This is a genomic window from Pseudovibrio sp. W64 (assembly GCF_001623145.1).
In the GTDB taxonomy this organism is placed as follows: Bacteria; Pseudomonadota; Alphaproteobacteria; order Rhizobiales; family Stappiaceae; genus Pseudovibrio.
Genome location: NZ_LMCI01000003.1, coordinates 25,715 through 83,385 on the forward strand (window position 1 = coordinate 25,715; position 57,671 = coordinate 83,385).

43 protein-coding genes, 1 tRNA gene and 1 riboswitch (1 of these 45 cut by a window edge) are annotated in these 57,671 nt (G+C 51.6%); of the genes, 22 read left to right on the top strand and 22 right to left on the bottom strand.

Annotated features, from left to right (window positions below):
- Positions 1-176: 176 nt before the first annotated feature.
- Entirely contained in the window at positions 177-914 is a 738-nt protein-coding gene (locus tag PsW64_RS02290) for a hypothetical protein (protein ID WP_063302569.1), read from the top strand.
- Positions 915-972: 58 nt separating this feature from the next.
- Here the strand turns inward: PsW64_RS02290 and ettA are convergent, their stop codons facing one another.
- The 3 genes from ettA to PsW64_RS02305 all read right to left on the bottom strand — a co-directional run bounded on the left by ettA (position 973) and on the right by PsW64_RS02305 (position 4,929).
- Positions 973-2,622, bottom strand: a complete 1,650-nt coding sequence (gene ettA / locus PsW64_RS02295; protein ID WP_063289978.1) for an energy-dependent translational throttle protein EttA — start codon at positions 2,620-2,622, stop codon at positions 973-975.
- A gap of 222 nt (positions 2,623-2,844) precedes the next feature.
- Positions 2,845-3,510 (bottom strand): energy-coupling factor ABC transporter permease, encoded by a 666-nt coding sequence (locus PsW64_RS02300; protein WP_063302570.1) that lies wholly within the window; start codon positions 3,508-3,510, stop codon positions 2,845-2,847.
- A 36-nt stretch (positions 3,511-3,546) separates the two neighbouring features.
- Positions 3,547-3,757: riboswitch (cobalamin riboswitch) on the bottom strand.
- Positions 3,758-4,113: 356 nt separating this feature from the next.
- The gene (locus PsW64_RS02305; RefSeq protein WP_208980531.1) at positions 4,114-4,929 is read right to left on the bottom strand and encodes a hypothetical protein; all 816 of its coding nucleotides are present in this window, start codon (positions 4,927-4,929) and stop codon (positions 4,114-4,116) included.
- Positions 4,930-5,355: 426 nt separating this feature from the next.
- On the opposite strand from PsW64_RS02305, the gene PsW64_RS02310 reads away from it, so the two are divergent.
- Complete coding sequence (locus PsW64_RS02310; RefSeq protein WP_063302571.1) at positions 5,356-8,565, top strand: EAL domain-containing protein; 3,210 nt, start codon at positions 5,356-5,358, stop codon at positions 8,563-8,565.
- Between the two features lie 44 nt (positions 8,566-8,609).
- Here the strand turns inward: PsW64_RS02310 and PsW64_RS02315 are convergent, their stop codons facing one another.
- Both PsW64_RS02315 and sbcD read right to left on the bottom strand, forming a co-directional pair.
- Positions 8,610-12,359: an AAA family ATPase gene (locus PsW64_RS02315; protein WP_063302572.1), complete on the bottom strand. Its 3,750-nt coding sequence runs from the start codon at positions 12,357-12,359 to the stop codon at positions 8,610-8,612.
- Positions 12,359-13,606: an exonuclease subunit SbcD gene (gene sbcD / locus PsW64_RS02320; protein ID WP_063302573.1), complete on the bottom strand. Its 1,248-nt coding sequence runs from the start codon at positions 13,604-13,606 to the stop codon at positions 12,359-12,361. Before sbcD ends, PsW64_RS02315 begins: the two co-directional genes overlap by 1 nt.
- Positions 13,607-13,984: 378 nt before the next feature.
- On the opposite strand from sbcD, the gene PsW64_RS02325 reads away from it, so the two are divergent.
- The 4 genes from PsW64_RS02325 (at position 13,985) to arsH (ending at position 16,389) form a co-directional block, all read left to right on the top strand.
- Entirely contained in the window at positions 13,985-14,716 is a 732-nt protein-coding gene (locus PsW64_RS02325) for a pirin family protein (protein WP_063302574.1), read from the top strand.
- A gap of 157 nt (positions 14,717-14,873) precedes the next feature.
- The gene (locus PsW64_RS02330; protein ID WP_063302575.1) at positions 14,874-15,236 is read left to right on the top strand and encodes an ArsR/SmtB family transcription factor; all 363 of its coding nucleotides are present in this window, start codon (positions 14,874-14,876) and stop codon (positions 15,234-15,236) included.
- Positions 15,237-15,258: 22 nt separating this feature from the next.
- Positions 15,259-15,669, top strand: coding sequence for an arsenate reductase (glutaredoxin) (arsC, locus tag PsW64_RS02335; protein ID WP_063302576.1), 411 nt, complete (start codon positions 15,259-15,261; stop codon positions 15,667-15,669).
- A gap of 12 nt (positions 15,670-15,681) precedes the next feature.
- The gene (gene arsH, locus PsW64_RS02340; RefSeq protein ID WP_063302577.1) at positions 15,682-16,389 is read left to right on the top strand and encodes an arsenical resistance protein ArsH; all 708 of its coding nucleotides are present in this window, start codon (positions 15,682-15,684) and stop codon (positions 16,387-16,389) included.
- A 156-nt stretch (positions 16,390-16,545) separates the two neighbouring features.
- On the opposite strand, the gene PsW64_RS02345 is transcribed toward arsH, so the two are convergent.
- Positions 16,546-17,088, bottom strand: a complete 543-nt coding sequence (locus tag PsW64_RS02345; protein WP_063302614.1) for a GNAT family N-acetyltransferase — start codon at positions 17,086-17,088, stop codon at positions 16,546-16,548.
- A 181-nt stretch (positions 17,089-17,269) separates the two neighbouring features.
- Between PsW64_RS02345 and PsW64_RS02350 the strand changes: the two genes are divergently transcribed.
- A complete protein-coding gene (locus tag PsW64_RS02350) occupies positions 17,270-18,139 on the top strand; it encodes a BadF/BadG/BcrA/BcrD ATPase family protein (protein WP_063289987.1) in 870 nt (289 codons plus the stop codon).
- Between the two features lie 29 nt (positions 18,140-18,168).
- Here the strand turns inward: PsW64_RS02350 and PsW64_RS02355 are convergent, their stop codons facing one another.
- From PsW64_RS02355 to PsW64_RS02380, 6 genes are all read right to left on the bottom strand, one after another.
- Positions 18,169-18,771 (bottom strand): curlin, encoded by a 603-nt coding sequence (locus PsW64_RS02355; RefSeq protein WP_063302578.1) that lies wholly within the window; start codon positions 18,769-18,771, stop codon positions 18,169-18,171.
- Between the two features lie 41 nt (positions 18,772-18,812).
- Positions 18,813-19,337, bottom strand: a complete 525-nt coding sequence (locus PsW64_RS02360) for a curlin repeat-containing protein (protein WP_063302579.1) — start codon at positions 19,335-19,337, stop codon at positions 18,813-18,815.
- A 117-nt stretch (positions 19,338-19,454) separates the two neighbouring features.
- Positions 19,455-21,014, bottom strand: a complete 1,560-nt coding sequence (locus PsW64_RS02365) for a curlin (RefSeq protein ID WP_057465681.1) — start codon at positions 21,012-21,014, stop codon at positions 19,455-19,457.
- Between the two features lie 250 nt (positions 21,015-21,264).
- On the bottom strand, positions 21,265-22,215 hold the full coding sequence (locus PsW64_RS02370; protein ID WP_063302580.1) for a CsgG/HfaB family protein: 951 nt from the start codon (positions 22,213-22,215) through the stop codon (positions 21,265-21,267).
- Between the two features lie 15 nt (positions 22,216-22,230).
- On the bottom strand, positions 22,231-22,698 hold the full coding sequence (locus PsW64_RS02375; protein ID WP_208860170.1) for a curli assembly protein CsgF: 468 nt from the start codon (positions 22,696-22,698) through the stop codon (positions 22,231-22,233).
- Between the two features lie 344 nt (positions 22,699-23,042).
- Positions 23,043-23,119, bottom strand: a tRNA-Ile gene (locus tag PsW64_RS02380).
- A gap of 206 nt (positions 23,120-23,325) precedes the next feature.
- On the opposite strand from PsW64_RS02380, the gene PsW64_RS02385 reads away from it, so the two are divergent.
- From PsW64_RS02385 to PsW64_RS02395, 3 genes are all read left to right on the top strand, one after another.
- On the top strand, positions 23,326-24,408 hold the full coding sequence (locus PsW64_RS02385) for an AI-2E family transporter (RefSeq protein ID WP_063302615.1): 1,083 nt from the start codon (positions 23,326-23,328) through the stop codon (positions 24,406-24,408).
- 125 nt (positions 24,409-24,533) lie between these two features.
- A complete protein-coding gene (locus PsW64_RS02390) occupies positions 24,534-25,289 on the top strand; it encodes an SIMPL domain-containing protein (RefSeq protein ID WP_063289991.1) in 756 nt (251 codons plus the stop codon).
- 498 nt (positions 25,290-25,787) lie between these two features.
- On the top strand, positions 25,788-27,227 hold the full coding sequence (locus PsW64_RS02395) for an MFS transporter (protein WP_208980533.1): 1,440 nt from the start codon (positions 25,788-25,790) through the stop codon (positions 27,225-27,227).
- A gap of 148 nt (positions 27,228-27,375) precedes the next feature.
- Here PsW64_RS02395 and PsW64_RS02400 read toward each other — a convergent pair whose 3' ends face one another.
- The gene (locus tag PsW64_RS02400) at positions 27,376-27,633 is read right to left on the bottom strand and encodes a hypothetical protein (RefSeq protein WP_063290151.1); all 258 of its coding nucleotides are present in this window, start codon (positions 27,631-27,633) and stop codon (positions 27,376-27,378) included.
- 604 nt (positions 27,634-28,237) lie between these two features.
- On the opposite strand from PsW64_RS02400, the gene PsW64_RS27725 reads away from it, so the two are divergent.
- Positions 28,238-30,115 carry a M10 family metallopeptidase gene (locus tag PsW64_RS27725; protein WP_082830990.1) on the top strand — a complete coding sequence of 626 codons (1,878 nt, stop codon included), beginning with the start codon at positions 28,238-28,240 and terminating at the stop codon, positions 30,113-30,115.
- 77 nt (positions 30,116-30,192) lie between these two features.
- On the opposite strand, the gene PsW64_RS02410 is transcribed toward PsW64_RS27725, so the two are convergent.
- Positions 30,193-30,540 carry a winged helix-turn-helix transcriptional regulator gene (locus tag PsW64_RS02410; protein ID WP_057461116.1) on the bottom strand — a complete coding sequence of 116 codons (348 nt, stop codon included), beginning with the start codon at positions 30,538-30,540 and terminating at the stop codon, positions 30,193-30,195.
- A 91-nt stretch (positions 30,541-30,631) separates the two neighbouring features.
- Between PsW64_RS02410 and PsW64_RS02415 the strand changes: the two genes are divergently transcribed.
- Complete coding sequence (locus PsW64_RS02415) at positions 30,632-31,372, top strand: hypothetical protein (RefSeq protein WP_063302582.1); 741 nt, start codon at positions 30,632-30,634, stop codon at positions 31,370-31,372.
- A 116-nt stretch (positions 31,373-31,488) separates the two neighbouring features.
- Here PsW64_RS02415 and rpoD read toward each other — a convergent pair whose 3' ends face one another.
- From rpoD to PsW64_RS02430, 3 genes are all read right to left on the bottom strand, one after another.
- Positions 31,489-33,609, bottom strand: a complete 2,121-nt coding sequence (gene rpoD, locus PsW64_RS02420) for an RNA polymerase sigma factor RpoD (RefSeq protein ID WP_063302583.1) — start codon at positions 33,607-33,609, stop codon at positions 31,489-31,491.
- A 538-nt stretch (positions 33,610-34,147) separates the two neighbouring features.
- Entirely contained in the window at positions 34,148-36,139 is a 1,992-nt protein-coding gene (dnaG, locus tag PsW64_RS02425; protein ID WP_063302584.1) for a DNA primase, read from the bottom strand.
- 182 nt (positions 36,140-36,321) lie between these two features.
- A complete protein-coding gene (locus tag PsW64_RS02430; protein WP_306418668.1) occupies positions 36,322-36,966 on the bottom strand; it encodes a GatB/YqeY domain-containing protein in 645 nt (214 codons plus the stop codon).
- Between the two features lie 67 nt (positions 36,967-37,033).
- On the opposite strand from PsW64_RS02430, the gene carA reads away from it, so the two are divergent.
- A complete protein-coding gene (gene carA, locus PsW64_RS02435) occupies positions 37,034-38,224 on the top strand; it encodes a glutamine-hydrolyzing carbamoyl-phosphate synthase small subunit (protein WP_063302585.1) in 1,191 nt (396 codons plus the stop codon).
- Between the two features lie 177 nt (positions 38,225-38,401).
- Here the strand turns inward: carA and PsW64_RS02440 are convergent, their stop codons facing one another.
- Entirely contained in the window at positions 38,402-38,851 is a 450-nt protein-coding gene (locus PsW64_RS02440; RefSeq protein WP_208860172.1) for a MerR family transcriptional regulator, read from the bottom strand.
- Positions 38,852-40,135: 1,284 nt separating this feature from the next.
- Here PsW64_RS02440 and PsW64_RS02445 point away from each other — a divergent pair.
- The 5 genes from PsW64_RS02445 to PsW64_RS02465 all read left to right on the top strand — a co-directional run bounded on the left by PsW64_RS02445 (position 40,136) and on the right by PsW64_RS02465 (position 47,690).
- Positions 40,136-40,369, top strand: coding sequence for a helix-turn-helix domain-containing protein (locus PsW64_RS02445; protein WP_057461122.1), 234 nt, complete (start codon positions 40,136-40,138; stop codon positions 40,367-40,369).
- Positions 40,370-40,548: 179 nt separating this feature from the next.
- Positions 40,549-43,911 (top strand): carbamoyl-phosphate synthase large subunit, encoded by a 3,363-nt coding sequence (gene carB, locus PsW64_RS02450; RefSeq protein WP_063302586.1) that lies wholly within the window; start codon positions 40,549-40,551, stop codon positions 43,909-43,911.
- A gap of 95 nt (positions 43,912-44,006) precedes the next feature.
- Complete coding sequence (gene greA / locus PsW64_RS02455; protein ID WP_057461124.1) at positions 44,007-44,480, top strand: transcription elongation factor GreA; 474 nt, start codon at positions 44,007-44,009, stop codon at positions 44,478-44,480.
- Between the two features lie 389 nt (positions 44,481-44,869).
- Positions 44,870-46,210, top strand: a complete 1,341-nt coding sequence (locus PsW64_RS02460) for a globin-coupled sensor protein (protein ID WP_063302587.1) — start codon at positions 44,870-44,872, stop codon at positions 46,208-46,210.
- Positions 46,211-46,355: 145 nt separating this feature from the next.
- Positions 46,356-47,690, top strand: a complete 1,335-nt coding sequence (locus tag PsW64_RS02465; RefSeq protein ID WP_063302588.1) for a hypothetical protein — start codon at positions 46,356-46,358, stop codon at positions 47,688-47,690.
- Positions 47,691-47,754: 64 nt separating this feature from the next.
- Here PsW64_RS02465 and PsW64_RS02470 read toward each other — a convergent pair whose 3' ends face one another.
- Entirely contained in the window at positions 47,755-48,237 is a 483-nt protein-coding gene (locus PsW64_RS02470; protein WP_057461126.1) for an Lrp/AsnC family transcriptional regulator, read from the bottom strand.
- Between the two features lie 161 nt (positions 48,238-48,398).
- Here PsW64_RS02470 and PsW64_RS02475 point away from each other — a divergent pair, with 161 nt between their 5' ends.
- From PsW64_RS02475 to PsW64_RS02485, 3 genes are all read left to right on the top strand, one after another.
- On the top strand, positions 48,399-49,358 hold the full coding sequence (locus PsW64_RS02475) for a mitochondrial fission ELM1 family protein (RefSeq protein ID WP_063302589.1): 960 nt from the start codon (positions 48,399-48,401) through the stop codon (positions 49,356-49,358).
- 63 nt (positions 49,359-49,421) lie between these two features.
- Complete coding sequence (gene trxB, locus PsW64_RS02480; RefSeq protein ID WP_063290001.1) at positions 49,422-50,384, top strand: thioredoxin-disulfide reductase; 963 nt, start codon at positions 49,422-49,424, stop codon at positions 50,382-50,384.
- 27 nt (positions 50,385-50,411) lie between these two features.
- Positions 50,412-51,323 (top strand): LysR family transcriptional regulator, encoded by a 912-nt coding sequence (locus tag PsW64_RS02485; protein ID WP_057461129.1) that lies wholly within the window; start codon positions 50,412-50,414, stop codon positions 51,321-51,323.
- 1,324 nt (positions 51,324-52,647) lie between these two features.
- Here PsW64_RS02485 and msrP read toward each other — a convergent pair.
- On the bottom strand, positions 52,648-53,622 hold the full coding sequence (gene msrP / locus PsW64_RS02490; RefSeq protein WP_063302590.1) for a protein-methionine-sulfoxide reductase catalytic subunit MsrP: 975 nt from the start codon (positions 53,620-53,622) through the stop codon (positions 52,648-52,650).
- 286 nt (positions 53,623-53,908) lie between these two features.
- Here msrP and PsW64_RS02495 point away from each other — a divergent pair, with 286 nt between their 5' ends.
- Positions 53,909-54,796: an NAD(P)-dependent oxidoreductase gene (locus PsW64_RS02495; RefSeq protein WP_063302616.1), complete on the top strand. Its 888-nt coding sequence runs from the start codon at positions 53,909-53,911 to the stop codon at positions 54,794-54,796.
- 144 nt (positions 54,797-54,940) lie between these two features.
- On the opposite strand, the gene PsW64_RS02500 is transcribed toward PsW64_RS02495, so the two are convergent.
- Both PsW64_RS02500 and PsW64_RS02505 read right to left on the bottom strand, forming a co-directional pair.
- Complete coding sequence (locus PsW64_RS02500) at positions 54,941-57,001, bottom strand: elongation factor G (protein ID WP_063293954.1); 2,061 nt, start codon at positions 56,999-57,001, stop codon at positions 54,941-54,943.
- Between the two features lie 246 nt (positions 57,002-57,247).
- Positions 57,248-57,671, bottom strand: partial view of a DUF992 domain-containing protein gene (locus tag PsW64_RS02505; RefSeq protein WP_057461132.1) — the 3' portion only. It continues 86 nt past the right edge of the window; only the last 424 of its 510 coding nucleotides appear in the window; its start codon lies off the right edge, out of view — the gene reads right to left on this strand; its stop codon occupies positions 57,248-57,250.

Below are 57,671 nucleotides of genomic sequence, written 5' to 3' on the forward strand. Positions count from 1 at the left end.
ACCAAATAGTGGTTTCCCAAACGCCGATCCAAAACAATTTCGTGATCAGTGCCGAGCAGCACGTAATGCACGCTGCACATTCCCTATTTTCTCCCTCAAAGGTTGCAGCAATACAGGGACCAGACAGCCCTGTCTGATGACGCGGCCTTCAAGTTTTCAAGCGAGGAGAGGATCTCATGCCAAAGTTCGGACTGTCTCTTAAACTGCAAGTCCCACCATTGCAGCTCAACCAACCTCAGCAACAGGCTGCTACCAACCACCAAGCCAACAAACCAGGAGGTTTGGCTGGTAAGCAGGACGCGATTGCGCAACAAGTGAAAGACCTGCCGGCACCAGTATTCCGCCCTGCAGCAAACCCACCAAACTTCGAAGCAGCAAAGAACAGTGGCTGGGGGTCAGAGAACAGTGGTTGGCGAACGCTCAATATTGAGAGCCAGGACAGCTTCATCCACACCAAGCGCATTGATCCGAACGCAAAAGGTGAGTTTGCGGGTGACAAAATTCATTTAAGCATCGAGCCTAGTCAGGTACCACAAGCCTTTGATGCCATTAACACACTTCTCTTTTCGGAAGACTCTCCGGTCGATAAATGGAAAGTAACCGACATGACACGCGTGACAGAAGGCTCACGCGTACAAGTCGGTGCTCAATTTACTCTTTACCTGCGCCCAAGTGCTGAAGATTCCCAGTACACGGCGCAAGATTTGAAGAATGATAAATCCTTTGTCGAAACCATCGAGCAGAAACTCTCTCATGCAGGTATCCAACCTGGTGAACGACCAGCGTCAGACGTTGCTCCACACCATTGGGACTTTGCCAGCTATCGCAACGAAATTCGAAGCGACCGCGATGGAGGTGCTGCGCAGACAGAAGCTTTGCGGCGTGAACCTGTCTTCGAGCTGCTAACCATCTAGTAAAACAACAAAAAAGGCCCGCAAAGTGCGGGCCTTAATTCTTTCAAGCAAACTAGACTTAGCGAGTAAGTGGCTTGTACTTGATGCGGCTTGGGTCTGCAGCGTGTGCACCCAGGCGGCGAACCTTGTCTTTTTCGTAGTCTTCAAAGTTACCTTCAAACCACTCAACGTGGCTATCACCTTCAAAGGCCAGCATGTGCGTTGCAAGACGGTCAAGGAACATACGATCGTGCGAGATAACCACGGCACAACCAGCATAGTTCTCAAGTGCATCTTCCAGAGCTGCAAGTGTTTCGGTGTCAAGATCGTTGGTCGGCTCATCGAGCAGAAGAACGTTTGCGCCTGACTTCAAAACCTTAGCAAGATGCACGCGGTTACGCTGACCACCGGAAAGGTCACCAACTTTCGCCTGCTGTCCAGCACCCTTGAAGTTGAAGGAGGAGCAGTAAGCGCGTGAGTTGATCTCTTTCTTATCAAGATAGATCACTTCAGCACCTTCGGAAATTTCTTCCCAAACGGTCTTGCTGTCATCCAGCTTATCACGGGACTGATCCACATAACCAAGGTGCACACGGTCACTCACAACCACTTCACCGCTGTCTGGTTTTTCCTGACCGGACAACATCTTGAAGAGTGTCGACTTACCAGCACCGTTTGGACCGATGATACCAACAATACCACCACGTGGCAGTTTGAAGGTCAGATCATCAATCAACAAACGATCGCCAAAGCCTTTGGAAACACCTTGAACGTCGATAACATTGTTACCCAGACGCTCACCAACAGGGATCAGGATCTGCTCAATAGAAGGCATACGCTCTTCTTGGGCAGTCAACAGAGCATCATAAGCATTGATACGCGCTTTTGACTTGGTCTGACGGCCCTTCGGCGTCATGCCCATCCATTCCTGTTCACGCTTGATAGCGCGGGAACGAGCCATGTTCTCACGGCCTTCCTGCTCCATACGCTTGGTTTTCTGACCAAGGTAAGTGGAGTAGTTGCCTTCATAAGGAATGCCCTGACCGCGGTCGAGTTCCAGAATCCAGCCAGTCACGTTATCAAGGAAGTAGCGATCGTGGGTAATGATCAGAACGGAACCCTTGAACTCACGCAGATGGCGTTCCAGCCAGTGCACGGTCTCAGCGTCAAGGTGGTTGGTTGGTTCGTCAAGCAGCATCAGGTCAGGCTCGGACAAGAGCAGCTGACACAACGCGATACGGCGACGCTCACCACCAGAAAGGTTATTTACAGGAGAGTCGGATGGAGGGCAGCGAAGCGCTTCCATTGCCATCTCAACCTGGCTTTCCAGATTCCACAGATCCTGCGCGTCAATGATGTCCTGCAGCTGAGCGCCTTCATCGGCTGTCTCATCTGAGTAGTTCATCATCAGTTCGTTATAACGATCCAGAAGAGCCTGCTTGTGCGCAACACCTTCCATCACGTTTTCAAGGACGGTCTTGTCCTCATTCAGCTTTGGTTCCTGCGGCAGGTAGCCAACTTTGGCACCTTCTGCAGCCCATGCTTCACCGGTGTACTCTTTATCAAGACCAGCCATGATCTTCAAAAGAGTAGACTTACCTGCACCATTTGGACCAAGGATACCGATTTTCGCATCCGGGTAGAAAGACAGGTGAATATTGTCGAGTACTTTTTTTGCACCGTAGGCCTTGGAGACCCCGTGCATGTGATAGATGAACTGGCGCGCCATGGACTGCCTGCATCTCCTGATCTGTGTAAACAATGAAATCTCTGGAGAGCACTCATAGTGGAAGCAGCGCCAAGGGGCAATCCATAACACTTCAGCGATGATCAAATCCGTCGCTTTTTCTCCTCAAACGGAGAATTTCACGACAACACCTGGTCACTTCCACGCAAGAAAAGGGCAGCAGGTTTACTCTGCCGCCCCAATAACAAACAAGCTCGTAAAAATTTACGCCAGCTTCAGCTGCGGAACCACTGTCAGGTTCCGAACAATCGCATTGTCTTCAACGGCCTTGAGCCCCTTCACAGCAATGAAGGTGACCAATGGCTCACACGCAACAATTGCCAGATAAGACAGAGCAAACTGCGCCCATGCCGTAAACGCCGTAGCAACGTCCCCAATCATCAACCAGAAGCCAACCATGCCGGTCACACCAGCATAATACATCGCATCCAATTTCAGAATCTGCGCAAAGCTCACACGCTTGGTCAGTTCCTTGGAAAACAGCTCACGGCCACTCAGGTAATGGACGGCAATCAGCGGCAACATCAAAGACAGGCTGTTGACGCCAAGGTGGTACATGTCCTGCGGATCAAAAGCGAGCGCCTGAAACAGCAAGCCAATGGCAAACCCAAGCAGAACAGGGGTAAACCCGAGCGTCAGATACATCGCCATTGCACCAACGAAATGAAGTTCTGATGCTCCAACAGACATATGGAAGCTCTGCATGAAAATGGAGAAGAAAACCGCAGCCAATAGCGTTTTCAGTGGTGTGAATGGCTCTTTCAGGAATTCGGAGATCTGCTCTTTGCAGCCCCAGACAATAACGCCAACGGCACCTGCATTGGCAGCAATAACCTTTGCGGCGGAAACGTAACCCGGTTCAATATGCATTTAATATGCTCCTCTTCGCACCCTCCGTGCGGTCATGAGTTTATGTCGTATCGGGCAGGTTTCCTGGCTTATGGCTTTTGCGTCCTCCGCCTTCCCAGAGATCATCTCCAGTGGCTTTTATGAAGAACGCACCACGTAACAGTTGCGGGGGCAGCTGCGGTTCGGGCCCATCTTTGGTCATCCCTACCGCATTCCCTTTTCATCCAAGAAGCTTGGCTTCTACAGAACCCAACAGCGGGAATATCCTAAATTTAAAGAGAAGACACAACTAGAAATAAGAGGCAGTTGGGATAAGCAACAATCAGAGGGATGCAACGGCCTTCGTAACCCGCTAGAGCTGCAGGCAAAAAAAGAGGCGTGTACCCGTTGGTACACGCCTTTAAGAAAGTTGACACTCCCCCATCCGAGTGCCAGCCGAAGCTGTATTTAGAAATATCAGAGTGCCCCATCTCTTCATTGATCTTCATCAAAATAAATAAAATTACCTCAGAAACATCGGATATTATTCAACATTACAAAAGCACTCAGATTTTCAATCGATTAAAACTAGAATAGATCAAATATATCTCGGGCAACTTGCAACGAAAGTCTCAGTATTTTCTATTAGTTCTTGCTATAAGTTCTCTCCGAAGGTGCCTGCCACGAATATTTCCTTAGCCAATGCTCCTCAGGAGAAACCACAAAGCTCCAGGAGTTCTGCTGCTCTCCAGAATCATCAGGAGTTGAATCCGGTGTCTGAGTGGAAGCATTTTGGCTGGCAGAAATTTGGATTTTAAGCACCCCCTCACCTTTTCCAGCAAGCTTCAGCAAGCCAAGATCACTGTGAGATCGTCCAAGAAAAATCTGGGGTGCTGTTCCTATCCTCTCCCAGATAATTCGGGCAAGATCTGTTGAAGACACCGGCGCTGCGTGGGGAGCAACCTCGATAACCCGAAATCTCGGAAGTCCGTAATTCAACTCCGCCATTGTGCGGTCTACTTCATGGTCTCCAAAGCTTAAAACCCAAATCTGAAAGTGATGCTCTTTTAAAAAGCCCACCAGCTCTTTCAGAGGCTGAAAAGCGAACTCTCTATACGTTGCGCCAACAGCCTTCGGCCCGTGTAATGACAGATGAGCACGTACACTCTCAGAATAAACAGCAAAGCTTCCAAAACTGTCGCCAGCTTCAGGTGGCGTCACTTCATTGTCTGCGCCAGCCAGCGCGTCACTCCATAAAGCCCCATCGCCAACCAAAACAGCAACACGGTCATCGAGTTTCACATATTCAGGGCTCCCAGCCCGAGCCATACGCTCAATGCTTTCTACGATACCATGGCGTGCTGTGGTTGAGCTCCAACTCGGCAAGATGTTATCTCGCTCACCGCCAGTTGGCTGCAAAACCGAAACCGCTGAGTATAAAAACAAGCTGGACCACTGCATCGTTCAAGACCACCTGAAAGTTGTTTCAGCAAGATGGTGAACTACAATGCACATCAATTGCCCATAAAAAATGAACTAAATGCTGTCGTGAAAAGAGAAGAGAATCATAATTGACAGCCCGCCCCTCTTTCCTCTCAACTTGAAGATAAATACGAGTATTCACGTATATAAAGAATTTCACTCAACGAAACATTTACTTACAATTTTCATAAATTTGCTTTGTAAGTGTCAGATAAACGTCATATGCACCCCACTTTTCGATACTTTTTAGAATTAAACCCAGTTCATCCCTAGAATTCTTAATAAATGCGCAATAATTTCAAACAATTATGCCGAGGAATTTCCTGGGGTACCCAAATGCATTTTCGAGCCCTCTTACTTCCTGTATTGCTCCTTTTCGTTTTAATTGGTTTATCGATACACTTCATGTCAGCGTCATCGTATGCGTCGATTTTCGATCCTGCGACAGGTGGCCTTCACAATCAGCTCAATCAAGCTGAACTGCTCACTCAGCAGCAGAACCTATGGACCATATTGTCTGTTGGATTGTTCGCGCTTGGTGTTCTTGGAATACTAATTGTCTATTCCAGCCTGTTTATTCAGGAGCGTATGCGGGCGACGCGTTTTTTCAACCGTGCCCTTCTCCTCATCGTCATCAGTTCAGCAGCATGCCTGCTCATCGACACAACGCTGAACTTGCCTGATGTAACGGCACAATTGATCCTCTGGCAGTCTCAAGTGGAATTCAGACCACAGGGGGACATCCACGCCGCTGCAATCCACGCAGCAATGGCAGCGATGATCGCAGTTCTGGCTTATCTGCCTCTATCCCATCAGCTGACACTGCGTGCGACGATCATTCTCGCACTCTCAATCGGCGGGGTCATCTACCCTGCCTACCTGAAAGGTGTCCAAGGGTTACTGCTTCATCCGATTAGCCAAAACACCGTGCTGTCAGTTGGTTTCGAGCAGATTGGCGGCGGTACCGTAGTCACATTGCTCGCAACATTCGTCGCCTTTTCCGGCATGTTAGTGACCGGACTAAGAAACTCACCAGCGTTACCTGAGTACATTCTGCGCAACACACAAAACTACAATGTGCTGCAGATCAAAGCAGGCGCGGCGCTGATGGCCGTTGGCGGCATTGGCTTTTCTGTTGGTAACACAAGCATTTACTCAGGAGAGTTGGGCAGCGCGATCTTCAACGTTCTTGTCGCAACCGGTGTCTCGGTACTATTGGGAGTCGCCCTCGGCTTCTTCGCACCGCGCAAGGTCATGTACCCAACCATTTTGCTGAGCATGATCGGCGGCTTGTCCTCCGTTCTCGGAAACGCCCAGCATCTGACGGTTGCAGGCGTCGCTCTTATTGCTCTGACGGCCTCAGCTGCTTCTATAGCAGTCGCGCGCATAATCTATGCAAGGTCAAAGACCCACAAGGTCATCATTTACTACACCAGCCTTGGCATTGGCTCTCTGATTGGCCTTTTCGGCTTCATAACCGCACTACCAGCAGACCATGCGCTGGCCGGGTTCAGTCTGGATAACCTTATACTTCAGGCAGTTGGAGCTTTACTGACCATCCTTTGGGCCTTCCTGTCAGGTCTATTCCTGTTTACGGCCTTCAAATTTGCAAAGCAGTTCCGCCAAGCCGACGAAATTGATCTGAATGAAACGCCGATTGTCAGCACCATCAGCCAGATGGAGAACTTGATCGGCAAGTTGGTTTGGCATGACGCCAAGCTGGATGAGCGTTTGCCGGTGCGGGACAGCGACCCGCAAGAACGTCTCGCTTCGCTCTTCAACACGTTCCTCGACAAGCTTCAGAGCGACGAAAAACGGCGGAAAATCAGCGAAACATCAAACAGTAAGCAGCAGGAAGAACTCAGCAAACTCGCCACATTTGCAGAAGGTGCGTTCGAAGGCCTGGCTATCTCGACAGACGGTATTATCGTGGAGTGTAACCACGTGCTCTACGAGCTACTGGACTATCAGGCAGGTGAGATGCGCGGGACCAGCTTGCTGTCTCACGTCGCGCCAGATTTTCGCGAAAAAGCGCGCGAGAGCATTCTGGCCAATGAACCGACTCCGAACGAAGTCATGCTTTTGAGCAAGTCTGGCGAGCGTATTCCAATTGAAGTTCGTGGTCGCTTGATGGAAGTGGCAGACGAGAACCTTCGTGTCTCAGCTGTACGTGATATGCGTAAGCAGAAAGAAGACGAAGCGCGCATTCTCCACCTCGCTCAGCATGACATGTTGACCGGCCTGCCGAACCGCACTTACTTCCGCGAACGCTTCCAAAAAGCAATCGAAAACCAGGCAAACGCAGAGCAAACAATCTCTGCAGTCATGCTGCTGGATCTGGATCGCTTCAAAGATATCAACGACTTATATGGCCACCCAATCGGTGACAAGCTCATTCAGACAGTGGCCCGCCGCCTCAATGCATGCGTCACCCATCACGACACAGTTGCCCGTCTCGGCGGGGATGAGTTTGCAATCATTCAGGTCAATCTGAAGACAACGGCTGAAGTCGGTCTGCTGACCAACAAAATACTCGAGGTCCTGTCAAAGCCGATTCATGTTGGCAACAACATCACGGTCAGAACGAGCGCCAGCATTGGTATCGCGTTGATTCCGGACCATGGGACGGACCCGGATGAGCTGATGTCCAAGGCGGATATCGCGCTTTATGAGGCTAAAGAAGCTGGCCGAAACACCTTCGCGTTCTTCGAAGACAAGATGGAAGAGGCCATCCTGCTGAGAAGAACAATGGAAGGCGACCTGCGTAACGCATTGGAAAATGAGGAACTTCAGCTCCACTTCCAACCGCAGGCACGCTCTGACACCCGTTCCATTGTCGGCTTCGAGGCTCTTCTGCGTTGGAACCATCCGGAGAAGGGCCAGATTGGACCGAACAACTTCATCCCGGTTGCGGAGGAGAGTGGTCTGATCATTCCGATTGGCCGTTGGGTTCTGAATGAAGCCTGTGCGCAAGCTTCTCAATGGCCGGAGCGGTATCGTGTGGGGGTGAACCTCAGTCCGGTGCAGTTCTGTGATGAGTACCTCATACAGGAAGTTGAAGGTGCATTGGCGCGAAGTGGGCTGTCTCCAGAGCGCTTGGAACTGGAAATCACTGAGAGTGTGTTGATCCACGACGACCGCCGTGCGCTCAATACCTTGAGGCAACTCAAAGAGTTAGGCATCACCATCGCTCTTGATGACTTCGGTACCGGCTACTCCTCCCTCAGCTATCTGCGTCGCTTCCCGTTTGATCGTCTGAAGATCGACCGCAGCTTTGTCAGCGGTGTAACTCAGACGCCGGAACTGGCAGCAATCATCCGTGCAGTCATCGATCTTGGGCAGGCCCTGGGAATGGAAGTTATCGCTGAAGGTGTTGAAACTGAACCAGAATTAGAGCTGCTGCGCAATGAATCCTGCGATGAAGTGCAAGGCTTTTTGATTGGCCGTCCGCAAGTGATGGATGGTGAGATGGCAAAACATGTCAGCAATGCCAATCTGGAAATTCAGGCATTAGACCAATACATCGCAGCACTGCAGGAAACTTCTCTAAAGCTAAAAGAGATGGAAAATCAGGCAGCTAAGCAAGATCATGAGATGATTGACGCAGGCGACTAAACCCGCACTCTAGCGCTGAAACAACAAGCACCCAGCAGGACTTATCACCATCCTGCTGGTGCATTCACCGCCACACGGCTGCGTCCGGCACCCTGCCTAACCACCTGAACCTGAACCGGAATTCTGTCCTTCAGCGCTTCCACGTGGCTAATGACGCCAACTTTTCTCCCCTGCCCCTGCAGCATTTCCAGCGCATCAATGGCAAGGTCGAGGCTTTCAGCATCCAGAGAACCGAAACCTTCGTCGATAAAGAGCGTATCAACGAACGATTGGCGGCCTTCCAAACCAGAGAGAGCAAGTGCGAGGCTGAGCGAAATAAGGAAGCGTTCTCCGCCACTTAGCGAGCGTGTGGAGCGTGGTGTGTCGCCCATATCGCGGTCGATGACGAACAGGCCGAGGCCAAAGTCAGCCCGTTTCAGCTGGTACCGTGGTTTAAGCTGATGCAGCTGTTTGTTGGCCAGCTCCACCAGCAAATCGAGAGTAACACCCTGCGCCACCTTCTGGAACTTGGAACCATCCGCAGAGCCAATCGCTTCCGAAATCGCCCCCCACGTCTTGGCAATCTCTTTCGCTTCCAACAGCAAACCCATGATTTGCTGGGCTTTTTCCCGTGCGTCCGCATCAACCCGCAGCTTTTCAGAAAGAACGCCCTTGCTCACCTGCAACTCAGCAAGCGTTTGCTTTGAGGCCTCCAACAACGAGGATAACTCCTCCTGCGGTTTGTCCGGTAATGGCAGAGCCTCAACAGCAGCAAGCTCCTTCTCCCAGGTGGAAACAGCCGTTTGCGTTGCTAAGTAAGCGTCATCCAGCATCTTCAGCTCTGAGGCCAGTGCGCCCAACTCCTGAGAGCTCCGCTCCTGCAATCCGTCATAGGCTTCTTTCGTCAGCCCCAAGCTTGCCAGTTCTGCATTTAACCTGTCAGCACAGTCGGTTAGCGCAGAGGCCGCTTTTGCCTCCGCAGCTTTTGCCGCTGCCAATCCAGCCTCAATGCGCCCGAATTCTTCTCTTGCGTTGTTTTGTGCGTTGCTAGTGTTATTTTTGCGTTCTTTTGCGTTGCTGTGTTTTTCAGAAAACGCCGCCCGATGCGCCCCGGTCGCCATCCCGCCCAACAACAGTTTCCGCTCTGCAGAGCGCTCCTGATGCAACACGCGCAGCTGCTCCAACTGCCTCAGCAACTCGCCGGAGGACTTGGCCAGTCCATCCCGCCGTTCACTCAAACCACTCGTTTTCTGTTCAAGAGATTGCAGCGCGGCAGAAGTTGTTCCCTCCTGCTGCTCCAGTTGCTCCCAGGTGGAGATGCGCTCCTGCAAATTCGCCTTCAGCGCTGGTAACTCGGCACCAAGAGACCCGAACACCATGCCACCAGCCAGCAGCGTTTCACCAAGCCGCTGTTCCAGTCGCGACTGTGCCTCAAAGTTCTCGGTGTGACGACCTTCCACGCCAGAAAGCTCCACCTTGATAGATGAAACTTCTTCAGCCTTGCGAGCCTGATCACCAACTGCTTTCTGGTGTGCATCCCGCAAACCACGCAGCATGACATCCAGCTGCTCCAGCTCTTGACGCAGCACGTCTTCCTGAACAAGAACGGCACGTAGAGCCTCAACCTGTGTCGCCACTTGTGCAAGCACAGCGTCCAGCAGGTCCGGCGCATCAAGCAAGCCATCAAGAGTAAACGCCACCTCAACCGGCGGCGCCAAAGCAGCCCACTGTTCTTCCGCCTCAGCCCGAAGCGCATCAGCCTCACTGGCATAACGTGCCATCAGGGTAGACGCATTCGTCTGCGATGCTTCACAGGCAGCAAGCTGACCGTTGATCTCGTCTAGGTTTCGCTGCGCAGCTGCGCGAGCTTCTTCCGCTTCCTTGCGCTGTAGAAACACGTCGCCGAACAGCGTGTCCAACGCAGCCCGGCCCTCCTGTGTATCTACGGGGTGATGGTCAGAACCACAGACCGGACATGGTGCATCATCTACCAGCTCGGCACGCAACAACTTCACCTGATCGCCCTGCGCCGCTTCAGCAAGAGTGGAAAGGCCACGCGCTTTCTCAAGGGCTTCCCCTCGAAAAGTCAGTTCACTGGACGCTTTGCCTTTCGCCTGCTGCAATCCGGTCATCTGGTCCACCAGCTTCTTCCAGGTCTCACTCTCAGCCTGCTTGTTGCGCTTGGCTTTCAAAAAGTGGCGAGACGTCTCCTGCAGTTTTTCAGCCCGCTGACGGAACGTAGAAAGCTGCTCCATGCTTTTACGGGCACTCTCAGCACCAAGAGCGGAAATCTCGCCCTTCTTGGCAGCAAACGCGCCTTCACACCCTTCCAGATCAGAAACAAACTGCTCCAGCTGGGCAGAAAGAGTGCTCTGGATATCGCTCAACTCACTCTCGCGCTTGCGCATCTGGGCAAGGTGCGCCGCATCTTTCGTCAGCGTAACCTGAACCCGTTCAAACTCATCCAGATCCGCAATCAGGCTATCCTGACGGTCTTTCAAAATCTTGGTCGCACTCAACCGCGCCATCTGCTCTTTCACAGTGGCTTGCAAGGCTTTCTGCTCATCCAGAGATTTGGTGTGCTCTGCCAGCGCTGCATCCGCCTGCTTGGCATCCGCCACAGCAGTGTCAGAGCGGTCCCGCAATTGTTTGCCTTCAACCTCAAGCTCACCCAGCTTGGTGTCCAGTTGCTCAGCTGCACTCCATTCCGGTGTCAACTTGGCAAGTTCAGCTTCCAGCTCATTGAAAACCGCATCAGCTTGTTTGGCCTGCTCTTCCTTGCCAGCAAGGTCTTTGCGGGCACCTTCCAGCATCACCCGGCTTTTTTCAGCAGCAGCACGGGTGCCAGCAACATCCTTCTCGGCCTCAACCACACGGTGGTTCACAGGCTCAAGAGATTTGATGCGCTCAAATTGTGCTTTTAGATCCCGCTTGGCCTTCGCATTTTCATGGCGGGCCTTCAACGCCACAAACTCATCCTGCGCAGACGCCAGCTTTGTCTTCGCTTCATCAAGTTTCTGCAGATGCCCCAGAGACTTGGCAATCGCATCCATATCCGACTGAACAGACTTGGATTGCTTCTCCAACTCTTCTGACTGCCCAACAAGAGCAGTGCGTTCTTCTTCTTCTAAAAGACCAGCCACATCAGACTTTTCTTCCAGTTTTGAGGTTGCATCCTTCGCATCAGTAAAGCGCTGGAAAATCTGTTTGGAAATATCTCTGTAGCGCTGCGTACCCGTCACCTTTTCAAGCAAGGCAGCGCGCTCGTTGTCATTGGCTTTCAGGAAGGCATCAAAGTCCCCCTGCGCCAACAGCACCGTACGCTTGAACTGGTCATAGGTCAGGCCCAGCCGCTCTTCAACAGCCGCATCCACCTGTTTGATGCCGCTCTCAACCGCAGCATTGTCTTCAATGCGAACCAGCGAGCGCTCCACATTCTGCAAACGTCCTGATGCTTTGTTGCGAGCTCGGCGCACAGTCCAGCGCGCACGATATCCCGTTCCATCCGCGCCAACAAAGTCCGCCTCGGCAAAGCCTGAGGCAGCCCCACGTGTAAGCACAGTACGCGGGTTTGTTTCTCGCAGCTCAGCACCAGCAACATCTGGCACGCTGTCGCTGCTGCCTGCTGCACTCAAACGTGGACATTGCCCAAACAAGGCAAGACACAAGGCGTCCAGCAATGTGGATTTGCCCGCGCCCGTTTCTCCGGTAATCGCGAACAAACCAGCCCCGTTCAACGGCTCCTGTTCAAGGTCAATCTCAAACGGAGCCGCCAGACTGGCAAGGTTTTCGCCACGCACCGCTAGAATACGCATTACTCAACCTCCGCTTCTGCGATTGCGCGATAAAAATAGTCCAGATGTTTGGCTTCGGGCTCAATGCCGTGCACCCGCTCAAAAGCGGATTTGAAAAGCTCATCCGGCTGAATTTCAGAAAGGCGAATGAGGCTTGTCGCCTCCGCACTTATTGGCTCTTGCTGTTTTGGCCGCAGCACAGAAACACCGGCACTGCGCACCGGATATTGCGCAAGGATCTGATCCACCTCAGCCTTCAGTCCACCGGCAGAAACCTGCGGTCGCAAATCCACATGCACAAACGGCTGCTGCTCCACTGGCAGGTCCGCATCCAGCTCCAGCGCCACAAGGGCTGGCACCAGCTCCTCCAGCAGCAAACCACCATCCCCTTTCAGGCGATGGAATGGCACAGGTCGGCTAAGAGGCAAGCGCTCAATGGAAAGCACACCGGCATCAGAGTAACTCAGCAAGTTCACGCTATGCTTGTAATGCTGTTCAGCAACAGAAAGTGGAAACGGTGAACCGGAATAGCGAATGGTTTCTTTGCCGACAATCTGTGGTTTGTGAAGGTGTCCAAGCGCTAGATAACTCAAATCATCTGGAAACTGTTCCCACGGCATAGCATGCTCGCCACCTATCAGAATAGGCCGCTCAGCCCCTTCAGATTCATAACCACCCACTACATTCAAATGGCCAGTCGCAATCAACGGCATCTCGCCAATTTGTTCTCGTGCCTGAGACACAGCCGCCTCATAAAGCTCTGCCACAGCCCGCACCACAGGAGACCCTTCCTCTGAAGAGGAGAAGCTCAGTCCCGGCAAATCCGTTGCCCGAGGAAACGGCAGCGCCAGCACATAGGCTTTCACGGCGCCATCACTGTCATAAAGCGGTACAAGATGATGGGAAAGGTCCAGCAAGCCGTCGTTTCGGCGCACCATGCCAACCGCCTGCACGCCAATCTTCTGAAACAGCACACCCGGCGCTTCGACACGTCCGGCAGGGTCATGATTGCCAGCAGTCAGCACCGTCACCAGATGCGGACGCTTCTCCCGGAACCGCGCCAAAGCTTCATACAACATCTGCGTGGCGTCTGCGGATGGGTTCTGGTTGTCAAACACGTCTCCTGCCACAACCAGCGCGTCCACCTCATGGCGTTCAATCAACTCTTCAAGCTCCATGAAGAATTGTTGATGCTCATAGGTGCGCGACCAGCCATTCAGACTCTGGCCAATATGCCAGTCTGCTGTGTGCAGGATTTTCAACGCCATACTACCTGTTCCACGCTCCAAGCCTTAAGGGCAGCCGTTTTGAAGGACAGCTGCATCATGACTCAGAAATCTTTCATTAACCAATCCGCAAATTAGGCGGAGGACCTACCAGAAGTCTTTAAAGCGCGGCGCTAACCCACAGATTTAGGGGCTTTGGCACAAGTAGCGCACAGGAATCTGTGCCAGCACCTCCCCCTGCGAAATTTTTGAGAAATTCAGAGCCGGATTTTGCATTTTCCGAAAACACGTCCCGAATCTATTCGTTCACTAATGACGAACAATCAGATCACCAAAGCTTACCTTGTTCATTCCAAGCACTGGAATATCTTTAAGAGCATGACGACACCACTGTAAATATTAAGAAATCAGGAGAGCCCCATGTCTGTTACAGCATCTGATTTGAAACTGAGAGTTCGCCCTTCCCACCAGCGCGGCCATGCCGATGCAGGTTGGTTGAAATCCGCCCACTCCTTCAGCTTCGCCAGCTATTTTGACCGCAATAACATGAACTTCCACAATCTGCGGGTCATCAACGATGACTGGGTCGGCCCCGATGGCGGCTTCCCCATGCACCCTCATGAAAACTTCGAAATCTTCTCCTACATGCTGGAAGGCGCACTGGAACACAAAGACACCATGGGCAACGGCAGCACCGTGCACAAAGGTGGCATCCAGTTCATGAGCACCGGCACCGGCGTGCAGCACTCCGAGTTCAACCCGTCCAGCACGGACGAAACGCACCTGCTTCAGATCTGGCTGATCCCGGACCGCAAGAACACCACACCGCGCTATGAGATGCTGGAGCTGAGCGACGAAGCCCGCAGCGGCAAACTACAACTGTTCCTCTCACAGGATGGCCGTGACGGGTCCATCCGCACAGAAGCCGCCGCTGATATCTACTCCGGCAAGCTGGATGGCGCCGACACCATCAGCTTTGAGCTGGCAGACGAGCGTGCAGTCTACGTGCACGTGGCCCGCGGCGAAGTGCAGGTCGGCGGCCAAACGCTGAGTGATGGCGATGCCATTGAAGTTGAAGGCCGTGGCACGCTGGAACTGAGCAACGGCAAAGGGGCTGAGGTCATTCTCTTCCACCTTGCACCGCTCGGCTAAACACAACGCACACCCCATCTGGACGGCCCAATGCCTGACAGGTTGGCATTGGCACATTGGAGGGAGGCACTCCTCAATAACAACAAAAGCCTCCCTCTCCTTTGTCCTTTAGAAGACTCACCTTGCAATACTACAAGGATATTTGTAATATCATTGCATGACAGAGAATTCTGAGTGCAACACCTCCGCAAATCTAAAGGAAGACGAAGCCGTCGCAGCGCTGAGCGCTCTGGCTCACAAAGACAGGCTCGCTGCCTTCCGTCTCATCCTGACAGCAATGCCCAAGGGCCTGCCCTCCGGACAGATCGCCAAAGATCTTTCCATCGCCCCCACACGCATGTCCTTTCACCTCGCAACGCTTGAACGCGCCGGGCTTCTCACCGCCCAGCGAGAAGGTCGTGTGGTGCGCTATGCCATTGCCCCGCACACCATGCGCGGCCTGCTTCGTTTCCTGACCCAGGATTGCTGCAGCGGCGATCCCACCCTGTGTCTGGATTTCAACCCGTTTCCTTGTCCTTGACCGACCCCATCGGAGAGACCAAATGAACCCGATCATCTACCACAACCCAAAATGCGGCACCTCCCGCAACACCCTCGCCATGCTCAAGCAGGCAGGCATGGAACCAGAGGTCATCGAATACCTTAAAACTCCGCCCTCCCGCGCAACGCTGGAAAAGCTGATCAAAGACAGCGGCCTCACCGTGCGCGAAATCCTGCGCAAAAAAGGCACGCCCTACGAGGAACTCGGCCTTGATGATGAAAAGTGGACCGACGCGCAGCTCATCGACTTCATCGAGCAACACCCGATCCTCATGAACCGCCCATTCGTCACCACCGCCAAAGGCACCCGCCTCTGCCGCCCCTCTGACGTCCTGCTGGAAATTCTGGATGAGAAACAGATAGGCGCATTCACCAAGGAAGACGGCGAAGTCGTCATTCCGGCAAAGGGTTAAGCCGTGTCTGAGATGTCTTCTGATCTGCCAAAGGTGGAGGCCGACAGCTTCCACCCCATCAACACTGGTGCTCTGCGCAAAGACGATGCGCCAGACCACGCCCCACGCATCCTGCTGCTCTACGGCTCCCTGCGCAAACGCTCCTTCTCCCGCCTCGCAGTGCTGGAAGCCCAGCGCATTCTGGAGCAGCTCGGCGCGCAAACCCGCATCTTCAACCCAAGCGGCCTGCCACTGGCTGATGATGCAGAGCCGGATCACCCCAAGGTGCAGGAACTGCGTGAGTTGATGATGTGGTCCGAAGGTCAGGTCTGGTGCTCACCAGAGCGCCACGGCTCCATGACCGGTATCATGAAAACCATGATTGACTGGGTGCCCCTCTCCGTCGGTGCAGTCCGCCCAACTCAGGGCAAAACACTCGCTCTGATGCAGGTCAGCGGCGGCTCCCAAAGCTTCAACGCCGTCAACCAGATGCGCGTGCTGGGCCGCTGGATGCGCATGGTCACCATTCCAAACCAATCCTCCATCCCCAAAGCGTTTCTGGAGTTCGACGAGACCGACCGCATGAAACCGTCCTCTCTCTACGACCGCGTGGTGGACGTTATGGAAGAACTCATGAAGTTCACCCACCTCACCCGCGGCCACTCCGACTACCTGACAGACCGCTACTCCGAACGCAAAGAAACCGCAGCAGAACTCTCTGCAAGGGTGAATACGAAGTAAGACTGACCAGGTTGATGCAACATCCTCCCAGGCATCTCGAATGAGTGACCGAACTGAAGGAGAGACCAATTTATAAAGCCGTTTGCGTAACCAACATGAAGCGCAAACGGCTTTTTTCGTTTAATTCTCATAGGGGTATAGATCCTCAAAGAGCAGCTAGAAGAGATAACCCAACATATCGATATGTCCTTCAGGCCACCTCATATCGCCAACTGGTTTCACCATAAAGCACTCAGACAAGTCTCTTTCAAGCAGCATCGCGCTGGCGACATCTTCTATAGCCAACCACTTGGTAAGAGCAGGTGACACATTAAGAAATCCATGTTTTCGATATAGAGAACCATCATCGGCAAAAAGCACAATGAAGTCGACGTCAGCCCGCATTGCCAAGTTTTCAGCTGCTTGCAGCAACGTACTCGCTATCCCCTGATTGCGGCGCTCTTCAGTAACACACAGATCGATTAATCCATATATTTTCAACCGCTGCTCACCAACCTTAATAACGCGGTGATCAACACCGACCTGTCCGATGATTTCATCTCGCTCCTCAACAATCAGCCTGAAATGAGGAAGCTGCTTAAAGAAGGTTCGGCCCTCAAAGACCTGAGGAAAACACTGACCTAACAGCGTGGCAATCCCAGCCTCACGCTGCCGATCAATCTCATCCTCTTTGAAAACATGAATGGACAACCCGTTCACCACAGCCCTTTCTCAAATCACTTACAGCAAGAGAACAGGACTTTTACTGTCTTGCAACTCCAACCACCATCAAACACTCCCCCTCAAACCACCGCCCGCTAAAACTGACAAGTCTCAACCATGCATTAAACACCTGCTGCCATACACAGCAGTGGGATTGGAACAAACAGAGGCAAGCTTCATGGATTACATTCTGGGTGTTGATGGCGGTGGCTCCAGTTGTCGTGCTGCAATCGCAACGGCAGATGGACGTTTGCTGGGACGCGGCAAAGCCGGATCAGCCAACATCTACAGCGACCCGACCCAGAGCCTCAGCTCCATTCTCCATGCCGCCAAAGAGGCCTGCAAGGATGCAGGACTAACCGAAGAAGCCTTACAACAGACATTCGCAGTGCTGGGGCTGGCAGGCGCCAACGCCCACAACGACCCCATTGGCCTTGCCGAAAACCTGCCGTTCGCCGCCGTTCAGGTCGTCTCCGACAGCTTAATCGCATTGGAAGGCGCTCATGATTCTGACGACGGTGTCATCGGCATCCTCGGCACAGGGTCCAACTTCATGGCCCGCAAAGGCGAAAAGCACTATTACCTTGGCGGCTGGGGCTTCCATTGCGGGGATCAGGGCAGCGGCGCTAAAATGGGCGAACGCGCACTGGAAGAAGCCTTGCTCGCCCACGACGGCCTGCGCAGCCTATGCCCGTTAACGGAACACATTTTGCGCCAGTTTAACGACGACCCGCGTAAGCTTTCCGAGTTTGCCCGCACCGCAAAGCCAAAAGACTTTGGCGAGTTCATGCCCATCATCCTCGTCTATGCCAAACAGCAAAGCCGCCTTGCCCTCGACATTGTCGAGGAAGGCACCACCTATGTGGCCTCCGCCCTCCGGCTTTTAAGCGATGATGGCAAACTCCCCATCGCTTTGCTCGGCGGTTTGAGCCACGCCTACGACTCATTTCTGCCTCCAGACCTGAAACAGTTCATCGTACCCGCCAAGAACGACGCCCTGCGCGGTGCCCTGGCAATGGCAGAGCGTGAGAACGCCCTGAACACCTGAAGCTCGCCTCTGCTAAAGCATGGCCCAGCCTACTGCTGATGCACCATCACAGTATTTCCTGGCGCATAGACGGTAAGCGTGTTGCCAGCAGCAACATCTGAAGTTTTAAGCCCGTTCCCACGCTGTGTGTAAAGCACATTGGTCCCGTTGCTCGTCACAGCAAGCCCGGCTTCGTTGTTATTGCCATGTTGCCATAACGTGCCCTTGGAACTGTTGCCGGATACTTCTACCGAGCCTTGATTACCGTCACCCGTCTGGAACAGATTGCCCGTTGAATTATCGCCTGAAATCACAACGGTTGCTTCATTCCCAACACCAGCGGCAGAAGGGGCGAGAAAGCTGTTGCGCACGGCAAGCGCAGCAACATTATCTGCTGTATCCAGCGTATTTTTTGAGGCACCCAACAGCTTGCCGACAAACCATGTTCCGCGCAAAGCTTGTTGACCCAAGCCTGCAGTGAGAGTGTCTCCCCCCTGCAAGACGGTCACATCACTGCCACTCACACTTTGAGAAACCTGAACTTCGTGATTATCCCCCACCTGCCGGATGAGAGCCGTATTCCCATCACCTGCAAAAGCCGCAGATGGCATCAAAACAGATGCCAGAATTAAACCCGCTAATTTCCTAAACATATCCATCACCCGAAAATTCGGAGCGAGGAGCCCACTGAAGGCTATTGCCCCTGCATGATACTCAGAGAGTTTCCATCTCCAAATTGATTGAAGAGCGCCCGGTTATTGTTCCCGAACTGCCCCACCAGCGCATTGTTGTCGTGCCCATAAGCTCTGCCTGAGAGCGCATTGCCATATCCATACTGGATAAATCCAAAGCCATTCCCTGTTCCCTCAGCCTCATAAAGCACCGTATTCCCAGTCCCGATAATGAGCCCCTGCCCGGCAACCGGAGAGTTCGGAACGCCGCTGACTGTTTCTGGCATCACAGGAACGATCAAAGTGGCGTAACTCTCTTCCAGCCCCTGAAGACTGATGGTGTTCCCACCAACTTCAGTCACTTGAGGAATGTTGCCCGTAAACACCTTAGCGCTCTTATTTTCCAGTAATTGAGCGGTTGAAGCATCCTGCTGATACCTAGAGACATCAACTTGCGGAATAACAGCTATTTCCTGGGCAGAAACACCAGAAAGCGCACCACAAACAACACTGCCAAAAACGAAAAAACCGACACGCCTAAACAACATTGCAATGCTCCGGAAGTGGAATACTCCACTCCCATCACATCACAGCATTTTCTTTTTTTTCTACATTCAGTCACTAAAACTGAAAAGACCCCGGCCCTTAGGCCGGGGAAAGAAGACTTACCAGTTCGAGCCCATCAAAGTATTGAACGGAACAGAACTGTCAGTCACGATAGCTGGAACTCCCACATTGGCAGCACCCTGGTTAATAGTTGCAGAGTTGCTGTCACCGGTCTGGCTGACACTAGCAATGTTGAAGTCACCCTTCTGGCCAACCATTGCTCTGTTGTGGCTTCCCATCACAGAGACGCCGGCTTGGTTGTAATCACCGATCTGCCCGACCTGAATGTGGTTATCATTGCTGGTAGAGGCGTCATTCCGATTACCAACATTACCGGTGATCGAGTTGCCGGTACCGTTCTGGGTGAGGAAGATCTTGTTCTGATCACCATTAACGTCTTCAAAATCGATGTTGTTGGCATCACCACCTTTTTGAATGAACTGCAGGCGGTTGTAGCTACCATCAACAACCCCAACCGTTACGCCGTTGTCGCTTGTCGTCTGCAACACATAGAACTTGTTGAGATTAGGACCATTCAAGCCATCGATGTAAACACCGTTGTTATCACCAGACTGCTTCACAGCAATATACTGCCGATCGCCCCATGAATAACCGGAGAAGGCATTGCCAGCACCAGACTGCTGAATGGAAACTTTGCCGTTGGTACCAGCACCCACGTAATCAACTGTGTTGGAGTCTCCAGCCTGACGCGCACGGATCATAAAGTTACTGCCGTTTAGACTGACATCAATATCCTGCATGTCACCAGTCTGGCGGTATCCAGCATCATTCATGTCACCTTCAATGACAGATTTGGTGTAGGACTGATTTGAACCAGCATCCTGAACCAGATCAACCATATTGCCGACACCTCTAGACTCAAGCCAGAAGTTGTTGCGCGAGCCATTCTGAAGAGCTGATGTGTCGTTGGCAGAACCAACCTGAATCAGCTTCGCACCATGGGATGGACCTTCAACAACAGGAGTACCTGTTCCTGTTGGATCTGGTGGAACATCATCAATATTAGCGCCGTTAAAGTCCCCACGCTGACGAATTGAAGCAGTGTTTACACCACCAGTTACAGAGGTATTTTCCTGCCTAACCTTAGCAACAACGTTGGTGTCACCACGCTGGTCAATTGTCAGGCTGTTCTGTAAGGCAACAGCACCGGCCTGACCGGTCTGATTTACACGCCAGACACGATGATCAGGAGTACGATCAGAAGGAGAGCCATTTGCACGCTGCAAGATACTTGCAGTGTTCTGGTCACCAGACTGACTAACATTTCTTACCATCTGATTGTTATCTTGGTTGATGGAAAGAGTATTGCTAGCGCCATCCTGCACCATCTGCCCGTCGTACTTACCGCTTGGGCTACGATTGCTACCAGCAATGTTGTTGCTGCCAGTTTGCAGCACAGTTGCGTTATTACCACCACCTGCAGTGTTGGTCTGCACTACAATCGCGTCGTTGCTGTCGCCAATCTGGGTGATTGTACCCGTGTTGCCTGCACCAGCAAGATTTACCTGGCTCAGGGAAGATGCATTACCATCTCCCGCATGTGCAGCAGCAACTGAAAATGCCAAAGCTGAACATGACAAAATAAGAATTTGCTTCATAATTACGAACCTTCACCTATAATAGTTCGGGTGAGCAAAGGAGATTGTAACCAATCACATTTGCTCCGTTGCGACATGAGGGTGTGTGAGTTTTTGCGAGGTCGCACACCCTCTATTACCGTTTTTACGGTAACCGAGATCTCTTGCCACCATTTCTCATAGTCACTTATTTTCAATGGCTTAGAGAAATTTTGGATCAAGAGGAAAAAGATGGATGTTGTTCTAGAACTGCTGAACATTTTGCAACATCCTAAGATTTCTTATTCGCCCACAGGTTTGACCATGCCAGTGGAACACTGCTCCGATACGGACCCATATTCGATGGGGGGCGAGCCTTTTTAACCTTTACACGCTGGGTCACCTGTGCCTTCTCAGATGTGTATTCCTGATACAAAGCATTGGCTTGAGCCGGGTTCTCAAAACTCCAGGCTCCAACACGCGCCCCTTCCATGACAATGGAATAAACCGCCTTCTCAATGGCCTGCTGCACAGCAAGGGTGACAGGCTCATTCTTGGTGATGCCAGCTTCGGCTTCTAAAATTTCATCTAAAGCGATGTAGCGGAACGCGCCACCTTTCAACCCGACAGAGACAACGGATTTCTGAACCATCACGTTGGCCATGACTTCACCGGTTCGTGTGCTGACAGCACGCAGCGAAACCGTCACGTCATCCTGCCGGTAATCCGCATTTCCGCCAATGCCCAGATAACGAGCCCCTAATCCGCCTGTTCGGGTGTTGCTATCATACCCGACAACGCCACCCTCAAAAAGAACTCCCGCATAAAGCAGTGGTGGCAGGACCTTCGGATCAACTTTGTCTTCACCCAGATAGATTTTGCGGATCTGCGTAACGATCTGGCGTTCTTTCAGCAAAGCATCAAGATTGCCCCTTTCAACCACACGGAACCATTTGCGATCCCCGGCATCCTGAAGCGCACGAACCAGCATAGTGTCAGCACCCTGTGTCACAGATCGTGACAGTGTCTGAACTTTGTCAGACGGCTTATACTGGCCTGTCAGATCCTGATAACTGTAGACAGCAGCGTAAATCGGTTCCTTCGGAGCGGGCAGCTTTTTCAGCTTGCTGGCTTGCACCGAAATCGTTGCAAGTTGAGGTCCGGGACTAAATGCCATGCGTGTTACCGGCCCGCAGGCAGACAACGACAACGCCATGGCAACAACAATGGATTTCTTCATCATATCAATAACCTGGCATTAATTTATGGGAGTACCGTCCTGCAGGACAGGAACCGTGATATCGGTAATGGCACCCGTGCTTTCATCAATAATCTGCAGCTGAATGGAATCTGTGCCGCGAACAAACGAAACCTTCTGGTCGCCAAAGCTCACAGTGCCGCTGTCTTTCGGATCATCACCAAAAATCGCCTGGGATACCTGATCCGCCAGAGCATAAATCAATCGGTTCTGCAGCTGGCGTACAAACAAATCAGCCAGGCTACTGCCAGAACCATCAGCACCGCTACCAGACCCGGAACCATACTTGTTGCTTCCTCCGACAGTCGCAGTTTTCTGGGCATTGGCCGTTGCAAAAAGGTGGGTAGTATTAGCCGCATATCCGCCAAAGCTCGGATTAGTCGGCTGATAAACAAGTTGTTGTGCGTGAGAGGAGCCAACACTGAGGACACACCCCAGCATAAGCCCGAGAGCAGAATTTAGTCTCATAGCAACCCCTAATCTAACGAGGACTTCACGATAAATTTCTGAGAAAGAAAGTGTCAGTTGTATCGATGTAGCTTTGGTATATTGGGGGAATACTATTGTGTCATCTCTCGACATATCGAGTTATTAGTTTCTTTTAACAAGGTAAGAACCAAGTGATTACTTTAAACCAATTTCACCCAGTAGATGCCTGATAGAATATATCACCTATAAATTCATAGTGGTATAAATATCAATTCTAATAGAGCCCACACGATTACATCATGCAGATAGCATAAATGCATGACTTGAATGCAAGTTACATCAAGGCAGCTGTTCTAAAAGGGAAATGAACAAGATAGGAAAGGTGGTAGGCCCGGAGGGACTTGAACCCCCAACCAGTCCGTTATGAGCGGACGGCTCTAACCAGTTGAGCTACAGGCCCTTACCGAAGACAGGTTCTACACCAACAACCACGGGTGAGTAAATTGTTTATAGCAGTGAACAAGGCAGATCCTGTTGAAACTTGGGGATGCGCCTTTTCCCCGGCAGATCAACAGAGCATTCATCACAAAGCTTTATAAATACCTGATTTTAAGAGACTATGTGAAAACTAACAGCTTCCGGCAGCCTGACCCCTTGGAGTGCATGATGCGCCAGCCTCTCATTAAGTTCACCGCCTCTTTGTTCCTTCTTGTCATTATTGGCTGGCTACTCTTCATAGGGCGCTCCCTCATTATACCCCTGATTATCGCACTGGTGCTTTGGTACATTATCAACTCCATGTCCTCTGCCCTGCGACATTTGCCTGTGGTTGGACCGTATCTGCCGCGCCCGCTCACCATTTTGCTGGCCCTGTTCGCGATCTTTTATGTCGTCGGCATCCTGTTCAACATCGTCTCAGTCAACCTGCAACAGCTGGCGTTCGATGCACCGACCTATCAAGGACGGCTGGATGAGCTGCTGCTCAAGCTTGCCAATCAACTGAATATGGAAAAGCCGCTCCAGCTTTCAGACATCTTGCCCAACTTCTCGCTAAGTGCAGCCCTCAGCACCGGGGCATCCGTTCTCACCAGTCTGGCCGGATCCAGCTCACTGGTCTTCATCTACGTGCTCTTCATGATTTTCGAGGCGGCAACCTTTGACAAAAAGCTCACTGCCCTCTTTGAAGATTCTGACCGCGTACAGCTTGCGTTCGCCATCCGCGGAGAGATTGGTCGCCGCATGCGCCACTACATGGGCATCAAAACCGGTGTCAGCATCATCACCGGTTTCCTCACCTACGGCATCACGTCATGGGCAGGCCTGCCCTACGCGGCCCTTTTCGGGTTCATCGCCTTCCTGCTCAACTACATCCCGACCATCGGCTCTCTGATTGCGGTCATCTTCCCAAGCCTGCTGTCACTGGTCTATTTCGACACCCTCACACCATTCATCGCGATTACTCTTGGGCTGGGAGCAGTTCAGTTCATTCTCGGCAATCTGGTGGAACCACGTCTGATGGGCACACAACTTAACATTTCACCCCTCGTCATTATGATCTCCTTGAGCTTTTGGGGGGCATTATGGGGCGTCATTGGAATGGTGTTGTGCGTGCCGCTTGTCGTGCTTGCCATCATCATTTGCGCCCAATTCCCTTCTTCGCGCCCCATTGCAATCCTGTTGTCGGGGGATGGCAATGTCGGCGATCCGATAAACCTGGATCATCAAAATCAAACCCGTGAATTGACATGATCACGCCTGAGAGCCGCCGCAATTGTAACTTCTAATTGCATTTCTCGATATTCGGCTGATCAAGAATGACAGTCCGCAGCACGGATCAGGCATCAGCCTCAACAAATTTGAAACTGGAGAATTTAATGCAGAGCGAACAGAAGAAATTGCGTCTTCCAAGTATAAGCGCGCTGGCAGTTGCTGGTCTTGTTGCCGCCGCCCTTGTTGTATCCAGCGGTGTCAATGCCAAGGCTGCTGAGCAAACTGGCAAGATCACAATCTCCGGCCAGGGGTCGGTCAACGTGGCGCCTGATATGGCGACGCTGGTCTCCCGCGTAATCACACAGGGTGATGATGCAAAGTCCGCCCTTCAGCAAAACTCCGTCACCATGCGCGCCATCCTGCAGGATGTTGAAGACGCAGGCATCGAAAAAAAGAACATCCAGACCACCGGTTTTGACATTTCACCGATCTACGACAACCGCCGCCTCAAAAACAATGAGCCAAAAGCTCCTGAGATTGTTGGCTACCGTGTGCAGAACGGCATCCGCATCAGTCTGCAGGACATCACCAAACTGGGCACCACGCTAGACATGCTGGTGCAAAACGGCTCCAACGATGTTGGCCAGATCCAGTTCGGCGTATCCAATCCTGAAAAATATATTGATGAAGCTCGCGAAAGTGCCGTGAAAGACGCCCGCACCAAGGCGGAAACCTACGCGAAAGCTGCTGGTGTTAGCCTCGGCAAAATTCTCAGCATTTCCGAAGCCGGGTACAACCCACGCCCTTACCCGGAAATGATGGGCATGAGAGCTGCAAAAATGGACAGTGCCCCGCCAATTGCAGCAGGTCAGGAGACCCTCTCGTCATCAGTTACAATAACCTACGAACTTGTGCAGTAACACAAGCCTCCAATGCAACCTCTCAAAACCCCGCCCCAAGCGGGGTTTTCTTTTTTAATGCCGACAACCATCATAGTCCGGCAACATGCACATTCCCACGAGTGCTCCTATATTGGGGTCTGATAATCTCCCCCAGACATTCATTATTTAAGCATATTCTGAAGCCACCTCGATTCAGAACACCTCACAAAGCACGCGGCATTTTTCATCGTTTCAACAACTCAAAACCGCGCCAGGCTTCACGTAGGCGACCGCCAAGTGCCTGCATAAACCTAGCTATTCAAGTTGCCTTCACATCTGCCGAAAAAAGGACCTCCTCGTGCTGTAAGAAAGCTAAGCTTGCGAAACAAAAGGAACAATCCGCCAATTTATGTTGGGCCAATTTTTGCAAAATCGATTTATTGAAATAGCAGGTGCGCCACGATTTAATAAGAAAAGACTTTACTTATTAAACACCTCAAATTAAATAAGTGATATATTTTTAAATAGGCGATACTCATGACCATATCCAGCCCGGCACAAACAATCCCATTATCGCCCTTCAAAAAGCTGACCATGGATGGTCGCTGGCTTGCGTCTCTCATCATGATTTTGGGTGTTGGGTCGGCAAGCATGAACAACTTCCTCTCCTCCGCCATCATGCCAGATATCATCCGCGATCTTGGCGGCCAGCAACGCGCCTTCTGGGTCCTCAGCTTGTTTCAGATCGGCTCCATTCTGGCAGGCACGGTCACAGGCTCGTTGAAAGCACGCATTGGCGCACGCCCTCTCTTTATCGCGGCGGCCCTGTCTTTTCTGGCAGGCTCATTCGTTGGCGGCGCCGCAAATTCGCTGGAACACCTGCTGCTTGGCAGAATGCTGCAAGGTTTGGGCGAAGGCATGATTGTCTCCCTCTGCTATACGTTGATTTCAGACCTTTATCCGGAAAACGCCGTCTCCTCAGTTTTTGCTTTGCTCTCAGGAGTTTGGGCTGTCTCCGCAGGCATCGGCCCCCTCACCGCAGGTATCCTGACAGAAAGCTGGTCCTGGCGTGCAGTGTTTTACGCCAACCTGCCTCTGTCTTTGATGCTACTCCTGCTGGCAATCACCGTCATCCCGTCCACCACCAGAGACAAAGCCACAACGACGCAATCCTCGGATAAGATGAGCATGTTCCCCCGCCTCGGGCTTCTGGCTGTGGCTGTATTGCTCATTGCGTATGTGGGCGAACTGCGCAGCCTTCCCCGCATCACTGGCGCTCTAGGCATTGGCTTGATCCTGCTGTTCCTCGCCGTGAAATGGGATAAGAAAAGCACCAGTCCGTTCATTCCGCGCAGTGCGTTCAAGTTCACCGGCATTCTGGGTCTTGGCATGTGGGTCACGCTGCTGCTGTCCATCGCCAGCGCCGCCCGTGTTGTTTATGGCGCTGCTATGGGGCAGGTGCTGTGGGGACTTTCCGTCACTCAGGCATCCTATGCCATGGCCATCACAGCCTTCACATGGACAGCCGCCGCATGGATCGTCGCCCGTGTGCAGACACCACACGCACAAACCTATCTGATCCGTCTGGGAACCTTAAACATCATTGCTGGCACACTGCTCACCGTTGTTTCGCTTTACACCATGTCCCTATGGATATTCCTGCTCTCCTCCGTCTTTAACGGAGCAGGCTTTGGCATGAGCAGTCAGTTCTTGAAAAAAGCAATCATTTACGCTGAAACCGATGACGAGCGCGACAGAGCCTCCGGTTTCATCGGGCCGCTGCAATCCGCAGGCATGGCCATTGGCGCAGCGCTGGCAGGCCTTCTGGCTGGCCTCTCTGGCTTCTCCGTTCCAGGTGCAGAAGACTTGATTACACTGGAAAATGCTGCCCAGTCCGGCCCGGTCTTGTTCCTCATCATGGCAGGCATCGCAAGCATTGCCGCTCTATTGGCTTTCAAAATGCCAAGAATGGTCTAGTCACATTAAAGGGATGACAAACATGTGCCGCAAATGTGGAGACAACCCGGGACGCGATCCGCCACAGGTGCAGGCACTGGCCGGTGCTTAGAGCGCACCTTACCAAAGTGAGTGCTGATTTTCGGATCAGAACACGCAGGAAAGTGAGTCAGCGTGGAAGCGGTTGACCCGGTGGCGGCGGAGGCGCTCGTCGCAACGGCTGATCAAAATACCTGTCAGGCCCATGCCCACGCCAACCAACACCATGCATGCGGTTCATCATCGCAAACATCATAATCGCGGCAATCACCACAAGAACCAGCAGAGTCGTGATGATCGAAGTCGCAATCACCCATCCCCTGCTCGGCTTCCGCCCAATCGAAGCCCTCAACCCATCCAGCTCACGCCGCATATCTTCCGGTTCCATATCCTGCTCCATGACCGAATGATCATCAGGGAAAGACTATGACACGCTAGAGTAAACACTTATCTATACAAAACAAAATCTAGGTCCTGACGTTAACCCTTCACCCGAGCAGAGAATTACAAACCACAATGGATTCAGATCGATTTGATAAAAATATCAACTAAAAAATTTAGAAGTTAGAACAATAAGAAATAAAATCAAACTCAAAAACAAATGAACCAACGTAAGCAATTAAGCTGAAATCACCCGTTATCTTCACTCAGCAAGGCCAAAAACTTAATTTATTTCACTTAAAAATTAACGCTGCATTTTTTTGGGTAGTAGCTTAAGGCCACACTAGAAAATTACCACAATTTTCCTTTTGTAAAAACTCGTACATGCCCCTCACCTAATATATAATATCGCCGCAGCAGATTCAGCATCAGATTTAGGTAAGCAAAATGTACTCAGCACATATCTCAGGTGATTTTATCTCGCCTGATTTATCGATCTCAATGCGACAATCACATCGTTAAGTTTGCAGTATCTTTGTGACCAAAAGCCTTGTTCACATCAAATTTCGTTCAAGCAAAAATTATGTACCGAAAGTAATTAAGGATTATCAATGAACTCGACAACTTTAAATCGTCACTCAGGTTTCCTACCCGATTATATCTCGAACGAAATTCCCGCTGGTATGTTTGGAACTCTCAAGGCCTCAAATTCGAGAGGCTTTTACTTCACTGGAGTGACAGGTGACAACAACATTGATGGATTAATATCCGGAGGGATATGGTATGATCCAGATTCACTTACTCCTTGGTACACAGAAGTTACATATAGTTTCCCACAGAACTCATCTGATTTTCAGAGCCACATGTCCTCTGACGATGTAGCTGCAAGAAATAGCTTAGTTTCATTTGGCAATATACAACAAAATGCAATGCGAAAGGTCTTTGATGGATTTGAGGAAGTTTCCCAAATTACTTTCACTAAAGTGGACTCAAACGAACCTGCCAACATCGTTATCGCAGGAACAACAAACAGCGACGTAACACCTACTGCATCTAGCGAAATACCCGGAGGCTCTGATGTAAATCAGTGGTACAATGCTAATTACTACGACTTAACACCAGAAGCCGGCAGTTATACATGGCATACACTTATCCACGAAACTGGCCATAGCCTTGGACTAGCACATGGACACGAAGTTGATCGAGACTCACCTGTAGACGAACCAATTCCTGGCAAAGCCATGAATCCTAACCGCGATTCTATGGAATTCTCAGTGATGACTTACCGTTCATATATCAACGATCCTCTAAATGATGGATATTCAAACGAAGACTACGGATATGCTCAAAGTTTGATGATGTACGACATAGCTGCCATTCAGCAGATGTATGGCGCTAATTACGACACGAACAACGATGACACAACTTACACATTCTCTAGTACAACCGGTGAGATGTTTATAAATGGTGTCAGCGAAGGCGCCCCTGGTGACAACCGCATTTTCAGAACGATCTGGGATGGTAATGGTAACGACACCTATGATTTCTCAAATTATAACAACGGCATAACCGTAGATCTGGCACCTGGCAGTTGGTCGCTATTTTCAGAAGGACAAAAAGCTTACCTTGGTGATGGAAACTACGCGCGTGCGAATGTATTTAATGCACTTCTTTATGAAGGAGATACTGACTCACTTATTGAGAATGCTATCGGCGGCGACGGGAACGACAGCCTTTCCGGAAACATAGGAAGCAACAAGCTAACAGGTGGAAACGGTAATGATACGTTAACTGGCGAAGCTGGCGATGATACATTGATCGCTGGCAACGGCAACGACACCTTACTTGGTGGAAACGATGAAGACACCTTAATCGGAGGCAATGGCGACGATATCCTGCGCGGAGGCGATGACAATGACTTCCTCAGAGGCGGAAATGGTGCAGATACGCTAGACGGTGGGCAAGGGATTGATTGGGTCAGCTACTCCGAATATAAAAAAGCCGACATCGACACTGTCATTGACCTACGCCTCGGGCAAGGACTTGAGGGGGTCGCCCTCAGTGATACATACCTTTCCATTGAAAATGTAAACGGCAGCGACGGGAACGATACGATTATCGGTACTGACGGCATAAACACGTTAAATGGTCGAAAAGGGAATGATACGCTCAAAGGATATGCCGGCAACGACACCTTACTGGGTGGAAGTGGAGACGATACGTTAGTCGGCGGAGCAGGCAACGATATCCTAACAGGCGGCTCTGGAGCCGATACTTTCGAGTTCTTTGGGCCTACAGGTCACGACATAATCACCGATTTCGAATATGGCGTAGACACACTCTTAATTGAAGGTCCAGCTGTTGCTTTAGCTGATTTGACAATTACTGACCTCGGTATTGATGCAAAAATTGCTTACGAAGAGTTCTCCATCACACTTTTAAATGTAGATGCAGCTGCTATCACAGATGACTACTTTAACTGGGCTTAAAATAAGTTTTTAAAAATCAGGTGCCGCGAGCAAGTTCAACTATTGTTCGTGGCACTTTTTATTTCAAGCCTCTCACCTCACGCGAATGTCTCACCCCATTTCAGCAGTTCCAGCAGGATGGGGCCGACGGCTTGGCCTTTTTCGGTCAGGACATAATCGGCCCGTGGAGGGTGGGAAGAGTAGAAGCGCTTTTTGAGGACACCGTGTTCCTCCAGCTTTTTCAGGCGAGTTGAGAGCGTGTTAGGACTGACCTTCAAACTCGTTTCAAGGTCTTTGAACTTACGCGGCCCATCCAGAAAAAACTCTCGTAATATCAAGAGACTCCACGGATCGCCCAGCACGCCAAGCGAGCGCATGATGGGGCAGTTATCGCGGTCAATTCCAGCAAGTTCAGGCGGCAGAAGAGAAGGGTCAAACTCAGTCATATAAGCAGAGGTAGCATAGTAAATTCAAAAATGGAATTGACTCCTATATTTGAAGTCACTACCAATATTGAAGTTATTCAGGAGAACTCCCATGACTTCAATCATTCTGGAATTCATTGTTTTAGCCTTCGCTGTTATATTCCCGACTACACTGGTTGCTATCGTCGCAAACAGAGCCAACCACGCCCAGTTATCACCACCCGCTCAAAGTTGGGCCGTCGGCGTCTTCATCACATTGCTTGGGGTGTGGTTTGCAGCTGCCGTCTTGCTTGCCAAGGCAGATCTGTTCACGCTGCCCACCGAAGCCCCACAGGTTCCACGATTGATCCTTCTGCTTCTGGGCGGCTCCCTCACCGTATGGGCACTGGCAAACTTCACGGCAGCAGGACGCAAGATTCTGGAAGCCACAGGCCAAAGCGTCTTTATGGGAATTCAAATCCTGCGTGTGATCGGCTTTGTGTTTCTAGTGGGGTGGGCAATGGGGCCAGTGCCATGGGAATTTGCCATGCCAGCGGGCCTTGGAGATATCGCAACAGGCATTCTGGCCGTGTTTGCTTACAAAGCAGTCCGCAGCAACGCCGCCAACGCCCGCGCTCTCATGATCCGCGTTCACATTCTCGGCCTGTTGGATTTCGTGGCCGCAATCGGCACCGGTGTCCTCACCTCAAACGGCTACTTCCACCTGCTCTCAACAGATGCTCCCAACATCATAGACCACTACCCCCTCGTCCTCGTCCCCGCCTTCTTCGTCCCCCTCTTCCTGACAGCGCATATTCTGTCGATCCAGAAGATGGTGACAGAAAATAAGAAAGAGAAAACGGTAGCAGCATAACTCTCAATTAACGCAGGAAAGCCCGTCCACTCTCCAGCCAGAAAGTCTCAACCCAACAAAAAAAGCCGGTCTCCTCACAGAGACCGGCTTTCTTAATTCTCAACCAGAGCAGCAGCTTAGCTGTCCAGGAAGCTCCGCAGTTTGCGGGAGCGGCTTGGGTGCTTCAGCTTACGCAGCGCTTTCGCTTCAATCTGACGAATACGCTCACGGGTAACGGAGAACTGCTGACCAACCTCTTCCAGAGTGTGGTCGGTGTTCATGCCGATGCCGAAGCGCATACGCAGGACACGCTCTTCACGAGGTGTCAGCGATGCCAGAACACGGGTCGTGGTCTCACGAAGGTTCGCCTGAATAGCCGCATCAATCGGCAGGATGGCGTTTTTATCCTCAATGAAGTCACCAAGATGGCTGTCTTCCTCGTCACCAATCGGTGTTTCAAGGGAGATAGGCTCCTTAGCGATCTTCAGCACCTTACGGACCTTCTCAAGCGGCATCTGCAGCTTTTCAGAGAGCTCTTCCGGGGTTGGCTCACGGCCAATCTCGTGAAGCATCTGACGAGAGGTACGAACGATCTTGTTGATCGTCTCGATCATGTGCACCGGAATACGGATGGTGCGTGCCTGATCCGCGATGGATCGGGTGATCGCCTGACGAATCCACCAGGTCGCATAGGTGGAGAACTTGTAACCACGGCGGTATTCGAACTTGTCGACCGCCTTCATGAGGCCAATGTTACCTTCCTGAATAAGATCCAGGAACTGCAGGCCACGGTTGGTGTATTTCTTGGCAATGGAGATAACGAGACGAAGGTTCGCTTCCACCATTTCCTTCTTCGCGATACGCGCTTCGCGTTCACCCTTCTGCACCATGGAAACCAGAGTACGGAATTCGGTGATCTCGAGGCCAGTCTCAGTCGCAAGCGTCTGAATCTCGCCGCGCAGTTCGCGGATCATGTCGCCATCATTAGTCACAAACTTCTTCCAGCCACGGCCAGAAAGATTTGCAACTTTGCGGATCCAGTTCGGATCCAGCTCAGAACCCTGATAGTGTTTGATGAAGTCAGCGCGGTTCACGCCGTTGCTGTCTGCAAGACGCAGCAAGCGACCTTCATAACCCATCAGCATTTTGTTGATGGAGTAAAGCTGCTGAACCAGTGTCTCAATACGGTTGTTATTGAGGTGCAGGCTCTTCACTTCAACAATAATGTCTTCTTTGAGCTTCTTGTAACGACGCTCCTGAGACGGAGACAGAGTTTTGTTGGCCAGCTTGTTTTCAACCAGCTGGTCCTGAAGCTTGCGCAGCTTCTTGTAATCCTCTGTGATCTTGTCAAAGATCTCAACGACCATAGGCTTCAGTTCTGCTTCCATTACAGAAAGAGAAACGTTTGCCTCGTACTCGTCGTCATCGTCATCAGTGGCTTCACCACCTTCTGCAGGTGCTTCACCCGGCGCGCCCGAAGTAGCATCAGCAGGCGCAGCAGCGGCAGGAGCAGCAGCACCGTTAGGTTTACGGGCTTCTTCTTCCTTGCGCTTGCGGGCTTCTTCTTTTTCCTTAAGGCGCACAGCCTCAGGAACTTCACCCTCACCAGCTTGTTCTTGCTCAGAAAGGTCATCATCAGATGGACCGTTCTTGTCATCAGGTCCGGAATATGTTGCATCCAGATCAATAATGTCACGCAGCAGAACCTTGCCTTCAGCCAGCTCCTCACCCCAGATGATAATCGCCTGGAAGGTCAGTGGGCTTTCGCAAAGACCTGAGATCATAGCCTCACGGCCAGCCTCAATACGCTTTGCAATGGCAATTTCGCCTTCGCGGGACAACAGCTCAACAGAGCCCATCTCGCGCAGGTACATACGCACCGGGTCATCGGTACGGTCTGTAGGTTCTTTGGCAGTCGTGGTTTTGGTAACAGCAGTAGAAGAAGCAACAACCAACTCACCGCCGTCTACAGCGGGTGGAGCTTCCTCTTCTTCTTTACCTTCTTCTGCATCTTCCGCCTCAACAACGTTGATGCCCATTTCAGAAAGAAGCGACATGGTGTCTTCAATCTGCTCAGAGCTCACCTGATCAGGTGGAAGAACTTCATTCAGTTCGTCATAAGTGATGTATCCGCGTTTTTTCGCGGACTTGATCATTTTCTTGACGGCGGCGACCGACAAATCCAAGAGCGGACCATCTTGTCCCTCTGCGCCTGCCGGTTCCTGCGTATCTTCAGCTTGTGTCGCCTTCGTCGCCATATTCTGCTCCAAAGTCGCTGGTCGTGCTCCAGCGAACTATCGCGTTACGCAATCAATCGCCCCCGTGTTTGGACCACACAGGCGGCATTTGAATCACATTTGACTTTGGGGTTTAACGCAAAGTCCCTTAAACCTGACTTAACCCTGGTATCAAAATGTTTTCACGGAATTGAAAACCCAAAACTCATTCGGGCAGGACTGCTCACCGGCATCCCTACCGTTTTAGGCCGTATCCGGCACATTCCAGGCATCGACAGCGCTGATTATCCGATTATGATATCGCCGCTTTAAAGACATCTAAGGTCTACGGGCGCTCGTATCGGCTGTCTGACTTAGTGTATGTAGCCCGCCTTTTGTGATTCGCAAGGGCGATTCGGCATGGTCAATCTGATTCTGGGGGATTTTGGACAGTTCATTGCCTGTTTTTCTGGATAACTTTGAAAAACAAGAGTTCTTCCATCACAATTCTACCTCAAGTTGCGATCACCAGATCCTCTGGGGGAAGCAGATAAACAGACCCGCAATCCCTCCTCTCAGATCAAGCCAGAACAGACCCTTTTGAGGAGCGCATTTTGGCTGCACGCTCCGCCAGCTCCTGCTCATCACGCAGGCAATCCTCACGGCGACGAGCCAAATCCTGCGTAAGCGCCTGAAACCGGCCCCAGCTTTCTTCGGTCAGATCCTGCTCCATGGCCCGCGTTTCATGCTCAAGCTCCTGCTCCAACATGCGCAACTCAAGCATATCAGCATAATTCAGGAACAGCATCTCCACGAAATCTTCAGGTGGATTTTCTTTTAGGATTTGAGCACGGTTCCCCAAAGCATCCCAGCTGATTAATTTATTTGTCTTCGACTGCGGCTCAAATCGCTCAATGAAGCCTTTGGCTTCCCCCAAAATCTGGTAAAAGTGCTCTCCAAGACTATCATACATACGGACGACAGTTTCATCTCCCAGTTCAGGAGAAACAACGCGAAGAAAACTCTCCATAAACTTCACATGATCATCATTGTTGTAGCTCAGTAGAGAAATTCGCTCGAAATGCTTCTCAAGCAAATCAAGGTATACAACGGACATACCAATAACAATTCGCTCAATCCCGTAAGCAGGCGTGTTAGGCGCCCCCATGTTGTTTTCAGCGCTTCTGAAGCGATTTTCTTCGTTACCGCCCTTGCCAGCTTGTTGGCCGCGCCACCCCCCATCACGACGACCACTACCGCCGCTTTTGCCACGGTTCCGGCGGCTCTCCTCATAAAACAAGTTGGAGAGTTTGAGACGCAAGTCCATCCGATAACGCTTCTGAACGCGCTCATCTTTGATGGTCCCAACCAGATCTTCAACGGCCTTTTCCAGCGCAGCCTTGCGCTCAGGCGTATCAATCCGGGCTTGCTCGCTCTCACGGCGCCAAACCACTTCTGAAAGTGGCAGAGCTTTCTCAATCTCTCCGTACATGGCAGCAGTGCCACCAGCATTAATCACATCATCCGGATCCTGCCCGTCAGGCAAAAACGCAAACTGGAAAGACTTACCGCTGGTCAGAACTGGAAGAATACGATCAACCGCTCGGTGGGCAGCAGAGATACCGGCGACGTCACCGTCAAAGCAAACCACGGGCTCATCAGCAAACTTCCAAAGCCGCATAATCTGGTCTTCGGTAAACGCAGTACCCAAACTCGCGACCGTCGCTTTGATGCCAACCTGCCAGAGGGCAATGGCATCCATATACCCTTCCACCACAATCGCTTGTCCGCTCTCATAAGCAGGCTGGCGCGCGCGATGCGCATTAAACAGCATCGTCCCTTTGTGAAAGACAGGTGTTTCCGGTGAGTTCAGATATTTCGGCTGTCCATCCGGGTCCATGGTCCGGCCACCAAAAGCAACTGCCCTGCCCCGATCATCATGGATCGGGATCATCAGACGATTGCGAAACCGGTCATAGGACGGACGCCCATCCTCGGGTTTAATGAGCAAACCCACTTCAATCAGCTCAGCTTCAGTGACGTCTTTCGCCATCAAAGCCTTCTTCAGATTGTCACGTCCAGGAGGCGCAAAACCAAACTGAAACTCATTCAGCGTCTCGGCACTCAAACCGCGCCGCTGCACATACTCTTGCGCAGCGCGCCCATCAGCAGACTGGAACACATGCCGAAAATAGCGTGCCGCCATCTCACAAACATCGGTCAGAGAATTGCGCTTTGCAGCTCGTTTTGCCGCCTGAGGATCGGGCGCAGGCATGGCGATTCCGGCTACACCAGCCAGTTCTTCCACAGCTTCAGGGAAACTGAGGCCCTCAGTCTCCATCAGAAACTTGAAATGATCTCCACTTTCACCACAACCAAAGCACTTGTAGCGGTTGCGGCGCTCATCAACATGAAAGCTGGGAGACTTCTCTGAATGGAAGGGACAACAGGCCCAATAATCACCCTTTCCGGGCTGCGATTTACGCCGATCCCAGGTTACACGTCGCCCCACCACATCTGTAAGCGAGACGCGGTTGCGAATGTCATCAAGAAAGAGCTGATCGAAACGCATAATGGTCCAATTTGTCGTAGTGGCCTGAAAGCAGCTGAGCTGGGTATTATATAGCCGTGAAGGCCCCAAGAAGCCAGCAAAACCCCCATTTGCGCTGGCTTAACTCAATTTACCGCTTCAGGAAAAAAGAAAAGCCGCATCATGATGACGCGGCGGCCTGTAAGTGCTCCAAAAACGTTGACTTACTGCGGAGCTCGCAGCATCTGCTTCACCATGCAACTGGCTTTCGCAAAGTCCATCTGGCCCGGATAACGCTCTTTCAGCTCGGCCATGCAGCGTCCCATATCACGCAGCCCACGCGCTTCAACGCACTCGACAACTGTTTGACAAACAAGCTTCATTTCGTACTCGCTGAGCTGCGAAGGCAAGAATTCACGGATCATTTCCGCTTCTTCACGCTCTTGCACAGCAAGCTCTACCTTACCGCTCGCTTCACAATGCGCCGCTTCCTGCTCACGCTGGACTAGCATGGTGTGCAGGAGGTCCATCAGCTCTTCGTCGCTTAAGCCATCACGGCCTTGCTCACGAGCAGCCATATCCCGGTCCATGATGGCAGCGGTGATGAGGCGCAACGTGGCGGCACGTCTTTTGTTAGTGTCTTCTTGCGCGGCTTTCAGCGCATTCGCTATTTTGTCTCGCAACATACTAAAGGAACCCTGACGCGGAAACTTTAAAAGAGGCTCTCCAAATCCCGGATAATACGTCTCATCCATCTGATTTGGGCTGATTTCCTGTAACTCGAGCGCTATTATTTCTACACGAGTGATATTGACCAGAGGAACCCCTTCTCCTATGGTCCCGGCCTTGATGCGACTGTGACGCGCCAAAGTCAAGTCCCTTCGGTGCGTTTCAGATGGACGCATACTGTCATCAACCGTATCAAGAAAGCAAGTGATGAAAGCTCAAGACGCGTGGTCAGCACCTAAACCTACCGCCCTCCTCGTTCTCGCAGACGGTACAGTCATTGAAGGCCGAGGCGTTGGAGCTCTTGGAACAGCGTCCGGCGAAGTCTGCTTCAATACGGCAATGACCGGGTATGAAGAGATTCTCACAGATCCTTCCTATGCAGGACAGATCATCACCTTCACGTTCCCCCATGTTGGCAATGTGGGCGCGAACGAAGACGATGTTGAAACTGTAGATATGGAAGGCACGTCTGGCGTACGAGGCGCGATTCTGCGCACCGACATCACGACCCCTTCCAACTATCGCTCTGGCAACCACTTCGATGCATGGCTCAAGGCACGAGGCATTGTTGGACTGACCGGAGTAGACACCCGTGCATTAACAGCTCTCATCCGCGAAAAAGGTATGCAGAACGCTGTGATCGCTCATAACGCTGATGGCGAGTTTGATGTGGAAGCGCTGAAAGCAGAAGCAGCCGGCCTCCCGGATCTGGAAGGCATGGACCTTGCAAAAGGCGTGAGCACTCAGAAAACCTACGACTGGAACGAAACCACCTGGGATTGGGAGGACGGGTTTGGCGCCCAGAACAAACCAAGCCATCACGTGGTTGCTCTGGACTTTGGTGTAAAGCGTAACATCCTCCGCCTTCTGGCAGATGCCGGATGCCGCGTGACTGTGGTGCCTGCAACCACTTCTGCTGAAGACGTCCTCGCCCTCAAGCCGGATGGAGTATTCCTGTCCAACGGCCCTGGCGATCCAGCTGCAACAGGTGAATACGCGGTTCCAACCATCCGTAGTCTCGTGAAGTCTGGCCTGCCGGTCTTCGGTATCTGCCTGGGTCACCAGATGCTCGCGCTTGCACTTGGTGGCACCACCACAAAGATGCATCAGGGCCATCACGGCGCAAACCATCCGGTTCACGATTACACCACCAACAAGGTTGAAATCACCAGCATGAACCATGGCTTTGCTGTGAGTGCTGGCAGCCTGCCGGACAACGTGGAAGAAACACACGTTTCCCTGTTTGACGGCACCAACTGTGGTCTGCGTGTAAAAGATGCACCTGTCTTCTCAGTGCAGCACCATCCGGAAGCGTCTCCTGGCCCACAAGACAGCCACTACCTGTTCTCTCGCTTCATTGAGCTGATTGAGAACCACAAGACACCTGCAGCCGCTTAGAGCGCGTTCGCTCATCAAAACGGCACAGCAGAATGAATAAAAGCGGGGTCCAGTGCCCCGCTTTTCATTTGCCCGATCGTAAGCAGATCGTGATCGGAAACACCGCCTCAGCAACATCAGGGCAACAAAAAACCCGGCACCAAGGGAGCCGGGTTCCGTAACTCTTATCAGAAGCGATTAAGCTGCTTCTGTTTCCAGCATGCTGCTCAGTGCATGTGACACACCGCGAACTTCCGCAATCTGCTCTTGAAGCGCTTGCTCCTGCTCATGAAGCAGCTGCTCCTGCGCACCACAAATTTCCTGAAGTTCTTTAAGTTGCTCAGGACGAGGGCTGGAACCCTCAACGAGCTTGATAATACGACGAACTTCTGCCAGCGTCAGACCGATCTTCTTGGCCTGCAAAATGACCCGCATGCGGCTCACATCACGACCTCTGTAGAAGCGGCGTGCTCCACGACGTACTGGGTTAAGAAGCCCCTTCTCCTCATAAAATCGTAGTGTACGCAGAGTGACGCTAAACAATTCTGACATTTCAGAGATTGCGAGCAGTTGACCGTCCCCATCGTCCTCACGAATAGGTCCAGCGATATCCGCAGCGACATCTAGCTTACTAGGAATACTGTTCATTTCCATTTGCCCGGTGGTTTGTATGTTAAACCTTAGAAGAGTTACAAAAGCTCATCATTTCAGCTCCCCACCCGGTGCCTCCATGAATTCCCCTAATAACTTTTGTACTCCCCCACTTCTGTACTAGCTTATGCAGTAGCATTTGATACCCACTCACACTGCGGAAGCTTTTCGATGTTCATTTGAACAATCTTCAATGCATCCCCAGTGAGGAATGAGTACCCCCACTTTCAAAGTCCTCAATGAAATCTATGATAATTCATATTGGACAATTGATAATCTACACAAGGAAACTGATAAAATATAGCCCGACATCGCATTTTTTACTTCGTAAATGCAACGTATACACTAGGACATCCGAGAATTAACATCATAAGTAGTTATACTAGATAAGTATTATAAAAAAATAGCGGCACCTACTTTTGCAAGTCCGCTGATTTATTCTACATTTTCCGGCAAATACCCAAAGATGTTCCTGCGTTATCCGAGCTAATATACTATAGAAGCGTCAATTACATATTGTCTATAATATGTGAACATGACGAAGAGATAGCCAGAGTGAGCAATACAACTTCTAACTACTCTCCTTCTTTAGATCTGCTCTGACTTTATTCTTTCTCAGTAAAACGAAAATTGGCTGACCAAATGATCACTCTGCACATTTTTTAAACAGGATGTTCATTTTTCGCGCTGCAAAACTTTGAACTGCCGTCGCGTACAGAGGGGATAATGTGGAATCTGACACATTAAAAGGCAAAACTACCCAAAGATTCACTAGGTCAAAAGTGCCAGATTGTGCGCATTGCACAATTTTGGCCACCCAATTTCATTAATTGAATCATCTTCAGCATGTGCAAGCCAGAAGAAAGACACCGTCTTCAGCAGGTAAACTCAATTTACCATCAAACACGTACTTGCGCTTAGCCCTTCAACAGGCCATTGACGATCCGTCTGATTTGAAATCTGAAAGTCGCATGACGATGCACATCCATCTTTTTGCCCTTCAGATTAGCCCGATACAGGATGAGTTCGTTTAACATGATTATCTCCTTGATGAGCCGCGTGAATGGAAAGCCACCTCAGTTCTATGCAAAGAAATCACACAGGCTTACGGGAGTTTTCCTGAAACGCCACAATTATAAGCGCACTAATTGCGCCCCATCAAGGTAAATGGCGCAATTTTTGCGCTTTTTACATTCTGTTATATGCAATAGTACGAATGCAGATTATTATGCATCAGTCTGTACAATGAATTTTCAGTCTGGGAATCATTAGGTTAGTATCATGAAACCATCTCAGTTTCGGGCTTGGCGCAAGTCGATGGGCTATAAGCAAAAAGAGGCAGCGGAACGCCTCGGCTTAAAAAAACGAATGATTCAGTATTATGAAAACGGCAATCGTGACGGTAAACCGGTAGAAATTCCGAAGTCTGTTCGGCTGGCCTGCTATGCCTTAAGCACTGGTATTGCTGACTTTGATGGTGAGAAAACCACAGAGAACACGACTTTAGCTGAATAAACTCCCCTTAAGTCTTGAGAAAAAAAACCGGATTATTTCGGAAATAGGCGTTCGTCGGGGTTTATCATTACTCGAATATTTCTTATAACGCGCGCTCAGCCGACATACTCCTAAAGAGGGCACCACCAGAGCACCGATCGGGTGCACTGGTGCTTAAACGCGAGCATATGTGAGTCACCATGCCTAAACGCAATGACATCCAATCTATCATGATCATCGGGGCTGGCCCCATCGTGATTGGTCAAGCCTGTGAGTTCGATTATTCTGGAACTCAGGCTTGTAAGGCACTGCGAGATGAGGGCTACCGAATTATCTTGGTGAACTCAAATCCGGCGACCATCATGACAGATCCGGATCTGGCTGATGCAACCTACATCGAGCCAATCACCACGGACGCCGTTGAAAAGATCATCGCCAAGGAAAAGCCGGACGCGCTCCTGCCAACCATGGGCGGACAGACCGCACTCAACTGCGCGCTGGAACTGGACCGCAAAGGCATCCTGAAAAAACACGGTGTCGAGATGATCGGTGCAAAAGCCGACGTCATCGACAAGGCTGAAGACCGTGAAAAATTCCGCGCTGCCATGGACAAGATCGGGCTGGAAAATCCACGCGCCGCAATCGCATCCTCTCCGCCAATCCTTGATGATGAAGGCACCATCACCGGATATGACCGCGGAGCAGGCTATGCTGAAGCCATGCGCCAGATCGACACCATCGGCCTGCCAGCTATCATTCGCCCTGCGTTTACGCTCGGCGGCACAGGCGGCGGCGTAGCGTATAACCGTGAAGAGTACGAACAGATTGTTCGCTCCGGTATCGATGCGTCTCCAAACGGTCAGGTGCTCATCGACGAAAGCTTGCTCGGCTGGAAAGAATACGAGATGGAAGTGGTTCGCGACACAGCGGACAACTGCATCATCATCTGCTCCATTGAAAACATCGACCCGATGGGCGTCCACACAGGCGATTCCATCACGGTTGCCCCTGCCCTGACCCTCACCGACAAAGAATACCAGATCATGCGGAACGCCTCGATTGCGGTTCTGCGTGAGATTGGCGTTGAAACAGGTGGATCGAACGTTCAGTTCGCGGTCAACCCGGCGGATGGCCGTCTCGTTGTGATCGAGATGAACCCACGCGTCTCCCGCTCTTCCGCACTGGCTTCAAAAGCAACGGGCTTCCCGATTGCCAAGATCGCGGCAAAGCTGGCTGTTGGCTACACGCTGGATGAGTTGGAAAACGACATCACCGGCGGTGCAACACCAGCCTCTTTTGAACCAACAATCGACTACGTCGTCACCAAGATCCCACGTTTCGCGTTTGAAAAGTTCCCGGGTTCCGAACCAACCCTGACAACAGCTATGAAGTCTGTTGGCGAAGTGATGGCCATTGGCCGGACCTTCAAGGAAAGCCTGCAAAAAGCCCTGCGTGGTCTGGAAACAGGCCTGACAGGCCTCGACCCAATCGAAGTCGACGGCCTTGGCCAGGGCGAAGACTACACTGCGATCCGCAAAGCTTTGGCTGTTCCAACACCAGATCGCCTGCTCAATGTCGCTCAGGCAATGCGCTTTGGCACCTCTGCAAAAGAAATCCACGACATCTGTAAGATTGATCCGTGGTTCCTGGAGCAGATGCAGGAAATCGTGGACATGGAAGCAAAGATCATCGAGCACGGCCTGCCAGACAACGCAGCCGCCATGCGCATGGTCAAAGCTATGGGCTTCTCAGACAGCCGTCTTGCGGTTCTCACCCAGACGACTGCTGACAAAGTAGCAGCTCTGCGGGCTGAGCTCGACGTGAAGCCAGTTTATAAGCGCATTGATACCTGCGCCGCAGAATTCGCGTCTCCAACGCCTTACATGTACTCCACCTACGAGACACCAACACCGGGTCTGCCTTCCTGCGAAGCAAACCCAAGTGAGAAGCAAAAGGTTGTCATTCTGGGTGGTGGTCCAAACCGGATTGGTCAGGGCATCGAGTTTGATTACTGCTGCTGTCATGCTGCGTTTGCGTTGAAAGATGCTGGCTTCGAGGCCATCATGATCAACTGTAACCCGGAAACAGTCTCAACAGACTACGACACATCCGATCGCCTCTATTTCGAATCTCTCACCTCTGAAGACGTGCTGGAAATCCTCCGCCTTGAAAACTCCAAGGGCACACTGAAGGGTGTTATCGTCCAGTTCGGTGGCCAGACACCTCTGAAACTGGCACAAGCGCTCGTAGAAGCTGGCATTCCAATCCTCGGCACGTCACCAGACATGATTGACCTTGCAGAAGATCGTGACCGGTTCCAGCGTCTGCTGCACAGAATTGATCTGAAACAGCCAGAAAACGGCATCGCCTATTCTGTTGAACAGGGCCGCCTCATTGCCAACCAGCTTGGCCTGCCGCTTGTTGTTCGCCCATCCTACGTGCTGGGTGGCCGCGCAATGCAGATCATTCGCGACGAGGAAGCGCTCAACAACTACCTGCTCGGCACACTGCCAGAGCTGGTTCCACATGATGTGCGCGCCAAGTACCCGAACGATAAAACCGGCCAGATCAACACCCTGCTCGGCACCAACCCGCTTCTGTTCGACCGTTATCTCGACGGCGCAATCGAAGTGGATGTGGACGCTCTGTGTGATGGTGAAGACGTCTTCATCTGTGGCATCATGGAACACATCGAAGAAGCTGGTATCCATTCCGGCGACAGCGCATGTTCCCTGCCAGCCTACACGCTGGATGATGAAACACTTGCCAGACTGGAAGAGCAAGGCCGCAAACTCGCTCTGGAACTCAACGTTGTTGGCCTCATGAACGTTCAGTTCGCAATCAAGGACGGAGAGATCTACGTTCTGGAAGTGAACCCGCGTGCATCAAGAACAGTACCGTTCGTGGCAAAAACCATTGGCGTGCCGATTGCGAAAATCGCAGCCCGCGTCATGGCAGGCGAGAAACTGTCAAACTTCGACCTCAAGCCGAAAAAGCTGGATCATGTCGCAGTGAAGGAAGCGGTCTTCCCGTTTGCTCGTTTCCCGGGTGTTGATACGGTTCTCGGTCCTGAGATGCGCTCTACCGGTGAAGTCATGGGTCTGGACACCGACTTCTCCTTCGCATTCGCCAAGTCACAGCTCGGCGGAGGCACCGTTATTCCGGCAGGTGGAACAGTCTTCATCTCATTGAAGGATGCAGATAAGCCGAAAATTCTTGAAGCAGCTAAAAAACTTGTAGCATCAGGGTTTTCCATTATATCCACCGAAGGCACGCAAAGATACTTGGAAAACCAAGGCATCCCGTGCGCAAAGGTCAATAAGGTGCTTGAAGGGCGTCCTCATATCGTTGATGCTATCAAGAACGGAGAAGTTCAGCTCGTCTTCAATACAACCGAAGGCGCACAAGCACTTTCCGACAGTCGGTCACTTCGTCAGGCTGCGCTGATGAACAAGGTTCCTTACTACACAACTGTGGCAGGAGCCGTAGCAGCAGCTCAAGGCATCGAAGCTTTCCGAGCGAAAACGCTTGAAGTAAGGTCCTTACAATCTTACTTCTGCTAGTATAGTTTAACAGGTCCGGGTTGAGGCTTCTCAGCCCGGTCAGTTTTTTAGTGTGATGGGCCACACCACCACAACGTAAGAAAGGTGTACGAGCCATGGAAAAGGTACCTATGACGCCGGAAGGTTATGTGATGCTCACAGAAGAGCTTAAGCATCGCACGACCGGAGAACGCCCGCGCATTATCGCAGCCATTTCCGAAGCACGTGCTCACGGTGATCTTTCAGAGAATGCGGAATACCACGCAGCGAAGGAACAGCAGAGCCTGAACGAAGGCCGGATCAACGAACTGGAAGCCCTTCTGGGTCTTGCAGAAATCATCGATCTGACCAAACTCAGCGGCGATACTGTCAAATTCGGTGCAACCGTATCTCTCATTGACGAAGATACCGAGGAAGAAAAGAAGTACATGATCGTTGGCGATGTTGAAGCTGACGTAAAACGTGGACGCATTTCTATCTCCTCTCCAATTGCACGCGCACTCATCGGCAAATCTGTTGGTGACAGCGTCGAAGTGACTGCTCCAGGTGGCGCACGCGGTTACGAGATTACTGAAGTCCAATTCGGTTAAGTAAATTGTAGAGCTGAATTCAGCATTTCAGGACCTCTCATGAACTGAGATAATCCTTGCTGAATTTTCAGAATCTTATGATTTCAAGAAATGAAAGTGCCGCTCTGAGCGGCATTTTTTATGCAATCCACACGAGTTATCCACTAATTACAGAGCAAATAATCGGTTCTTCGATAAGTTAACGGATTTACTTCAAAAATCTGAAAAAGCAACAATACCCTGCGACAATCTGGCACGTATCCCTGCCTAAAAAGCTCATATCCAATCACAATCTGCGCTTGCCAACACAATTATAGGTATATATTCGACATTTTGCATGGATAAATCTACCTACTGTTAACCCTTGTAAATGCAAATGATCTCGACAAATTGACGGGAAATTTGCTGCCATGACCACCAATTCATTTTCAGGTCTGAAAAGCCAGCTCGGTTTTTTCAAAATCGATAGTCAGACTATACAAACACTTTCAGATCTCTGGCCCAGTGTTGAGGGCCACTTAACACAGATTTTGAGCGATTTTTACAACCACGTTCAGCGTGATCCGGAACTGAAGAAAAAAGTATCCGGCAAGGTTGATGGCTTGAAATCAGCTCAAGCAAGCCACTGGAAAATCCTGTTCACTGGCGGTTTTGATTCCACCTATATGGAGCGCGTTGACAAGATTGGTCGCGCCCACGTGTACACCGACCTTGAGCCGGATTGGTATATTGGTGGTTATACGTTTATTCTCGAAGAGCTGACCAAAGTTCTCTCCAGCAAGATGCGCTTTTCACCAGGGCGCTTATCGCGCAGCCTGATCGCTCTTCAAAAAGCAGTGATGTTCGACATGGGCCAGGCAGTCTCCGCCTACCATCGTCACTACACAGAAGAGCGTGATGAGCGCACCCATCAGCTTGAAGATGCCATCAACGCTTTTGAGCGGACAATCACCAAGCGGATAGAACAGACGGCAGAAGCCGGCAATCGCGTCGAAAACTCTGCACTCACCCTTCGCGAGACATCCGAGCAAAGCAAAATGGCCGCAGAAGCTGCAAGCCAATCTGCTGACTATACAGCCTCAGATGTCCACTCCGGTGCGGCGGCAGTTGAAGAAATGTCTGCCAACGTCGCCGAAATCGGTTCGCAAGTGACCCGCTCTGCAGAAACAGCACAGACTGTTTCCAAAGATGCAGAACGCACCAATGACACCGTTCTCGGCTTGCAAACAGCAACCAACGAGATTGGCGCAGTGACCGAGCTCATCAGTGCAATCGCAGAGCAGACCAACCTTCTGGCCCTCAACGCAACCATTGAGGCCGCACGTGCAGGTGATGCAGGCCGCGGCTTTGCTGTTGTGGCAAGCGAAGTGAAAGACCTCGCAAGCCAGACAGGTCAGGCAACCGACGAGATCGCCTCCAAGATCAGCGCGATCCAGAGCGAAACACGCCGCTGCGTAGAAGAAATCTCTGCAATCTCTCAGAAGATTGAGGAGGTGAGTTCGACAGCGACGGCAATTGCTGATGCAGTGGACCAACAGGCCATCGCAACCAACGAAATCTCATCAAGCATTCAGTCCGCTTCTCAAAATGCGAAGGGCGTAACAAGCGAGTTGAGCAACATCCTGGCGACTGCAGACGAATCCAAACGCGCTGTTGCCACAGCAACATCCGCTGCGACAGAACTCAGCCAGCAAAGCGAAGCAATTTCAGAAGAAATCTCTCATTTCTTCTCAAGCATCCGCTGCCTTTAATCGTCGCAACGACAATTGAAGAACACCAGAACGGCCTTCCACGTGAGGGCCGTTTTTTGTATTTGAAGTCCAGAGCAGCAGCTCACAAAGTCAACCAAGACACGTCCCTCTAACACCAAGAAGAAAAACAAAAAAAGGGAACGTCATGTCCATCAAATTCAAACTGGTTGATGAAAGTGGTCTGCCCGACACCACAGCACATATCTGGGTCGCAGGCTGGATCAACGGAGGGTCACAGGAACACTTCAAGGTCCTGGAAGGAAACAATTTCACAAGACCCAGCACGACAAACGCACCAACCAGCGTTCCGTTTCAAAAGCTCTCGGATATCGGCGATGTAGTGCTAGAGGACAAAACCAACGGTGATGACCGCTTCCTGTTTGTTGTCTCCAAAGACAAGCCGCAGGACCTCACAGTCACAAACAACAACCCGATTCAATACACTCAGTACCCTTATGCCAACACACCGGGCGTAGAGGCTCCCGGCCCGTTTGACGTTTTCGAGTTTGGTCTGGATGCTCAGCTAAACCTATCCGCGGTGAGCGGTTTTGGTCTCAACCTCCGTTTTGATGTTGAAGGCGCGGACGGCCCGCAATATGGCATGCGCAAAGACGTGACACGGGCTCAGATTGCCAAGGCCTTCACCAAGTTCATGAGGAACGAAGCAAAGGCTGATCCAGCCGCCGCTCACTTCCTCCCCCTGCTCTACTCCACACCGCTCACAAAAGGCGGGTTCCAACCGCCCCTCGTGGACAATCAGTTCTTCGCCATATGTGATCCCAACGACTGGCTCGCCTCAAAATCCGGCAACTACCAGAAAACAACAGATGATCCCCTGGCGACCTATTGGGATGAGACCCTCGACCGTTTCTTTTCGCCGGGATACGTCTTGAGCATCAATCTCGGCTCAAAAGCGGTTCCTCGTTTGTATGAAGGAAGCTGCACCACACAGACACAATCTGGTTCAACCGAGCAAACCCAAGTCTATACGCTGACAGGCCCAGCTGGCACTTTCCACTTCTACAAGCCGAAAAGCGGCCTGACGAGCAGCCAATACGTCTTCGAACAGTCCTTCGGTGTCGGTTTAACTCCGGCAGGGGCTGCAGGAGATGCAGGCCTGCTCCAGGACAGCATCTGGGAAGCGCTGTGCCGCGGTGTAGCACTAGACGGCGTATTGACCACCGAAACGACAGAAAGCGCGCAGGCAGCCTTTAGCACCACAAAATGGAACGATTGGAGCAAGTGGTACGAGGCAGGCAAGACATGCCACTATTACTCAAAGTTCTTGCACTACAGCGACAGTGATGGAAACGACTCACGCCTTTCCGGCAAACCATCCCTCATGCTCAATCAGGCAGCCTATGGCTTCAGCATGGATGAAAACCCGGTCGGCCCCTATGACGGGGCCGAAGTTCCCTCGAAAACGAACGAAAATATAAAATCAGGCACAGTTACAATCACAGTCGGTAAGTGGGTGTAACCAGGCATAAAAAAACGGCCTTCCTACGCGAAGGCCGTTTAAAAGTTTCTCCCGGATCGAAAGCCTAGAAATACTCAGGCTTATCAATTGGCACGTTCGGCTCATCCTTGATACGGCGGATGGTCAGTGCAGTGCGAACGTGATCCACATTCTTTGTGGAGGTCACATCGCGAATAATGAAGTTCTGGAAAGTCTCCAGATCTTTAGCCGTACAGCGCATGATGAAGTCAACTTCACCTGACACCATGTAGCTCTCCCGAACCAACGGCCATTCCTTGACTTGCGCTTCAAATGAGACGAGGTCATTCTCTGTTTGGTTATGCAATCCAACCATGACAAAGGCGGTGACTTCATATCCCAGTTGTTTCTCATCAAGTAGCGTACGGTAGCCGCGAATGAGTCCTGCTTCTTCCAGGGCTCGAACCCTGCGCAAACATGGGGGCGCAGAAATTCCTACACGACGAGCCAGCTCCACATTGGTAATGCGGCCGTCTCCCTGCAGCTCCTTCAAAATTTGCCAGTCGATCGAATCCAGACGCGCTTTCAAGCTCGTCTCCTTTGCTTGTCCTATTGGATTAACAGTTAACCTGTTTTACAACACTGCCTAAAACACGAAGTTAGGCGAAATGCTAGTTTATTGCTTATTTGCGACAGACTATATCAACAAATAGCATTTTGCAGACACTTCCCGAAAGCTGGGGGAACAAAATGTCGCAAAACCTGTGGGTTTTAACAGATGGCAAGATCGGAGACGTAGCGCAATGCATCGGTGTAGCCGACGCGTTGGGACTTCCCTACGAAATTCGATTAGTTGCCCCCCGCAAGCTTTTTACCTACGCAATGCCTTGGGGACCAATCGATCCCAAAGACGCACCACACAAACCAGAAAGCCCGCTTGCACCCCCATATCCCGCGGTCGCGATTGCATCCGGGCGCAGAGCGGTGCCCTACTTACGCGCACTAAAGCGGCTTTCCAAGGGCCAGACCTTTACTGTTTTCCTCAAGGACCCAAAGATCAACAGCAAATTTGCTGATTTTGTCTGGGCGCCGGAACATGACGGAATTTCTGGGAAAAACATAGTAACAACACTTACGTCACCTCACCGTTTCTCAGCGCAAAAGCTGCAGGACGCGCGCGACAACCCGCTTGAGGCAATCGCAGCGCTGCCAAAGCCCAAAGCAGCTGTCCTGATTGGCGGCAATTCCCAGCATCACACCTTTACGCCCGACAATATCAACACGCTTCTCGCCGCACTTAAAAACCTGTCGCACACCCATTCGCTCATGATCACCTGCTCCCGCCGCACCCCAAGAGAGCTGGCGATGCAGTTGCATGATCTGGGCAGATCCGAGGGTCATCTCTTCTGGAATGGGGAGGGAGAAAACCCCATCGCTCAGTACCTCGCTAACGCAGAAATCACAGTGGTTACAACAGATTCCACCAATATGGTGGGCGAAGCTGCAGCCACTGGAAAGCCTATCTACGGCTTCCGCCCAACAGGCACTCACAAAAAGTTTGATAGGTTTTTATCAAGAATGGAGGATTTGGGAGTACTTCATCCCTTCCCCGGAGACATATTAGCACCTACTTATGAACCGATAGACGCAACACCGGATATTGCGGATGCCATATCCAAAGCGATTGAACAAAAGCAAACGAGCGGATAGAACCCCTCCCTAACACGGCACTGGTACTATCCAAGCGCGCACGAAATTTGAGGTTCTGAGGAAATGACTGTTAAGCACACCAAACTCCTGATCGTAGGCTCCGGCCCTGCTGGCTACACCGCCGCAATCTACGGCGCACGCGCTATGCTGGAACCGCTTCTGGTCACAGGTGTGCAGACTGGCGGTCAGCTGACCATCACCACCGACGTTGAAAACTACCCGGGCTTTGCCGATCCAATTCAGGGTCCTTGGCTGGTTGAAGAAATGCGCAAGCAGGCAGAAAACGTCGGCACCAAGATCGATTACGACACCATTTTGGAAGCAGACCTCTCCAAGCGCCCGTTTGAGCTGAAAGGCGACAGCGGCACCCTCTACACCGCAGATGCCCTCGTCATCGCAACCGGTGCACAGGCAAAATGGCTCGGTTTGCCTTCAGAGGAAAAGTATCAGGCTGGTGGCGTCTCCGCATGTGCAACCTGTGACGGTTTCTTCTACCGTGGTAAGGAAGTTGTTGTGGTTGGCGGCGGCAACACCGCTGTTGAAGAAGCGCTCTACCTCGCGAACCTGGCAGAAAAAGTCACGCTGGTTCACCGTCGTGATGCCCTGCGCTCCGAAAAGATCCTTCAGGAACGTCTCTTCAAAAACGAGAAGATCAACGTGGTCTGGGACAGTGAAGTGGATGAGATCCTCGGCACCGAAAACCCAGCTGTTGTGACTGGCATCCGCCTGAAAAACCGTAAGACCGGTGAAACCACAGAAATGTCCACACACGGCGTATTCATCGCTATTGGACACGCTCCAGCGGTTGACCTTGTCAAAGATCAGGTAAAGATGAAGGAATCCGGTTACATTTGGACCGAAGCTGATTCAACTCAGACATCCATTCCGGGTGTGTACGCAGCTGGCGACGTGACTGATGAGCAGTACCGTCAGGCTGTGACCGCTGCAGGAATGGGCTGCATGGCTGCACTGGAAGCAGAACGCTACCTGGCAGCTTTGGAATCTGAAACCGAAGCAGCAGAATAAGAAACCGGGAAGATGGGGGGAAAGCAAATGCCAGGCCGTTCTTTGGATTGGGACAAGCTGCGAATTTTCCATGCAGCAGCACAGGCAGGAAGCTTTACCCACGCAGGCGAAGCTCTCAACATGAGCCAGTCGGCTGTCAGCCGTCAGGTCAGTGCACTTGAGGCAGAGCTGGGTGTCCCCCTCTTCCACCGTCATGCGCGCGGACTTATTCCAACAGAACAAGGCGAGCTTCTTTACAGAACCGCCCGTGAAGTTCTGCTGAAACTGGAAACCGTTCAGTCCCGCCTGACAGACACCAAGGAAAAGCCAAGCGGCACGCTTCGTGTGACCACCACAGTGGGTCTTGGCTCAACTTGGCTCACCGCCCGTGTCAACGAGTTCGTGGATCTTTACCCGGACATGCGTCTGGAACTCATCTGCATGGATGATGAGCTGGATCTGGGCATGCGTGAGGCCGATGTCGCCATCCGACTGCGCCAGCCAACACAGCCGGACCTCATCCAGCGCAAGCTGTTTACGGTACACTTCCACGTCTACGCTTCACCGACCTATATTGAGCGCTTTGGCAGCCCAAGCACCATCGATGATCTGGACCACCACCGTCTGATCACCATCGGTGACAACATGGCCTCCTACCTGCGCGCGATGAACTGGCTTGCAACAGCCGGTTTGCCAAACGGTGAGCGCCGCGATGTCTCCCTGCGCGTGAACAACCTTTCTGGCATCAAAAAAGCCGTACAGACCGGCGTCGGCATCGCTATTCTGCCGGACTACATGGTTGAGCCGGGCGCAGGCATCAAACGCGTTATGTCTGTCACACAGGAAGAGCTGCCAAGCTTTGATACCTACTTCGTGTATCCATCAGAGCTGAAAAACACTGCTCGCGTGACCGCATTCAGAGACTTCCTCGTCTCCTATGCAGAACGTTGGACACACTAGGCCTGAACTACGGAAAAGAGCTAAGTTGGCTTGATTAGCCTGCTCAGGAGTTTCAACCCTAAGTTTTGCACTGCAAAATAAATAATATTCCAGATCTCTTTTGAGGCCTCTCAGACCGTCTGTGAGGCCTTTTTCACGCCATCTCATCCCGAAATGACAATATCTTACGCAGAGTTAGCTTTCTGATAGTTGTCAAATCCTGCAATGAAGTTCCGAGGGTTTTGAGCCCCCTTAAAAATGCATAGCTGCAATGCAAAAATTAAGGATTGCTGTTTCGGCGCTGCACTGCATATATACACCTGCTGTTGATCAGTTGTTGTCACACCTCTCCTCCCAGTGACATCAACATCCGATCAACTGTTCCCCTCTGGAAGGTGATTGCACTCATTAGGTGCTTTATCATTCATCACTTCGAAACCGGACCGCATGGTCCGGTTTTTTTTTGCCAAATGCCAAAGATGACCAAGGGTCTCCCTAAGTCTTTTAGTCAGCAAACCTCTCCAAGCACCTCGCAGCACACAAAGCTAACAGCGCACCTGACGCGCTATAAAGCTGTTTTGAAAGGCCTTTTGCTGAGCAGTTACAGCCGCTGACAAACACGCATGACATGCTCAAAATCGCCCTGCCTAAAAACAGACCTAAGGTCGCTTACTTCTTGGGCACACTAAAAAATCAACAATCCCGGATACACGCAGAGACATGCGGATTCATCAGGCTATTGCGCAGCACCACCTTGGGAAAACCCATCAGATTCAAGGTATTCCCAACTCACATAAACTAGTAGTTTCTGCAATCCTTACTCAAATTAACTATATTTTTCCTAGGTAAATCTTCAAACAGTGAAATTTCACCACCTCTAATCAGCGAAATTACAAATCAGCTTGCATCCTTTACTTATCGAATCATACCTATTGGCAAATATCCGAGGTAATGGATGTGAATGACCTGAGAAAAGCATTTTACACTCTGGTTGCCTGCGCACTTTTCGCAATCTATGGCGAAATCTCCCACGCCATAAGCGAAGCTGACAGAGCGGAACGGCTCGGCAGTCAAATCACTTTGCACATTCCAGCAGAATAACAGCGGCACACTTTGATTCCTCTTTTAACGAGGACAAGCCGCTTTTCAGTTATCCACAACAACCGGCAGGTTATCCTTCCAGTTCAATCCTGCCTAATCCTACAGCTCTAAAAACCCATTGAGTGAATAGGCTAATTCGCCAAACCCAACACCACATCACAACGCGTACAAAAAAGCCCGAGTGGCTTTGTCGCTCATTCGCAATCAAACCACTCAGGCCTTTTAAAAGCTTATCAGCAAGCGTTTACCGGTAGAGGTTCTGCCCTTCCAGATCCTTATAAAGGTGCGCCACCTGCTCCGCATAGCCATTGTAAAGCTGTGTTGGCACGCGCTCATCCGTACCCAGCAAACGCTCAGAAGCCTGCGACCAGCGAGCATGCGGCACTTCAGGGTTCACATTCGCCCAGAAACCGTACTCGCTCGGGCCAATCTTTTCCCAGAAGCTGACCGGACGTTGATCAGTAAAGGTAATCTTCACGATAGATTTGATGGATTTGAAGCCGTACTTCCATGGCATCACCAAACGGATCGGCGCACCATACTGCTTCTGCAACGGCTTGCCATAGATGCCCGTCGCTACGAATGCCAGGTCGTTCATGGCCTCATCCATGGTCAAGCCTTCAACGTAAGGCCACGGATACCAGAACTGACGCTGGCCGCTGGCCACGTCGGAATCTTCAAAGGTCTCAAAACGGATATACTTAGCACCATTCTGCGGACCAGCGTACTTCACCAGCTCGGATAGCTGGAAGCCAGTCCACGGCACAGCCATCGCCCATGCTTCAACACAGCGGTGACGATAAAGGCGCTCCTGCAAAGGCATCTTGCGCACCAGATCATCAAAATCGATGGTCTGCGGATTATCAACCATACCGTCAATGGTGATCGCCCACGGACGTGTCTTCAACGCCTGCGCAGCACCGGAAATGCGCTTGTGTGAGCCAAACTCATAGAAGTTGTTGTAAACGGATGTCACGCTCTCAGGCGTAATTGCCCGTTTCAGGGTGAAATCAGGGTTCCGCTCAGCTGAGTAGAGATCAAGGGTCGGGTCTTTGCCATCCTGTGCAAACACACTGCTCACCAGACCAGTACCACCAGCAGCCAGACCAAGGCCAACAGCGCCCAAGCCCTTCATAAACCTGCGCCGGTTGAAGAACACATCCTCAGGTGTCGCTTCTCTTTCCGGAATAATCCAATCAGGCCTATGAATAATGTTCATGCTGCCATCTCCAAGCAGGTAAGGGTTACGGTAATGTCTACCAATATTGGCCTATGACTTAGCGGCGAAACCCCTTAAACTTCAAGTAAACCCCCCGTGATCCTTTTCGTGATCACGGAAGGCGGGCACAGGACGAACTGTCAGACCACTCGGTTCAAAGCTGCCATCAACATCCAATCAGATTAGATTTCTTTAAATTCAGCAGGTTCAAGACACCCTTTCAAATATGCCTCCAGCTTATTCTGAAACACGCAGCGTATGTCAGACAGGGCAAAGGAACGGCACCATGACAATCGGATTTATCGGCCTGGGCGCCATGGGCCTTGGAATGGCCCAGCGCATCAACAAAGAACACGCTCTAAAGGTCTACAACCGCTCTCCGGAAAAAGCCGCTGATCTAGTCGCGGAGGGAGCACAGCAAGCCGCATCCCTGCAAGACTTTGCAAACTGCGATATCGTTTGCTCAATGCTGTCAAATGATGCAGCTGTTGAGGCCGTCTATCTCGCCGGAGACACTCTGGCACTGCCACTGAGAGAAAACAGCATCTCCATCTCCCACAGCACCATCAGCCCACCAATGGTAGACCGCCTCACAGCCGCCCACGAGCACGCTAATGTCAGATTCTTATGTGTGCCAGTCCTTGGCCGGCCAGACAAAGCCGCGGAAGGGCAACTGGTCGCCGTCGCAGCAGGTGAACGCAACACAATGGATGAAGCCCGCTCTGTTCTGGAAGCCATATCCATGCGGCAATTCTGGATGGGCCCAACACCGCGCCAAGCTGCAGTCACCAAACTGGGCATGAGTTTCATGATAGCGGCAGCGGTGGAAGCTTTGGCCGAAAGCTTCACCCTGACAAGAAAGGCGGGCATAGATCCGGAAACCTTCCTCACACTAATAACAGAAACACTGTTCAGCGCTCCCGTCTATCAAGCCTACGCTCCACTTATCGCCCGCGAGCAAAACCCCTCTCCCGGCTTCAAGACCTCGTTGGGCCTGAAGGACGTTAACCTGGCGCAGCAAACAGCTCAGGATCTCAGAGTACCGCTCCCCACAGCAGACGTCGTCGCCAACCAACTCCGTACCGCAATCGCAGCTGGATATGCAGACGAAGACTGGTCCATCCTCGCCCGCCTCATGGCCCAAACAGCATCCCTACCACCGATCAAACCTTGATCTGAGGAGGAATGCAGTAGCCCTCAGCTAACACAAAAAAACCCGGAGCATTGCCCCGGGTTCTTTTTCTGTCTCACTTTAGAGCGTATTCCCGAAAAGTGATTCCGGTTTTCGGACAAGAATACGCGCGCAAGCTCTGGAGTATCAGGCTGGTGCTGTTGCACCCTCAATCACTTTGTCCGCAGCCTTGCCGGAAAGTTCGGCAAGGTGGTCAAAGTTACGAGAGAACGTCGCCACACCAGCTGTTGCAGAGCGAAGCTCTACAATAAGGTCGCTGAGTTCGCTCTCAGGGATCATGGCTTCCACTTCATCCCAGCCATCCCAGTTATCGCGGGCGTCAAATCCAAGGATCTGACCACGGCGACCGGAAACAATCGCATTGATACGAGCTGTTGTATCTGACGGACAGGCCACAACAACCTTATCAACGGGCTCAAGAAGAACTGGCTTACATTCCTTCAAGCCATCTTTCATGGCCAGAATGCCTGCCATGCGGAAAGCCTGATCGGAGCTGTCAACGGAGTGATAGGAGCCATCCTTCAGTGTCACAGCCACATCCACGACCGGGAAGCCTAGAGGCCCTTTTTCAAGAGCTTCTTTCACGCCATCCCCGACAGACGGAATGTACTGCTTAGGCACCACGCCACCAGTAATCGTATCGTTGAAGCTGTGCCCTTCACCACGTGGCATAGGCTGAATAGCCAGCACCACATCGCCAAACTGACCGTGGCCACCACTTTGCTTTTTATGGCGTCCGCGCAGCTCAGTCGTGCCGCGAATGGTTTCCTTATATGGAATACGAGGTTCAAAGCTCTTCACAGACAACCCATAGCGCCCGGTCAGTTTTTCAAGAGCAACACGCAGATGCATTTCGCCCTGCCCCTCCAGTACGGTCTCGCCCGTGCTCTGGACCTGGGTAATGCTCAGGGATGGATCCTCATCCACCAACTTGGAAAGCGCAGTAGAGAGTCTGACTTCATCCTTCCGTTCTGTCGCCGTAATCCCCTTGGAAAGAACTGCATCCGGAGTATCAACGACAAACAGACTTTGTGAAGGCTTGGCACCAACACCAAGGGTCATGCCGGTTTCAATGTTATCCAGCTTGCCAAGAGCCACCAGATCACCAGCAACAGCCTCTGTAATCTTCTTCGGCTGCAAACCCTGCATCTGAAACAGACCAGATGGGCGATACTCTTCCCCATGTCTGTCGTAAAGAAGCGCACCTTCCTTCACAGACCCACCAAACAGACGGGCAACAGAGAGCTTGCCGCCGTGTGAAGTGTGGTAGGTTTTCAGCACCTGAAGAATAGCATCATCTTCCTTGAGCCCAAGACGCTTGCGGGTTTCAACAATACCTGGAGCATCATGGCGCAAAGCCTTCAGCAAGCGGCGGATGCCATTGCCTTTGATCGCGCTGCCAATAAACACAGGGCAGATTTCACCGCGCTGCATTTCCTGCACAAGATCATCAAAAATGACCTCACTCTCAGGTGCTTCATCTTCTAAAAGCTGCTCCATGAGAACGTCATCGTGATCTGCCAGCATTTCCATCATGGCATAGCGCGCTTCCACCTCACGGGCGCGCTCATCATCTGGAATCTCGATGGTCTTGCTTGGCTTGCCTTCCTGGTAGACAAAGGCCCGCTCCAGCGCCAGATCAATAAAGCCTGTCGCAGTGCCGTCCTCCCAGATCGGGATCTGGCGCAACACCATTGGAAGGCTCGAAGCGGGCTGCAATGCCTGAAGCATCGCGCGCACACTACCTGTTGCCTTGTCTATTTTGTTCAGGAAGAGAACATGCGGGATGTTCCGCTGTTCAAGTGATTTGAGAATGAGTTGAAGAGCTGCTGTCTTCTTTTCATCTGGCTCAGCAACCACAACGGCAATATCTACGCCGTTTAAGACACTGTTGCCTTCGTGAAGAAATTCTACGGATCCGGGGCAGTCGATAAATGTGAAGTGATCGCCCTTATAGGTGCAAGTGGCAATGTTCGCCTCAACGCTCATGCTGTGATCACGCGCTTCGTCACTGCTGTCACCCAGCGAGCTTTTCGCGTCAACACTTCCCTGTCGCCCAATAGCCCCCGTTCGTGCGAGAAGAGCTTCCAGCAGTGTGGTCTTGCCACTTGCGAAAGGTCCAATTATGGCAACCGAACGAGGGCTGCGAACCCTGCCTCCGGCAACTCCGACATGCTTGTCTCCCATGATCCATACTCCCTGTTTGGGTTTGGGAAGCAGACACGGGCGTTTGCGCCATGGCGGCGCAAAATCACACGCGCCTTCCAGAGTATTATAAGACTCTGGATAAGTATCGTCACTCGGAAACACAGTGATATGCAAGCGCCAAAACAACAGCGGACTGAAGCGTGACAGTCCGCCGCACAATATGAACCGGCGCTATTTATAAAGATCAAAGGGTTAGGATTCACAATCCCCCTAAGAATTAAAGGATCACTGCTTGGTCAGCCGCAGCCCTGTGACACCAGCTGTAATGTTCGCTCCAGTCTGGCCTTGCAGGCTTAAAGGCTGCAAAGCGATAGAGCGATTCAGGCCACCCAGCAGGACATTGGCCTGCACACCAGCACCCAGCGTGACACCGGCAGACACACCGCCGTAATTCCCGGCAAGAGAACCCGGCTTCAGGTTAGCCTTCGGCGCAACAACACCCCAAACCAGCGTTCCGGATGTGACGGGTCCGATGTCGATACCATAGCTGTTGATGGTGCCGGTATATCCTTCGATACGCTTTCCGCTCGGCGATTTGAAAACACAGGACAGTTCATGAGAGGAGCCAACAATGAAGTTGGTCCCGGCAACCAGATCACAGGTCAAAGATCCAACTTCAACACCAGGGCGATCCTTTTGGGGTTCTGCA

Excerpts from the sequence above, each read along its gene's own strand:
- PsW64_RS02290 (WP_063302569.1), top strand. The coding sequence starts at position 177 with ATGCCAAAGTTCGGACTGTCTCTTAAACTGCAAGTCCCACCATTGCAG.
- ettA (WP_063289978.1), bottom strand. The coding sequence starts at position 2,622 with ATGGCGCGCCAGTTCATCTATCACATGCACGGGGTCTCCAAGGCCTAC.
- PsW64_RS02300 (WP_063302570.1), bottom strand. The coding sequence starts at position 3,510 with ATGCATATTGAACCGGGTTACGTTTCCGCCGCAAAGGTTATTGCTGCC.
- PsW64_RS02305 (WP_208980531.1), bottom strand. The coding sequence starts at position 4,929 with ATGCAGTGGTCCAGCTTGTTTTTATACTCAGCGGTTTCGGTTTTGCAG.
- PsW64_RS02310 (WP_063302571.1), top strand. The coding sequence starts at position 5,356 with ATGTCAGCGTCATCGTATGCGTCGATTTTCGATCCTGCGACAGGTGGC.
- PsW64_RS02315 (WP_063302572.1), bottom strand. The coding sequence starts at position 12,359 with ATGCGTATTCTAGCGGTGCGTGGCGAAAACCTTGCCAGTCTGGCGGCT.
- sbcD (WP_063302573.1), bottom strand. The coding sequence starts at position 13,606 with ATGGCGTTGAAAATCCTGCACACAGCAGACTGGCATATTGGCCAGAGT.
- PsW64_RS02325 (WP_063302574.1), top strand. The coding sequence starts at position 13,985 with ATGTCTGTTACAGCATCTGATTTGAAACTGAGAGTTCGCCCTTCCCAC.
- PsW64_RS02330 (WP_063302575.1), top strand. The coding sequence starts at position 14,874 with ATGACAGAGAATTCTGAGTGCAACACCTCCGCAAATCTAAAGGAAGAC.
- arsC (WP_063302576.1), top strand. The coding sequence starts at position 15,259 with ATGAACCCGATCATCTACCACAACCCAAAATGCGGCACCTCCCGCAAC.
- arsH (WP_063302577.1), top strand. The coding sequence starts at position 15,682 with ATGTCTTCTGATCTGCCAAAGGTGGAGGCCGACAGCTTCCACCCCATC.
- PsW64_RS02350 (WP_063289987.1), top strand. The coding sequence starts at position 17,270 with ATGGATTACATTCTGGGTGTTGATGGCGGTGGCTCCAGTTGTCGTGCT.
- PsW64_RS02355 (WP_063302578.1), bottom strand. The coding sequence starts at position 18,771 with ATGTTTAGGAAATTAGCGGGTTTAATTCTGGCATCTGTTTTGATGCCA.
- PsW64_RS02360 (WP_063302579.1), bottom strand. The coding sequence starts at position 19,337 with ATGTTGTTTAGGCGTGTCGGTTTTTTCGTTTTTGGCAGTGTTGTTTGT.
- PsW64_RS02365 (WP_057465681.1), bottom strand. The coding sequence starts at position 21,014 with ATGAAGCAAATTCTTATTTTGTCATGTTCAGCTTTGGCATTTTCAGTT.
- PsW64_RS02370 (WP_063302580.1), bottom strand. The coding sequence starts at position 22,215 with ATGATGAAGAAATCCATTGTTGTTGCCATGGCGTTGTCGTTGTCTGCC.
- PsW64_RS02375 (WP_208860170.1), bottom strand. The coding sequence starts at position 22,698 with ATGAGACTAAATTCTGCTCTCGGGCTTATGCTGGGGTGTGTCCTCAGT.
- PsW64_RS02385 (WP_063302615.1), top strand. The coding sequence starts at position 23,326 with ATGCGCCAGCCTCTCATTAAGTTCACCGCCTCTTTGTTCCTTCTTGTC.
- PsW64_RS02390 (WP_063289991.1), top strand. The coding sequence starts at position 24,534 with ATGCAGAGCGAACAGAAGAAATTGCGTCTTCCAAGTATAAGCGCGCTG.
- PsW64_RS02395 (WP_208980533.1), top strand. The coding sequence starts at position 25,788 with ATGACCATATCCAGCCCGGCACAAACAATCCCATTATCGCCCTTCAAA.
- PsW64_RS02400 (WP_063290151.1), bottom strand. The coding sequence starts at position 27,633 with ATGGAACCGGAAGATATGCGGCGTGAGCTGGATGGGTTGAGGGCTTCG.
- PsW64_RS27725 (WP_082830990.1), top strand. The coding sequence starts at position 28,238 with ATGAACTCGACAACTTTAAATCGTCACTCAGGTTTCCTACCCGATTAT.
- PsW64_RS02410 (WP_057461116.1), bottom strand. The coding sequence starts at position 30,540 with ATGACTGAGTTTGACCCTTCTCTTCTGCCGCCTGAACTTGCTGGAATT.
- PsW64_RS02415 (WP_063302582.1), top strand. The coding sequence starts at position 30,632 with ATGACTTCAATCATTCTGGAATTCATTGTTTTAGCCTTCGCTGTTATA.
- rpoD (WP_063302583.1), bottom strand. The coding sequence starts at position 33,609 with ATGGCGACGAAGGCGACACAAGCTGAAGATACGCAGGAACCGGCAGGC.
- dnaG (WP_063302584.1), bottom strand. The coding sequence starts at position 36,139 with ATGCGTTTCGATCAGCTCTTTCTTGATGACATTCGCAACCGCGTCTCG.
- carA (WP_063302585.1), top strand. The coding sequence starts at position 37,034 with ATGAAAGCTCAAGACGCGTGGTCAGCACCTAAACCTACCGCCCTCCTC.
- PsW64_RS02440 (WP_208860172.1), bottom strand. The coding sequence starts at position 38,851 with ATGAACAGTATTCCTAGTAAGCTAGATGTCGCTGCGGATATCGCTGGA.
- PsW64_RS02445 (WP_057461122.1), top strand. The coding sequence starts at position 40,136 with ATGAAACCATCTCAGTTTCGGGCTTGGCGCAAGTCGATGGGCTATAAG.
- carB (WP_063302586.1), top strand. The coding sequence starts at position 40,549 with ATGCCTAAACGCAATGACATCCAATCTATCATGATCATCGGGGCTGGC.
- greA (WP_057461124.1), top strand. The coding sequence starts at position 44,007 with ATGGAAAAGGTACCTATGACGCCGGAAGGTTATGTGATGCTCACAGAA.
- PsW64_RS02460 (WP_063302587.1), top strand. The coding sequence starts at position 44,870 with ATGACCACCAATTCATTTTCAGGTCTGAAAAGCCAGCTCGGTTTTTTC.
- PsW64_RS02465 (WP_063302588.1), top strand. The coding sequence starts at position 46,356 with ATGTCCATCAAATTCAAACTGGTTGATGAAAGTGGTCTGCCCGACACC.
- PsW64_RS02475 (WP_063302589.1), top strand. The coding sequence starts at position 48,399 with ATGTCGCAAAACCTGTGGGTTTTAACAGATGGCAAGATCGGAGACGTA.
- trxB (WP_063290001.1), top strand. The coding sequence starts at position 49,422 with ATGACTGTTAAGCACACCAAACTCCTGATCGTAGGCTCCGGCCCTGCT.
- PsW64_RS02485 (WP_057461129.1), top strand. The coding sequence starts at position 50,412 with ATGCCAGGCCGTTCTTTGGATTGGGACAAGCTGCGAATTTTCCATGCA.
- msrP (WP_063302590.1), bottom strand. The coding sequence starts at position 53,622 with ATGAACATTATTCATAGGCCTGATTGGATTATTCCGGAAAGAGAAGCG.
- PsW64_RS02495 (WP_063302616.1), top strand. The coding sequence starts at position 53,909 with ATGACAATCGGATTTATCGGCCTGGGCGCCATGGGCCTTGGAATGGCC.
- PsW64_RS02500 (WP_063293954.1), bottom strand. The coding sequence starts at position 57,001 with ATGGGAGACAAGCATGTCGGAGTTGCCGGAGGCAGGGTTCGCAGCCCT.